Origin of the sequence: Burkholderia cenocepacia, from assembly GCF_900446215.1 — a bacterium.
Lineage (GTDB): Bacteria > Pseudomonadota > Gammaproteobacteria > Burkholderiales > Burkholderiaceae > Burkholderia > Burkholderia cenocepacia.
Genome location: NZ_UAQZ01000001.1, coordinates 1,892,042 through 1,938,325 on the forward strand (window position 1 = coordinate 1,892,042; position 46,284 = coordinate 1,938,325).

The following is a 46,284-nucleotide window of genomic DNA, read 5'->3' on the forward strand; positions in this document are numbered from 1 at the left end:
AGCTGTCCGTCGAGATCGTGATGACGGAAAAGCCCGGCGACGCGCGGCTTGTCGTCTATCCGTTCGTCGACGGCAAGCCGGTGGACAAGGGTGTGACCGTGTCCGGCACGCTGGTGCGCTACGACCGCACGCACGAACCGTTGCGGTTCGACGCGGCCGGCCCGAAGTTCGTGTCCGCGCAGTCGATCGCGAAGCCGCACGTGTTCGATGCGACGATCGACGTGAAGGCCGGCAACGACGCCGCGTCGTTCCCGTTCGCGCGCGCCGACGGCGCGATCGCGCTGACCGACGCGCAACTGGCGACGTCGAAGATCGCGCTCGCGAAAGCCGGCCCCGCGCAGATCGCGACGCCGTTCCAGCTTCCCGGCGAAATCAGATTCAACGAGGATCGCACCGCGCACGTGGTGCCGCGCGTGGCCGGCATCGTCGAGCAGGTATCGGTATCGCTCGGGCAGAACGTCGCGAAGGGGCAGGTGCTCGCGGTGATCGCGAGCACCGATCTGGCCGACCGCCGCAGCGAGTTGCTGACGGCCGAGCGCCGGCTGTCGGGGGCGCGCGCAACCTACGAGCGCGAACGCACGCTGTGGCAGGAACGCATTTCGGCCGAGCAGGATTATCAGCAGGCGCAGGTGCAGTTGCGCGAGGCCGAGATCGCCGTGCAGAACGCGCGGCAGAAGCTCGCCGCGCTGAATGCACCGGTCGGCGCGGGCGCGCTGAACCGGTATGAACTGCGCGCGCCGTTCGCGGGCACGATCGTCGAGAAGCATGCGACGCCCGGCGAGGCGATTGCCGCGGACGCGAGCATGTTCGTGATTTCCGATCTGTCGACCGTATGGGCCGAGATGGCGGTGCCCGCGCAGCGGCTCAACGACGTGCGCGTCGGTCGCGACGCAACGGTGATCGCGACCGCGTTCGAATCGCGCTCGAGCGGCCCGATCGCGTACGTGGGTTCGCTGCTCGGCGAGCAGACGCGCACCGCGCCGGCGCGCGTCGTGCTGCCGAACCCCGACCGCGTGTGGCGGCCGGGGATGTTCGTGAACGTGTCGGTCGACGCGGGCAAGCAGGGTGTGCCGCTCGCGGTCGCGAGCGACGCGCTGCAGGACGTCGACGGCGCGCCGTCGGTATTCGTGCGCTCGCCGAAGGGCTTCGTCGCGCAGGCCGTCGAAACAGGGCGGCGCGACGAACGCGCGACCGAAGTGCTGAAGGGGATCAAGCCCGGCCAGGAATACGCGGCATCGAACAGCTTCGTGCTGAAGGCGGAACTCGGCAAGGGGAGCGCGGAACATGAATGAGCAGCAATACGCGTGCGTCGTGGCGCGACTGGCGGCCCGCTATGCGGCCCGCTTTCCGGTCCGCCGGGTGACGGGCCGCGCGGCCCGCCCGGTACGGGCGACCGTGCCTCGTTTCAAGGAATCCCGACATGTTTGAGCGCCTGATCCGCTTCGCGATTGCGCACCGCTGGCTCGTGATGCTGGCGATCGCGGCCGTGGCCGCGCTGGGCGTGTTCAGCTACCAGCGGCTGCCGATCGACGCCGTGCCCGACATCACCAACGTGCAGGTGCAGATCAATACGTCCGCGCCCGGCTACTCGCCGCTCGAGGCCGAGCAGCGCATCACGTATCCGGTCGAGACCGTGATGGCCGGGCTGCCGGGGCTGGAACAGACGCGCTCGATCTCGCGCTACGGGCTGTCGCAGGTCACCGTGATCTTCAAGGACGGCACCGACATCTACTTCGCGCGGCAACTCGTCAACGAGCGCATCCAGGAGGCGAAGGACAAGCTGCCGGCCGGCATCGCACCCGCGATGGGGCCGACCTCGACCGGCCTCGGCGAGATCTACCTGTGGACCGTCGAGGCCGACGCCGACGCGCGCAAGCCCGACGGCACGCGCTATACGGCGGCCGACCTGCGCGAGCTGCAGGACTGGGTCGTGCGGCCGCAGTTGCGCAACGTGCGCGGCGTGACCGAGGTGAACTCGATCGGCGGCTACGTGAAGGAATATCGCGTCGCGCCGAATCCGGCGAAGCTGATGTCGTACGGGCTGACGCTCGCCGACGTCGTGCGCGCGCTCGAGCGCAACAACGACAACGTCGGCGCCGGCTACATCGAAAAGCGCGGCGAGCAGTATCTGGTGCGCGTGCCGGGCCAGGCGCGCACCGTCGACGACATCGCGAACATCGTGCTGACCAACGTCGGCGGCGTGCCGGTGCGGATGAAGGACGTCGGCGTGGTCGACATCGGCCGCGAACTGCGCACCGGCGCCGCGACGTCGAACGGCGAGGAAGTCGTGCTCGGCACGGTGTTCATGCTGATGGGCGAGAACAGCCGCACGGTGTCGAAGGCCGTCGCGGCGAAGATGGAGGACGTGAACCGCACGCTGCCGGCCGGCGTGAAGGCGATTCCGGTGTACGACCGCACGGTGCTCGTCGAGAAGGCCGTCGCGACGGTGAAGAAGAACCTGCTCGAAGGCGCGGTGCTCGTGATCGCCGTGCTGTTCCTGTTCCTCGGCAACATCCGCGCTGCGCTGATCACCGCGCTCGTGATTCCGCTGTCGATGCTGATGACCTTCACCGGGATGGTCAACGCGAAGGTGAGCGCGAACCTGATGAGCCTCGGCGCGCTCGACTTCGGGATCATCGTCGACGGCGCGGTGGTGATCGTCGAGAACTGCGTGCGGCGGCTCGCGCATGCGCAGTCGGCGGCCGGGCGGCCGCTCACGCGCGACGAGCGTTTTGCCGAAGTGTTCGGCGCGTCGCAGGAGGCGCGCCGCGCGCTGATCTTCGGGCAACTGATCATCATGGTCGTGTACCTGCCGATCTTCGCGCTGACCGGCGTGGAAGGAAAGATGTTCCATCCGATGGCGACGACCGTCGTGATGGCGCTCGCCGCCGCGATGGTGCTGACCGTCACGTTCATTCCGGCGGCCGTCGCGTTGTTCATCGGCGAGCGGGTCGAGGAGAAGGAGAACCGGCTGATGGGCTGGGCGCGGCGCGCGTACGAACCGGTGCTCGCCGCGTTCATGACGCGCCCGACGCGCGTGATGATCGGCGCGGGCGCGATCGTGCTGGTCACGCTCGGGCTCGCGACGCGGCTCGGCAGCGAATTCATCCCGAGCCTCAACGAGGGCGATCTGGCCGTGTCCGCGCTGCGGATTCCCGGCACGAGCCTGTCGCAGTCGATCGAGATGCAGAAGGCGATCGAGAAGACGCTGAAGGCGCGCTTCCCGGAGATCGAGCGCGTGTTCGCCCGTACCGGCACGGCCGAGATCGCGGCCGACCCGATGCCGCCGAACCTGTCGGACGGCTACATCATGCTGAAGCCGGCCGACCGGTGGCCCGACCCGAAGAAGCCGCGCGACCAGCTCGTGCGCGAGATCGAGGAAGCGCTCGCCGAGCTGCCGGGCAACGCATACGAATTCTCGCAGCCGATCCAGCTGCGCTTCAACGAACTGATCTCCGGCGTGCGCAGCGACGTCGCCGTGAAGATCTTCGGCGACGACATGGCCGTGCTGAACCAGACCGGCGAGCAGATCGCGGCCGCGTTGCAGAAGGTGCCGGGCGCGTCGGAGGTGAAGGTCGAGCAGACCACGGGCCTGCCGGTGTTGACCGTCAACCTCGACCGCGACAAGCTCGCGCGCTACGGCGTGAGCGTGGCTGACCTGCAGGATTCGGTGGCCGCGGCCGTCGGCGGGCAGAAGGCCGGCACGCTGTTCCAGGGCGACCGTCGCTTCGACATCGTCGTGCGGCTGCCCGACGAGCTGCGCTCCGACATCGAGGCGATCAAGCGGCTGCCGATCGCGCTGCCCGCGCCGGCCGCCGGCGCCAGCGCACCGCTCGCGGCGGCGCCGTACGTGCCGCTCGCGGAGCTCGCGACGATCGACGTGGCGCCGGGCCCGAACCAGATCAGCCGCGAGGACGGCAAGCGGCGGGTGGTGGTCAGCGCGAACGTGCGCGGTCGCGACGTCGGCTCGTTCGTCGCCGATGCGCGCGAGCAGTTGCAGCAGGACGTGCGCGTGCCGGCCGGCTACTGGGTGTCGTGGGGCGGCCAGTTCGAGCAGTTGCAGAGCGCGAGCGAGCGCCTGAAGCTCGTCGTGCCGCTCGCGCTGTTCATGGTGTTCGTGCTGCTGTTCGTGATGTTCAACAACGTGAAGGACGGGCTGCTGGTGTTCACCGGCATTCCGTTCGCGCTGAGCGGCGGCGTCGTGTCGCTGTGGCTGCGCGGAATTCCGCTGTCGATCACGGCGGCGGTCGGCTTCATCGCGCTGTCCGGCGTGGCCGTGCTCAACGGTCTCGTGATGATCTCGTTCATCCGCAACCTGCGCGACGAAGGGATGCCGCTCGACGCCGCGGTGCACGACGGCGCGCTCACGCGGCTGCGCCCCGTACTGATGACCGCGCTGGTCGCGTCGCTCGGCTTCCTGCCGATGGCGTTCGCGACCGGCACCGGCGCCGAAGTGCAGCGTCCGCTTGCGACGGTCGTGATCGGCGGTATCCTGTCGTCCACGGCGCTGACGCTGCTGGTGCTGCCGGTGCTGTACCGGGTCAGCCATGCGGTGTCGTGGCGCGCGGCGTTGCGTGGCGGCTTCGGCGCGGGCGTGCTGCGCCGGCTGGGTTTCTTCAAGGGTAATGCGTGATGCGAATTCTGATTGTCGAGGATGAACCGAAGACGGGCGCGTATCTGCGCAAGGGCCTGACCGAGGCCGGCTACGTCGTCGACTGGGTCGAGGACGGCATCACGGGCCAGCACCAGGCCGAAACGGAGGAGTACGACCTGCTCGTGCTCGACGTGATGCTGCCCGGGCAGGACGGCTGGACGCTGCTGCAGAACCTGCGGCGCAGCAAGTCGACGCCCGTGCTGTTCCTCACCGCGCGCGACGACGTCGGCGATCGCGTGAAGGGGCTCGAACTTGGCGCGGACGACTATCTCGCGAAGCCGTTCGACTTCGTCGAGCTGACCGCACGCATCAAGTCGATCCTGCGGCGCGGCCAGCCGCGCGACTCGAACACGCTGCGCGTGGCCGATCTCGAACTCGACCTGACGCGCCGCAAGGCCACGCGGCAGGGCGATACGATCCTGCTGACCGCGAAGGAATTCGCGCTGCTGTGGCTGCTGATGCGCCGCGAAGGCGAGATCCTGCCGCGCGCGACGATCGCGTCGCAGGTGTGGGACATGAATTTCAACAGCGACACGAACGTCGTCGATTCGGCGATCCGCCGGCTGCGCTCGAAGATCGACGACGCGTACGAACCGAAGCTGATCCACACGGTGCGCGGCATGGGCTACGTGCTCGAAGCGCGCGGCGGCGCGGCCGCATGATCGCGCGCCTGCTGCCGCGGACGCTACGCGGCCGCCTGACCGCGCTGATCATCCTGTCGACGTCGGTGATCCTCGCGTCGAGCGGCGTCGCGCTGTACGAGGCGCTGAGCAACCGCGTCGAAACGACGGCGGCCGAGCAGATGGCCGGCATTTCCGCCGCCCTGGGGGCGCACCTGGCCGAGGCGCGCACGACGGCCGACGTCGCGCGCAACACCGATATCTGGATCGACCAGTTGCACGGTCATCCGAACATGGATCTCGCGATCTTCGATGCCGCCGGTACGCGCCTCGTCGGCACGCCCGGCTTTCGTCCGTATGCGCCGCTGATGTCGATGAACGCGGGCCGCGTGCCGGTCGGCGTCGCGCCGCCGGCCGCGCGGCACCAGTATCTGCTGACGACCGTGCCGCTGGCCGGCGCCGGTGCGCCCGTGGTGCGCGTCGCCGTGCAGTACGATCGCAGCGCCGACGTGCTGCTGTTGCGCACGCATGCTTATACGATCGTCGTGATCGAGGTGTTCGGCGTGGTGCTCGCGGCCGTGATCGCCTATGGCATCGCGGCGCTCGGGCTGAGCCCGCTGCGGCGGTTCGCGGCGCGCGCGGAGCAGATGTCGACGAGCCGGCTCGCGCATCCGCTGCCGGAACTCGATACGTCAGGCGAGCTGAAGGAGCTCGAGCACGCGTTCAACGGGATGCTCGCGCGGCTGAACGAATCGTTCACGCGGCTGAGCCAGTTCTCGTCGAACCTCGCGCACGACATGCGCACGCCGCTGACGAACCTGCAGGCGGCCGCGCAAGTCGTGCTGTCGCAGCCGCGCGGCGCGGACGAATACCGGAGCGTGATCGAGTCGAGCATCGACGAATACCAGCGGCTGTCGCGGATGATCGAGGACATGCTGTTTCTCGCGCGTTCGGAGCAGGCCGGCACGTCGATCAGCGTGCGGCGCCTGAATGCAGCGGAGGAGGCGGAGCGCGTGGCCGGCTACTACGAGCCGCTGGCGGAAGACGAGGGCGTGACGGTGAAGGTCGACGGCCACGCGTGGGTCGATGCGGACCTGACGCTGTACCAGCGCGCGTTGAGCAACCTGCTGTCGAATGCGCTGACCTATGCGCCGCGCGGCAGCGTCGTGACGATCGACTGCGTCGAGCAGGGCGGCGCGACGACGATCGCCGTGTCGGATACGGGGCCCGGCATCGCCGCGGAACATGCCGGGCGGATTTTCGAGCGCTTTTATCGCGTCGATCCGTCGCGGCACAATTCGGCGTCGGGCACGGGGCTCGGCCTCGCGATCGTCCGGTCGATCATGGACAATCACGGCGGCGAATGCGGCGTCGACAGCGAGCCGGGCCGCCGCACGACCTTCTGGCTGCGCTTTCCGCGCCGGCCGGCCGAACCGCAACGGCCGGCCGCCATCAGCACCTGACAGCGCGGGCGGCTACGCCCGCGCGTTTGCCGCAAGAGGGCCGCGCGCGGCGCGCTGCCCGCGGCCATGTGGCCGGTCATCATTGCTTCGCGGTCAGGTTGTCGTGATTGTCGGTCTGCGGCTTCTTCTCGCCGCCATGCACCGAAATCCCGTGAAGCTCCTTGTTGCGCGCGACGATCTCGCCGGTCGGCGGGTACTGCGTCTTGCTCGTCGGCACGACGCCGTCGTGCTGCGCCTGCTTCAGTTCGTTGACGACCTGCGCGCGGGACTTGCCTTGCGGTTGCGTCTGGGCGAACGCCGCCTGGGTGGCCATGCCGAGCGACAGCGTGGCGGTGACGAACAGTGCTGCGAGTTTTGCCGTTTTCATCGAGTGCTCTCCTTGATCTGGGCCGCCGGGCGGCGAACCATGGACCCAGTATGCGAAAGCAGCCGTGCGTGATCGTGATCGCGAGATGAAAAATGCGTCAGATTGCGGAGGCAAGAACGCGTCATGCGGTCTCGAACGACATGACGCAACCGTCATGTTCGCGTCATGGGTGCGATGAGCGGGAAGCGGAACATGAAGCCTGCCGCTGGCCGACCGCGCCGGCGGCGTTCGTGCCGGTCGCGCCAGCAGCATCGAGCGCGGACGGCGTCGTTCAGACCTTCATTCCGGACCGAAAATTGCATCGTCCCGCCATTCGCCTCGCCTTGATCGCAGTCCTGATCGTCCCGTTGTTCTCGGGTTGCGCATCGACACGTTCCGGCGCCACGGTCACCCCCCCTGCTGCCGCGCGCAAGCCCGCGCCGGCCGATCTGACGCCGGGCGAGCAAATCGACTATGCCGGGCATCGCTGCGGCAATCCGAACCTGTATGTGAAAACGCATCCGTGCGTGTACCCGCGGCGCAATTCCGCACCGTGATCGTCGGGCCCGCGTAAAAAAAAGCCCGGTACTCGGCGAGCCCGGGCCTAATGCGTGATCGTGCCGTGCGGCAGCGACCCGCTGCGTGGACGGAAACGGGCATGGCCCGCTACCGTTCCGATCGTAGCGACGCGACGCATCGCGAACCTGATCGGAACATGAAATTTGCGTCACGCAGCGCGCAGGGTTGGCTGTCGCAGTCAGAACCGGTGGCGCAACCCGAGATTGAGGATGCCCTGCGTACGCGTGCCGCCGTAGCCGTACGAGCCGATCGACGCCTGGGCCGCCTGCGTGCCGCCGTCGGGCGTACGCTGTTCGCCGTTCGCGCGCTGCCACGCGCCGACCGCATAGAGATCGGTGCGCTTCGACAGCACGTAGTCGGCGCCGGCGGACACCTGATGGTAGGTCGCGCTCGTATCGCCGCGGGCCTTCGTGTAGCTGTAGCCGACGCCGACGAGCAGGCTCGCGGTTGCCTGATAGTTGAAGAACCCGCGCGCGGTGTCGTATTTCTGCGTGCTGCGAAAGGCCGACATCGCATCGGCCTTGTACTGCGCATTGCTGTAGTCGATACCGACCGTGAACGGCGCGAAGGTGTAGCGCAACGCGCCGCGTGCGATGCCGATCGACTTCGCGGAGAGGTAGCCGCCGTTGACCAGCGACCCGTCGAACGTGCCATCCGACGTGCCGTTCCAGCCGGTCCGGACGCCGTTGGCGAGCGAGGCGCGGTTGGCCGCATAGTAGTAGCCGCCCGCCGCGTCGAACGGGCCATGGTTGTACGACAGGCCGGCCGACCAGGTTTGGCCGGCGCCGCTCTTGCCGGCCACACCGCCGAGCGCGTACATGCCGACGAACTGGAAGCCGCCGACCACGGGCGACGTGTACTTCACCGCGTTGTCGGTGCGCGACGACGTGTCGTAGTTGTCGACGTCGCCGGGTGTCGCGTACACGCTGCCGAAGTAGAAATCGCCGGTGATCGGCCACGCGACATCGGCGAGCGCGTCGTACTGGCGGCCGAGCGTCAGCGTCCCCCAGCGCGCGCTTTCCAGCCCGACGAACGCTTGCCGACCGAACATCCGGTTGCCTTGCCCGAGCGCGCCGGTGTTCGGGTTGAAGCCGTTTTCCAGCGTGAAGATCGCTTTCAGCCCGCCGCCGAGATCCTCCGCGCCTTTCACGCCGAAGCGGTTGCCGAGCAGGTTGCCGTTGCCGAGGCCGACGAGGTTCTTGCCCTGCGCATCGGCGTTCCACACGACCGTCAGCGACGTATCGAACAGGCCGTACAGCGTGACTTCCGTTGCCTGCGCTGCGTGCGCGGTCGTCAGCAGCACCCCTGACATCATGACGAGTCGAACCGGAGTTTTCATGGTGTGTCCCTGAAGTTCAAGATGATCGTTTCGTGCATCGTTCGATGCCGGCGCCGAACTTGTGTCGCGACGGGCCGGAATATCGCGATTGCGGTGGCGATTCTGGAAAGCGTTCGGATCGTGACGGTGAGGGACAAATGAGAAAAATGTCATCGCAATGTCATGCGCGCTGAAACGTGCGGTGAATTTCATTCGCACTGCGATGTGAAAGATGCGTGAACGATGACGAAACCGTCATCAGGCGATCACGGATCCGCACCGCCGCGGGATCAAAGTGAAGGCTCCAGTCACGGCATTCCAGCAAGGAGCCCCAACATGAACATCCCGCGTCCGATGATCGTCATTGCCGCCGCCGCGCTGTCGATTGCAGCGTTCTCCCAAGCCGTGGCCGCGCAGCCGAAGAGCCGTCAGGAAGTGATTCAGGAACTGGTGCGCGCGCGTCACGACGGCGTGATTCCGAGCCCGAATCACGACTATCCGGCGAGTCCGGCCGCCGTCGCGCGCAATCAGGAGATTCATCGCGCGACCGTTCATCGCGGCGAGAAGATGCCGATGGTCGATGCACACGACAACCGCTTCGCGGTGCTTTGAACGTTGATCGACGGAAAGGAGAGCGCGATGCGCAATGTCGCGAAGGGAATCGTGCTGGCGGCATGCCTGATGTCGACGGCCGCGATGGCGGCAGGCTGGCCGGAACGCGCACTGTCGCACGCGCCGGCGCACGACGCCGGCAGCCGTGCGAACGAGCGGATGCGCTGTGAGTTCGCGGCCGTGCCGGCCGGCGCGTGGACTGCGACGTTCACGCGTGGGCGATGCGAAGTCGCCAACGGCCGGCTGACGTTCGTGCCAGCCGATGCCGGCGACGAGTCGACCGTCGCGGCGAAGGCGATCGTGCTCGGCGACGTTCGCACCGCATCGCATCAGTCATGCAAGCTGAAGGAACAACTGCAACTGACCACGCGCGACGAAGTGGTCGCGCTGAACGTGCTGACCGACGACGGCAGCCGCAAATCGCGCGAACATGCGATCGACCTGTGGACCGCGCTGCGCAACGCGGGTGTCACGCCTGTCAACGGCACGCGGATCGTCGATACCTATCCGACCGGCGCGACGACCTGGTAGCCGTCGCGCCGTCGAGCGCGGCGCGTCAGGCTTTCACCGATCCTTCGATCAGGAAGAACACGATGAAGCCGATGAAGAACGCAGCCGTCGAGAACGGTGTCTCGGGTACTTCGTGCGCTTCGACCAGCAGTTCCTCGGTGACGAGGTACAACAGCGCGACCGTGCCGAGCCCCAGCAGCGCCGCATAGATATTCGCCGGCAGCCCGGCGAACGCCGCATTGCCGGCCACGGCCGCGACGCTCAGCAGCGCCGCGAGCGCGACCGGCACGACGATCGACAGCAAGCGGCCGATGCCGGCCGCGGCCAGCGCCGCGCTGACCGACAGCGCGAGGAACAGCACCTCGAGCGTCAGCGCGACGGTCAGGATGATGCCGCTTTCGTCGCTCGCGGAAAAGGCGATGCCGAGCACCAGGCCGTCGACGACGAGGTCGATCGCGGTGACGATGATCAGGCTCACCGGCAACCGCGCCGTCTCGAAGCGCGTCTCGATCGCGCCCGACAGCGCGCGGATCGCCAGCATCAGCGCAAGGCCCAGCACGAAGCCGACGACGACCGGAAACAGCGCATGTGCGCGGTCCTGCGGCAGCAGTTCGAGCGCGGCGGCCGCGAACACGATGCCGCCGGTGAAATGCTGGATCACGCTCGACGTTTTCGGGCCGGGCGCGCGCCACGCGGCCGCGAGGGCGCCGAAACAGGCCGCCAGCACGGGCGGTAACGTGAGCAGCGCGAGCTTCGCGGTCGGTGTCATGAGGCCTCTCAGCGGTTGGCGTGGCGCAGCGGGCGCTGCGTCGCACGATCGTACACACCGGGCATCGCCCCGGCATCAACCGGGGATTGAACACCTTGAAGCCGCTCCAGAGTCAAGCGGTTTGATGCGGACGCACCGGCAAGCGGCCGGCGCGCCCGTTGCGCTCAAAGCTGCGCGAGCGCCTGGTCGAGATCGGCGAGCAGGTCGTCGATATGCTCGATGCCGATCGACAGCCGCACCGTTTCCTCCTTCACGCCGGCCTTCGCGAGTTCGGCCGGCGACAACTGACGATGCGTGGTCGAGGCCGGGTGCGTCGCGAGCGACTTCGTATCGCCGATGTTGACGAGCCGCGTGAACAGCTGCAGCGCATCCTGGAACTTCGCGCCGCCGTCGCGGCCGCCCTTCACGCCGAACGTCAGGATGCCCGGCGCGCGGCCCGACAGGTAGCGCGCGACGAGCGGATGATCGGGATGATCGGGCAAGCCCGCATAGTTCACCCATTCGACGTGCTCGTGGCGCGCGAGATGCTGCGCGATCTTCAGCGCGTTGTCGCTGATGCGTTCGATACGCAGCGCGAGCGTCTCGATTCCCTGCAGGATCTGGAACGCGTTGAACGGCGAGATCGCCGCGCCCATGTTGCGCAGCGGCACCACGCGGGCGCGGCCGATATACGCGGCCGGCCCGAATGCTTCGGTATAGACGACGCCGTGATAGCTGACGTCCGGCTCGTTCAGCCGCTTGAAGCGGTCCGCGTGGTCGGCCCACGGGAACTTGCCCGAATCGACGATCGCGCCGCCGAGGCTCGTGCCGTGCCCGCCGAGATACTTCGTCAGCGAGTGCACGACGATGTCCGCGCCGTGCTCGAACGGGCGCAGCAGGTACGGCGACGGCACCGTGTTGTCGACGATCAGCGGGATGCCGTGGCGATGCGCGACTGCCGCAAGCGCGGCGATGTCGGTGACGTTGCCGAGCGGGTTGCCGACCGATTCCGCGAAGATCGCCTTCGTGCGTGCGTCGATCAGCGGTTCGAACGACGCGGGGTCGCGCGGGTCGGCGAAACGCGTGGCGATCCCGTATTGCGGCAGCGTGTGCGCGAACAGGTTGTAGGTGCCGCCATACAGCGAACTCGCGGACACGATGTTGTCGCCGGCTTCGGCGATCGTCTGGATCGCGTACGTGACGGCGGCTTGCCCCGACGCGAGCGCGAGCGCGCCGATGCCGCCCTCGAGCGCGGCGATCCGCTGCTCGAGCACGTCCGTCGTCGGGTTCATGATCCGCGTGTAGATGTTGCCCTGGACCTTCAGGTCGAACAGGTCGGCGCCGTGCTGCGTGTCGTCGAATGCGTACGCAACGGTCTGGTAGATCGGGACGGCGACCGCGCGCGTGGTCGGGTCGGGACGATAACCGCCGTGCACGGCGATGGTTTCGAGGCGCCAGTTCGGCTTGGCCTGATCGGTCATGGGTGCTCCGTTTGTTGTTGTGAAGGTCGAGGGGTCCTGCCGTCCGGCGATTATAGGAGCACGTGCGCGGCTGCCCTTAGAACGAATGGTGGGTTGCTTATGGAGGCGCGGCGCATAGAATGCCCTTTTCCGCAGACGAAAGGTGCGCGATGGATCAGGATCGGTGGAACCAGGTGGATGCGTATTTCTCGGCGACGCTCGTGCCGTCCGACGCCGTACTCGACGCCGCGCTGGCGGCGAGCGACGCGGCCGGGCTGCCGGCGATCAACGTCGCGCCGAACCAGGGCAAGCTGTTGCAGCTGCTCGCGACGATCCGCGGCGCGCGGCGGATTCTCGAGGTCGGCACGCTCGGCGGCTACAGCACGATCTGGCTGGCGCGCGCGTTGCCGCCGGGCGGCGCGCTCGTGACGCTCGAGCTGAATCCCGCACACGCGAAGGTCGCGACGCAGAACATCGCGCGCGCCGGATTCGCGCAGGTCGTGTCGGTGGTGGTCGGCAGCGCGAAGGACAGTCTTGCGCGGCTCATCGACACGGGCGAGGCGCCGTTCGACTTCATCTTCATCGATGCGGACAAGGACAACAACGCCGTCTATCTCGATGCGGCGCTGAAGCTGTCGCGGCCCGGCACGGTGATCGTCGTCGACAACGTCGTGCGCAACGGGCGCGTGGCCGATCCGGACAATCGCGAGCCGGACGTGGCCGGCGTGCGCGCCGGGTTCGCCCGGCTCGCGGCCGAGCCGGCGCTCATGACGACCGCCGTGCAGACGGTCGGGCAGAAGGGCTGGGACGGGTTCTCGATCTCGATCGTTGGCGCCGCGTGAAGTGACGCCGGTGCGCCCTTGCGGGCGCGCCGCACACTAGTTCTCGTCGGGATTCGAGTCGCTGCACTGGTCGGGATCGTCGCGCAACAGGATGCGGCGGATGCGGCCGTTGTCGTAGAACGGCACGTCCGGGCAGAACTTCATGCCGGCGCGCGTCGACGTCCGTTTCCAGGCGACCCTTTCGGTACGCACGAGCGTCGGGGCGCCACCCGGCGCGCCCGGCTTCCAGATGTCGATATATACCCGCGACATCTGAGCCGAATCGCCCGCCTCGCAGTCCTTCAGCGCGCCCAGCGTCGAGCGCAGCCCGGTATCGGTCTGCTCGATGCGTTGCGGATACTCGATATGGCCGTTGCCGTAGCCGGGCACGATGTAGCAATAGCGACGCGTGTTTCCGTCGAGCACGGGCAGCAAGTAGCTGCTCGCCGAGTCGACCTCCTTCACGTCGTTGCCCTGCCAGCGGTAGGTCGTCACGCCGTGCTCGCAGCAGCTCGCGCGCCAGCTCGTCCAGACGATCCGGTGCACCGGATCGAAATCCGGCGACGTGATGTCTTGCAGTCCCGGCGGCGCATCGGCGAAGCGCCGCGTTGTCGGGTTGAAGATCCACGTCTGGTACGGGATGTTCGGACCGGCCCCCATCGATTGCGCGAGCATCAAGTCGGGCCAGCCATCGAAGTTCACGTCGGCGAAATCCGGCGTGAACAGGTTGCAGGTGCCCCGCGAATCGGTCTTTAGCGTCTGGACGAGGCGGCCGTGGTCGTACAGGCGGATTGCGGTGACTTCAGGTGCGTCGGTGCACGAACCGCCGTCGTCCGGCAGATGGTCGGCGACGAGGCGGATGTCGTAGGGAAACGCTCTGCCGTCGTGCTTCTGCGCGAGCGAGACAGGGAGTGTGCGCTTGCCGTCCGGTGCGGTCCATGTGCCGGTTACCGCATCGTCGAGAGAAGCGACGCGCCACTTGCCCGTTACGCGATCGGCGTCGGCTTTCGCGCCGCTATCCCGTTCCGACAGCGTCGCACCGTGCGCGTCGAGCGTTCCCTTCAATGCGAGCCGATAGCGTTTGTCGGACGTGCATGGCGCGTAGCAGTACCAGCCCGATACCGTGTCGCCGACGCGCGACAACGAGACTTCGACGTGCCGGTTGCCGATCGTGCCGGCCCAGTCACGCGACCAGAACGGGATCTCGACCGACTCGTCGGCGTTTGCCGCGCGCACCGGCGTCGACGCGAATGCGGTGATGGCGATCAGCGCAAACGCAAGCGCGCTGAGCCGCTCGCGCGTACGCCGCGTCGCGGCTGTGTGGCGCGACGCGGCGATAAACGGGTGATGCATGGTTCGGCCCCTCGGTTTGTTATGGGTTATGTCTGCCGGTGTGTTTCGGTGCGATACGTGCGTCAGCGGCTTCCGCTCGCATCGGCCCGTCGATACAGGCGTGGCCACTGATCGTCGAACAAGCCGTTGCAAGTGCCGTGCGTGGCGATATCGCTGAGCACGAAGTGCCGGCCGTCGAAGATCCACGATGCGGTCGAGCCGCAATCGCCGGCACTGCGCAGTCTGACCTTGCTCGACAGCGTCGCGCTGGCGGGATCGTAGCCGGCGTCGGTCAGTTCGTTTGCGAACGACGCCGAATCGAGTCCCGCGTTCGCGTTCTCGCCGAAATTCATCGCCGTCGGCGAGTAGGGCGCGGTTCGCCGCACGCGATACCACAGGTCGGTGTGGTTATACAGGCTGCTGGTCTGGCACGGTATCGCGACCAGCGCTTCGTCGGCGGAGACGGCCACGGCAGTCGACGCCTTCCTGCGATCGTTCGCCGGCATTTCGTCTTCGACATCGGTCGCACATTGCTTCACGTCGCCGCCGAACTTCGCGAGCACCGCATCGACGAGCGGCCGTTGCTCCGCGGCCGACAGGTTTGCGACGGCCGGGGCCGGCGTGACGGCGGGTGGCAGTGCCGGTGCGACGGGCACCGCCGACGCCGGCCGGGTGCCCGGGCGCAGCAACGCCGTGACGGTGCCGACACGGCCCTGCGTGTCGTCGATCAACAGCAGCGCCGCACTCAATCCCGTCAACGGCGTGCGGGCGGTTTGGGCCGACGCCGGATCGCCGAAGCTCAGCAGTTGCGCATTGCGCGACGCGGTGAGCCATGCGGCGACCGTTGCCGGATCGTTGGTCCGGATCCGGAACGGGTGCGCGTCGTCATCGGCCGGTTTGCCGCCGAACGCATGCCATCGGGCCGCCATTGCATCGAACGGACGACCATCCACGCGTGCGCTGCGCAGGTCCAGCGGCGCCGACGCATAGATGTCGAGCGAGGCTGGCGCGTCCGGGCCGGCATCGCGCGTCACGCGCAGGATGAGGCGGGTGCGTGCATCATCGATATCGTCCGCGTGGCTTTCGGCAATGCAGCGGTTGCCGTTGTCGCAAACGACCGACCAGTTCTTGAAGTCGCGTTCGACCGGCGGCCGCGCGAGCGGGCGGGCCTTGGCAACGAACGGGGAAACGGCGAGGAGGGCGGCGATGGCGAGCGAAAGGCGGTGCGACATGACGGTTCGTATCGACTGTGGATGGACGGGCGGAAGATGCCGGATTGCAAGCGCATCGTCAGCAGGCGGGGCAGGTCGAAGGCTGCGGCGCATGCGGCGGCGCGCTGTGCCGAACGGCATCGAGTATACCGCCGCGATGGGCTGCGACCGTTGCGACGACACGTCGTACGCGGGCACGATCGTTGCTCGCCTGCATCGATCGGACGAGTGCGGATGCAAAAATGGCGCGATCCCCGCAGGCATCGCGCCGTTCACTTTTCATCGGCCGTCGACCACGTCGCGCAGGAACGCGTCGAGCATCGCCACGTCGCCCCACGGCCGCTTGTATTCGCGATCGTGTTCGGCATCGGCCAGCATCGTCTCGACCAGCGCGTGGATCGCCGGCCGGCGCGGCCCGTATTCGCCTTCGTTCGCGCTCATCTTCAGCGCGAGCAGCGCATTGAGCTCCGCGCGCACCGTCGGCTCGTGCACGGTCCCGTCGACGAGATCGGCGAAGCGCATCGGCGGCATGCCGAGCCCCATGTCGATCCAGCGCACCGCGAGCAGCGGACGCAGTACGTACAGGTACTTCTTGTAACGCACCGTGTCGCCTTGCAGATTGCCGCGGAAATTTTTCTTCGCCATCGCGAGGTAGTGATGACGCCCGCGTACCGGCGAGAAGAACGCCGATGCCAGCGATCTGAGTCGCGGCGCCCAGCGCGCATCTTCGCGATACACGACGGGCGAGTCGAGCCATTCGAGCAGCGTCGGATTCGAGCGTCGCAGCAGTTGCAACGCCTTGCGCAATTCCCAGCCGCTGACGTCGAGCTCGTCGTCGAGCGGCCGCTCGATCACGTCGCGTTGCGGTTCGACGCTCAAGTACCAGTCGCGCCGGTGGGCGTACACGAAGCGTACGTCGTAATCGCTGTCCGGCGAAGCGAAGCCCCAGCCGCGGCTGCCCGATTCGCACGCGAACAGCACGCATACATCATGGCGGCGTTCGACTTCCGCGAGCTCCGCCATCACGCGTGCCCGTACCGCCGGGTCGATCGGATGCGCGCTGCGCACGGCCGTCATTGCGTTGTCGGTTTTCATCGTTGTCGTTTTCCTTTCGTTGTGCGCGGCCGCTGGCCCTCGGCCGCACACCGCGCTATCCCTTCACGCACACCACCTGGCGCAGCGTATGCACCACTTCGACGAGGCTGCGCTGGGCCGCCATCACCGCGTCGATGTCCTTGTAGGCCATCGGGATTTCGTCGACGACGCCCGCGTCCTTCCGGCATTCGACACCCTGCGTCGCCTTCGCCTGATCGTCGGCGGTGAAGCGGCGCTTCGCTTCGGTGCGGCTCATCGTCCGGCCCGCGCCGTGGCTGCACGAGCAGAAGCTTTCCGGGTTGCCGAGCCCGCGCACGATGAAGCTCTTCGCGCCCATCGAACCCGGAATGATCCCGAGCTGCCCCTTCTGCGCGGACACCGCGCCCTTGCGCGTGACGAGCACGTCTTCGCCGAAGTGGCGTTCGCGCTGCACGTAGTTGTGGTGGCAGTTCACCGCATGCGCGTCGACCGAGAACGGTGTGCCGATCACGCCGCGCGCCGCGCCGATCACCGCGTCCATCATCGCCTGCCGGTTGCGCCGCGCGTAGTCCTGCGCCCAGCCGACCGCCTCGACGTAATCGTCGAAGTGCCGGCTGCCTTCGGTGAAGTACGCGAGATTACGGTCGGGCAGGTTCGCGATGTGTTGTCGCATGTCGGCCTGCGCGAGTTCGATGAACAGGCTGCCGATCGCATTGCCGACGCCGCGCGAGCCGCTGTGCAGCATGAACCACACGCGGTCCGCCTCGTCGATGCACACTTCGATGAAGTGGTTGCCGGTGCCGAGCGTGCCGAGATGCGCGTAGTGGTTCGTCTTTGCCAGCTTCGGATACTTGTCGACGATGCGCTGAAAGCCCGGCTGCAGCGATTTCCACGCGTCGGTCACGGCGGCCGGGGTGCGATCGCCCCATGCGCCCGGGTCGCGCCGGCCCGGCGCGCGGCCGTGCGGCACCGCGCGTTCGATCGCGCTGCGCAGCCCGCCAAGCGAATCGGGCAGGTCGGCCGCCGTCAGCGTCGTGCGCGCGGCCATCATTCCGCAGCCGATGTCGACGCCGACCGCGGCCGGGATGATCGCGCCCTTCGTCGGAATCACGCTGCCGATCGTCGAGCCCTTGCCGAGGTGCACGTCCGGCATCACCGCGACGTGGCCGAAGATGAACGGCATTTGCGCGGTGTTGCGCAGTTGCGCGCGCGCTTCGTCCTCGACGGCGACGCCTTGCGTCCACATTTTCACCGGCTTGCCGTTCGCCAGTTCCATCACCTGATAATCCATGTCCATGTCGGTCATTTGCTTCACCTGATTCATTTCGGGACCGGCGCGACACATCTGCATCGCGCCGGAACCTGCATTACGTGCCCTTGATGCTGACGAGCCCGTTCAGCACCTGGTCGAGACCGCCGAACACCGAGATGCGGTCGATCCGTTCCGCGACGCGCTCGAGCGTTTCCAGCTCCTTGAGCCGCAGCGCGGTCGGGTTTTCTTCCATCACCTTCGCGGTGTTTAGCAGCGAACGCGTGGCCGCCGTTTCCTCGCGGCGGCGAATCACGTTCGCCTGCGCGGATTTCTCCGCTTCGACCACCTGCGCGAGAATCGTCTTCATGTCGCCCGGCAGCACGATATCCTTCACGCCGACGCTGCGCACGTCCACGCCCGAACCGTCGAGACGGGCGCGCACCTGCGCGATCACGACCTCGTCGAGCGACTGCTTGTCCTCCAGCAGCTCGTCGAGCGAGCGCGTGCCGACCGCCGAACGCAGCGCGAACTGCAACTCGCGGTACAGGTGTTCGACCGGCTTCTGCAACTGGCCGAACGCATGCAGCACGTCCGCATAGCGCCACGTCGCCGACAGGTTCAGCCGCAGCGCGACCTTGTCGCGCGTCAGGATTTCCTGCCCGCCGACCTCGATCGCCTGCAAGCGCAGGTCGACCAGCTCGACCGCGACGTCGCGGTTGAAGCGCCAGAACGCCGACGCACCCGCGTCCAGCAGCCGCTCGATCTTGCCGTCGACCTTCAGCACGGCGACGTGGTACGCCGGCACCTGCGCCAGGAGCACGCCCGTCAGCCCCGCCACGCCGCGCGCACGCAGCGACGGTTGCGCGATGCGCTTCACCAGCGCCGCAGGCAGCATGCTGTCCTGCGCGAGGTCGATGCGCTCCAGCCGATGCGCGGTCAGGCCGCGCCAGTACAGCCGGCGCGTGCCGGGTGCCAGAATCTCGACGAGCACGTCGTCTTCATAGCGCAGGCCGGCTTCGTCGTCGGCGAGATCCATCGCGACGAAATACCGCGCGAGCACGTCCGGTGCGTCGTGACGCAGGTAGTCGGCCAGCGCGTCGTCGGCGAGCGGCGCGTCGAGACGCGCGGTCTGCACCGACAGGCGCTTGAACGGATCGAAGGCCTTGAACACGCCCGGTTCCAGCACCTTCACGAAGTCGCCCTCGCTCATCAGCAGCGCGCGTTCGTTCTTTTTCACCACATGACGCTTCCACATATTTTTGTCCTTTTCTTCAATGGCCGCCGGGTAACGCGCATCGTGCGGATCGCGGGGCGACGCAATCGGGCGGGCGGCGCGCCGGCCGGCGTCGAAACGCATGGCGACGCCTGCTGCATTGCGTCGTCGTGCGCCTTCGCGCGGGCCGTGCGGCCGCCCGGCCGATCGCGCGGAACCGCAACCGGTCCGACGCGCGGCGGGCCTGTCGGCCCGCACCGGCGGGTACTGCCTTCATACGAGACCGTCCTTGCGGACAGCGTTCGAGCGGGATTCGAACCCGCCACCGGCCGGCTTTCGCCGGCTGCTCCACCTGGCTGAGCTTTCGAACAATGGGCGCCCCGGGATTCGAACCCGGGCGAGGCATCCTGGCGCGCGCCCCGTTGCCTTCGTCTGTCCATGGCGGCATGCGCTACCGCGACGAACGAGGTTCGGCGGCGGCGCACCAGCAGGGCTTGTCGAACCCTGGCTCGTGGGCCAGCGGGACATCCGGCGTCTTATATTTAGCGAGGAGCGTGCCAGGGAGCGGCCGGTGCTTCTGGGAATCTCACAACATATTGAAATTAAAAGGGAATTATCTGATTTGCAGGGTCCGGCATCGACGCTGTCGGCACCTCGCGGTCATGAATATCCGATACAATCAGATCGCTTCTTATCTCATGAGATAAACATGCGCAAAACCGTCGCGATCGGTTTTCTCGGCACCGTGCTCGACCAAGGCGGCCGCGCGCCGCGCCGTTACCGCAAATGGCGGCCGACGATTTCGCTGTGCGAGCAGCCCGACCTGCCGATCGACCGGCTCGAACTGCTGCATTCGCTGGACTACACGCGTCTCGCCAACCAGGTGCGGGACGATCTCGCGCGCGTGTCGCCGCACACCGATGTGCGGCTCACGCCGGTCACGCTCCACGATCCGTGGGATTTCGAGGAGGTCTATGCGACGCTGCACGATTACGCACGCGCGTATCCGTTCGACCTCGAACACGAGGATTACCTGATCCACATCACGACCGGCACGCACGTCGCGCAGATCTGCTGGTTCCTGCTCGCGGAAGCGCGCTACCTGCCCGCGCGCCTCGTGCAGACGGGGCCGCCGCAGCGAACCGACGAAGGGCCGAGCGGGCCGGGCACGATCTCGGTGATCGATCTCGACCTGTCGCGCTACAACCGGATCGCGCAGCGCTTCACGCGCGAGCGCGACGAAACGGTGTCGTTCCTGAAGGCCGGCATCGCGACGCGCAACGCGCGCTTCAATGCGCTGATCGAGCAACTCGAGCGCGTGGCGGTGCGTTCGCGCGCGCCGATGCTGCTGGTCGGGCCGACGGGGGCCGGCAAGTCGTTTCTCGCGAAGCGCGTGTACGAGCTGAAGCGCGGCCGGCATCGGCTCGCGGGGCCGTTCATCGAGATCAACTGCGCGACGCTGCGCGGCGACGCGGCGATGTCGACGCTGTTCGGTCACGTGAAGGGCGCGTTCACAGGGGCGCAGTCGGCGCGCGCGGGGCTGCTGCGCGCGGCGGACGGCGGGCTGCTGTTTCTCGACGAGATCGGCGAACTCGGGCTCGACGAACAGGCGATGCTGCTGAAGGCGATCGAGGAGAAGCGCTTCCTGCCGGTCGGCGCGGACGTCGAGGCGACCAGCGATTTCGAACTGATTGCGGGCACGCACCGCGATCTGCGGCAGATGGTGGCGGCCGGCACGTTCCGCGAGGACCTCTATGCGCGGATCAACCTCTGGACCTATGAATTGCCAGGGCTGGCCGAGCGCCGCGAGGACATCGAGCCGAACCTCGAATTCGAGCTCGACCGGTTCGGTCGCGAGCAGGGCGAGCAGGTGCGGTTCAACGTCGAGGCGAAGCGGCGCTATCTCGCGTTCGCGGCCTCGCCGCGCGCGACGTGGGCCGGCAACTTCCGCGAGTTGTCGGCGTCGGTCACCCGGATGGCGACGCTGGCCGATGCGGGGCGCATTACCGAGGCGCTCGCCGAGCAGGAAGTCGAGCGGCTGACGCGCACGTGGTCGCCGCCGGGGGGCACGGGGGCATCCGATGCGTGCGTCGACGCGGTGTTCGGTGCGCGCGCGGCGGAACTCGACCTGTTCGACCGTGCGCAGCTCGAACGCGTGCTCGACGTGTGCCGCACGTCGGCGAGCCTGTCGGAAGCCGGGCGCACGCTGTTCGCGGTATCGCGGCAGAGCAAGAAGCAGCCGAACGACGCGGACCGCCTGCGCAAGTATCTCGCGCGGTTCGGGCTCGATTGGGACGGTGTGCGGCGCGCGCTCGACGGTGTGTGAGGGCGAGCGCGGCGCATGCTGTCCGCGCTGCGGAGAGTGTTCGCGCGTGTCGTATCGTATGCGGTAACTTCAGGAGCATTTTCGTGATCGAGATTCCGTTGACGGTCAGGCCGCTGTTTGTCGCGGCCGGATGGCGCGGCCCTGCCGACGGCCGTCTATCGGCCCGCGACGGCGAACATCCGGGCGATACGATCCTGCGCGAATTCGGCACGTTGATCGTGGGGGCGGAGCCGGCCCGGCGCAGCGGGGAGACCTGCGCGCCGATGGGCATCGCGTTTCGCGCACTGGAGCGTCAGGATGAACAGATTGCCGCGTGGGAGCGGGCGCTCGACACGACGATGATCGGAATCGCCGAGGACGATCTCGGCTACGTCGAGTTTTATGTCGATGCGCAGGGCCGCGTATTCACGACGAATTGCGTGATGGACGGCGTCTATCTGGCGGGATTCACGTTCGGCGACGCGATCGAACGCGCGCTGCTCGGGCGGGTCGCGATTCCGCTGTTGCTCGACGAGCAGGCGTCGATCGCCTATTACGGCGCGCATCTGACGGGCGACGACCCGCGCGTCATGACCGCCGCGCAGTTGCTGGCCGGTAATGAGGGATCGCGCGCGGCGCCGTGATGCAGCGGGGCGTCAGTCGATGGCCGACGCGGCCGCCTGCTCGAACGGCGCCAGGAATGCCCAATCCGGATGCACCGCCGCGACGTCCGCGAGCCCGCGCGCGAACGCGTGCGCCGGCAGCCACGGATACCCGAACGCCGCCTGCAGCCGCTCGAGTTTCAACGACTGCGGATCGTCGATCGTATCCATCCGCGCGATATGAATGTGCAGCGCGGCAACTCGCGCAACGTCGTCGTTTGCGCCGTCGACGGCGAACTGCCAGCGGTACGTGCCATGTCCGATCCGCAGTGCGCCGTTGTCCTTCTGTCGCATCACGACGAGCCACGGCATGCGGCTGACGCCGTGCCCGTCGACGGGCGGCTGCGCGCAGACGTAGTAGGTCCGGCACTGCTCGAACCGCTCGCCGAATGCCTCGACCAGCGTATGCGCAATGGCCGTCACACCGGTCACGCGCGGCGGAAAGTCGATGTCGTCGCTGGCGAGCGAAAAGCTCAGCTCGGCATGGGCCGCGAAGCAGTCGGCGATCAGCGCGGCCTGGTTCAGGTCCTTCGCGCGCAGATAGCATTCGAGCAGCGCGCGAACCGTGGCGGGATGAAGCGGGAAGGGCATGCGCGAACCTCCTGATAGGGGAAATCGGGCCGCATGCGGGCGGCCGGGCTGGCGGAGGCCGCAGGTGCCTTTGCCGTATAATTTCGTTTCAAAGCTAAATTCGCATGACCGCACGGAGCGTCGACGTCATGGCCAAGCAGCAAGAGGAGTCCGTTCTGACCATTACCAACCCGGCCTGCCTGATCGACGGCACGGACACGGAATTCCGCCACCTGATCAACGGGCTGCTGCCGTTCGCGGCGCGCCTGCTGTCGGTGCGCGACGGTTTCGGCTCGTTGATCGGCCTCACCGGCATCCAGTATTCATTGCTCGTGTCGGTCGCCCATCTGTCGCACGACGACGTCGTGACCGTCAACCGCCTCGCCGATCATCTGCACCTGAGCGGCGCGTTCGTCACGATCGAGACCGGCAAGCTGAAGAAGCTCGGCCTGATCGACAAACGCGCGGACCCCGACGACAAGCGCAAGATGCGGCTCACGGTCACGCCGGCCGGCTCGAAGCTGCTGAAAGCGCTCGCCGATACGCAGCAACGCATCAACAACGTGCTGTTCGAAGGCGTGACGAAAACCGAGTTCAAGGCGCTTTGCTCGGTGATCGACCGCCTCGTTACCAACGGCGATCGCGCGACGCTCGATCTCGCGCACATGATCGCGCGCCAGGAAAAAGGCTGACGCGCGCCGGCCGCCGCGCTCAGTGCGCGGCCCACTCGATCGTATCCAGGTCGACCCCTTCGAGATGCATGTCCCACAGCGGGCTCAATTCGCGCAGCTTGCCGACCGTGTCGCGCACCTGCGCGATCACGCTGTCGACCTCGGCTTCGGTCGTGAAGCGGCCGAGCGTGAAGCGGATCGAGCTGTGCGCGAGCTCGTCGCTGCGGCCGAGCGCGCGCAGCACATACGACGGCTCCAGCGACGCCGACGTGCACGCGGAGCCTGACGACACCGCGACGCCCTTGATCCCCATGATCAGCGATTCGCCTTCGACGAAATTGAAGCTGACGTTCAGGTTGTGCGGAATCCGGCGCGCGAGGTCGCCGTTCACGTAAACCTCGTCGAGCGTCGACAGGCCGGCCAGCAGCCGGTCGCGCAACGCGCCGACGCGGCGGCTTTCGTCCGCCATTTCTTCCTTCGCCAGCCGGAACGCTTCGCCCATCCCGACGATCTGGTGGGTCGGCAGCGTGCCGGAGCGCATCCCGCGTTCGTGGCCGCCGCCGTGCATCTGCGCTTCGAGGCGCACGCGCGGCTTGCGGCGCACGTACAGCGCGCCGATCCCCTTCGGGCCGTACACCTTGTGCGCGGTCACCGTCAGCAGGTCGACGTTCAGCGCATTCACGTCCACCGGAATCTTGCCGGCCGCCTGCACCGCATCGCAATGAAACACGATGCCGCGCGCGCGGCACAGCGCACCGATGTCGGCCACCGGCTGGATCACGCCCGTTTCGTTGTTCGCGAGCATCACCGACACCAGGATCGTGTCGGCGCGCAGCGCCTGCTGCAACGCATCGAGGTCGAGCAGGCCGTCTTCGCGCACGTCGAGGTACGTGACGTCGAAACCCTGGCGTTCGAGTTCACGACACGTATCGAGCACGGCCTTGTGCTCGGTCTTCACCGTCACGAGATGCTTGCCCTTGCCTTGATAGAAGTGCGCGGCGCCCTTGATCGCGAGGTTGTTGCCTTCGGTCGCGCCGGACGTCCACACGATTTCGCGCGGATCGGCGCCGAGCAGCGCGGCGACGTGCGCGCGCGCTTCCTCGACGGCGTGCTCGGCATCCCAGCCGTAGGCGTGGCTGCGTGAGGCGGGGTTGCCGAACTGCTCGTGCAGGAACGGCACCATCTTGGCGACCACGCGCGGATCGACCGGCGTCGTCGCGCTGTAGTCCATGTAGATCGGACGGGATTGCATCGAAAGAGGCTCCGGAAGGCGGCGTCCCGCATGGGTCGCGAGCGCCGGGGAATACGGTTGCCGCAGTGTACGTGGACATTCGTGCGCGCCGTGCAACATCCATCCCGCGAGTAGGGTTGTCTTTTAAACAAAGCTTTCAAGATCAGGGTTTACGACATCTTGAACCGGGGCTTGTGTTTACATTTAATAAAAGCTAAATAACAAAGCTAATTAACGGTGCTTTGTTGATGCGGATTCCTCGGCGGAATCCGGCAATGCAACCCATGGAGGACGAGATGAGCGAGAACCATGCCGGAACCGGCGCGGATGCCGACGAGCAGCGGCGCTTCCGGGCCGCACTGTCGATGTTCGCGACGGGCGTCGCGGTGATTACCGCCCCGCGCAAGGAGGGGATGCCGATCGGTATCACGGTCGCGTCGTTCAATTCGGTGTCGCTGGACCCGCCGCTGATCCTGTTTTCGGTCGACCGTCGCAGCCTGAGCCTCGGCGAGCTGGCCGGCGCGGATGGCTACGCGGTCAACGTGCTCGACGAGACGCAGCAGCACCTGTCGAACTGCTTCGCGAAAGCGAACGGCGACAAGTGGGGCTGGCGCGGCGGCGCGGCCGGCGACGGTGGCGGCGTGCTGCTACCCGATGCACTCGCGACGTTCGAATGCGAACCGTATGCGCAATACGACGGCGGCGACCACGTGATCTTCGTCGGCCGCGTGATGCGGCACCGCGCGCGCCCGGACGGGCGTCCGCTGATCTTCTTCGGCGGACGCTACCGCGCGCTCGACGGCGCGTACGCGTCGGCCATGTGAACGCAACCCACGATTCATTCCACCCAGGAGGGCATCATGATCAAGAACGGCACTCAGCACATCGCGTCGCTGCGCGACGGGCGGCAGGTCTACCTGAACGGCCAGCCGGTCGGCGACGTGACCGCGCACGCGGCATTCCGCAATTCGATCCGCAGCTACGCGAGCCTGTACGACTATCAGGCGGAGAACGAAAACGTCGAGAAGATGACGTTCGTGTCGCCCGACTCCGGCAATCGCGTCAGCCGGATCTGGCAACTGCCGACGTCCTATGACGAACTCGTCGAGCGCCGTGCCGCGCTGGAAGCATGGTCGGAGCTGCATTACGGCTTCATGGGCCGCTCGCCCGACCACGTCGCGTCGTGCCTCTCCGGCATGTACATGGGCGCCGACGTGTTCGAGCAATACGACCCGGCGCGCGCCGGCGCGCTGCGCGACTACTACCGTTATGCACGCGACAACGACCTGTTCCTGACCTACGTGATCGTGAATCCGCAGGCGAACCAGTCGAAGGCCGCGCACGAGCAGGAGGACAAGTACCTCGCGGTCGGCATCGTCGATCAGGATGCCGAAGGCATCACGGTGCGCGGCGCGAAGATGCTCGCGACCAGCGGGATCATGGCGAACGAGGTGTTCTGCAGCTGCATCCAGCCGCTGCGCGAAGGCGACGAGATGTATGCGCTGTCGTTCGCGGTGCCGATGAACGCGAAGGGCATGAAGATCATGTCGCGCAAGTCGTACGAGGAGCACGCGACGTCGGTGTTCGACAACCCGCTGTCGAGCCGCTTCGACGAGAACGACGCGGTGCTGTATTTCGACGACGTGAAGGTGCCGTGGGAGCGGATCTTCGTCGCCGGCAATACCGCGATGTGCGCGAAGCAGTTCCACGCGACACCCGCGCACGTGTACCAGAACTATCAATGCCAGGTGCGCCTGATGACGAAGCTGCGCTTTCTCGTCGGGCTCGGCCTGAAGATCTCCGAGGTCAACGGCACGAACGCGTTCCCGCAGGTGCGCGAGACGCTGGGCCAGCTCGCGGCCGAAGCATCGATGGTCGAGGCGTGGGTCTACGGAATGGAAGCGAAGGGCACGGTCGTCAACGGCTTCTACGTGCCCGACCGCAACATGCTGTACGGCTCGCAGGTCGTCACGCAGCAACTCTATTCGAAAGTGCTCAACACGCTGCGCGAGCTCGCCGGCGGCGGAATGATCATGCTGCCGTCCAGCGTGCGCGATTTCGAGAACCCCGACCTGCTGCGCATCATCGAGAAGACGCAGAAGTCGCCGGTGTGCTCGTCCGAGGATCGCGTGAAGCTCTTCAAGCTCGCGTGGGACGCGGTCGGTTCCGAATTCGCGTCGCGCCACAACCAGTACGAACTGTTCTATGCCGGCGCGTCGTTCGTCACGAAGGGCCATGCGTATCGCACGTACGACTGGCAGCGCGCGTCGCATCTGGTCGATTCGATGCTCGGCAGCTATTCGCTGAACCAGGAACTGTCGACGCCGCGTGCCGCTTGACTAGCCGCATCGCAACTCCTTTCACCCGCTATCGCAATCAGGAGAGAAAGATGGCCATCAACAAGCTTCACGACGAATTCCACACGCTGGACATGCAGCGCGACTGGCGCCTGCCGGAGGGCTATGACCCGGCGTCCGGCGCGCAGGAGCTGATCCTGTCCGGCGCGCTCGACACCGAGCGCAAGCGCGGCAGCCGCACGCGCCTGCTGCGCCTGCCGGCGGGGCTGCATACGCAGAAGCCGTTCGTGCACGACTACTGGGAAGAGGTGTTTCTGGTCGAAGGCGATTTGACCGTCGGCAACGACGAGCACGGCAACGGCGGCACGCCGTTCGAGGGCTACACGTATGCGGTGCGCCCGCCCGGCGCATGGCACGGCCCGTTCAAGTCGAACGGCGGCTGCGTGCTGCTGGAGATCCACTATTACGATCCGGCGTGAGCCCGGTCGATCAATGACAGACAGCGGGCCCGCGGGATCGCGCGGCCCGCGACGAGGAGCATTCGATGAAAACCATCACGTTCGCGATCGACGGTCGCGACGGCCGCACCGAGCGCGCGATCGCGATCGACACGCTCGTGATCGCGGGCTGGACCGGCCGCGATACGGTCGCCATGGAAAAGCATATCCGCGAGCTGGAAGCACTCGGCGTCAAGCGCCCGGCGACGACGCCGGTGTTCTACCGCGTTGCCGCCGATCGCCTCGATCCGTCGCCGGCGATCCAGGTCGCGGGCGGGCAGAGCAGCGGCGAAGCGGAATTCGTGCTGGTGCGCGACGGCGGCGAGACCTTCGTCGGCATCGCGTCCGATCACACCGATCGCGAGGTCGAGACGTACGGCATCACCGTGTCGAAGCAGATGTGCGGCAAGCCGTGCGCGAACACGCTGTGGAAGCTCGACGACGTGGCCGGTCACTGGGATCGACTGGTGTTGCGCGCGTACGCGACGATCGACGGCGAGCGCGTGCTGTATCAGGAAGGCAACGTGACCGCGATGCGCGCGCCGGACGATCTGCTCGCGCAATTCGCGCGTCATGGCGGCCGCTTCGAGGACGGCACCGCGATGCTGTGCGGCACGCTCGCGGCGATCGGCGGCATCCGGCCGGCCGAGCGGTTCGAGGTCGAGCTGGAAGACCCGGTGCTGGGCCGCACGATCCGGCATGCGTACGCGGTGGACACGCTGCCCGTGGCGGGCTGACGCGGCGGCGGAACGCGCTCGCGCTCACGCGCGGCAGATCGCGATGATCTCCGCGCTGGTCGCTTCGTCGAACGGAGCGGGGTCCCAGTCGCCGCACCAGTCGGCCGCCGGGAATCCGGCTGCGATCACGCGCGCCTGCAGTTCAGGTTGCGCGATGAAACGCAGCCGGCTCGTATTCGTCAGCAGCGTGTCGTCGCGACGGAAGCGGTAGTGCGTGTCGAACGTCACGATCGCGCCGTCGATCGCCCGCACCGCGTGATGGAGATCGACGATGCCGAATTCGTGCGACTCGATGCGGCACGCCGACTGCGCGGGCGTCCATGCTTGCCACGGTTCGGTGCGCGGGTTGCGGGTGTCGAACAGGAAGCGGCCGCCGTCGGCGAGCACGCGTCGCACGCCGCGCAGCGTCGCGTCGATGTCGTCGTCGGTCAGCAGGCACTGGAACGCGTGACCGGTCATCACGACCGCATCGAACGGCGTGCCCGGCGGCAGGCCGTCGAGCGCGCACGCGAACCAGCGTACGGCGTCGGCGCCCGGCTGGCGTCGCGCGTAATCGATCATCGCCGGCGCGGGATCGATCGCGACGACGTCGTGCCCGGCCGCCGCGAGCCGTCGCGCGAACGTGCCGGTGCCGCAGCCGAGATCGAGGACGCGTCGCCGGGTGGCGCCGATCGCGGCGGCGTAGAACGCGAAGTCCCGATCGCCGGCGTTGAACAGGTCGTACACCGCGACGAGCCGCGGGTCGGTATAGAGCAGGTCCGCGCCGGCGGGCGTCATACGCTCATGCGCATCAGCGCTGCTGCACGGCCACGCGCAGCCCGAGCGCGATGAAGATCGAGCCGATGATCTTGCCCTGCCAGCGCGTGAGCCACGTGAGCCGCTTCACGATGCGGCCGAGCGGGCGGATCGAGCACGCGATCAGCGTCGTGTAGAGCGAGCTGAGCACGACGAAGATCAGCCCGAGCACCGCGAACTGCACGAACGTCGAGCCGCGTTCCGGATGCACGAACTGCGGCATGAACGCGAGAAAGAACAGCGCGGTTTTCGGATTCAGCACTTCGGCGGGAATCGCCTGCAGGTACGCCTTGAGCGGCGTGACGGGCGACACCTGCGGCAGCGACGGATCGGACGGTTTCTCCAGCAGCGCGCGCACGCCGAGATAGATCAGGTACGCGGCGCCGACCAGCTTCACGACGTTGAACGCGAGCGCCGACGTCATCAGCAGCGCGGACAGCCCGACGGCCGCGAACAGCGTATGCACGAAGTCGCCGCTCGCGACGCCCAGGCCGGTCAGGATGCCGGTCTTGCGGCCGCCCTGCACGGTGCGGCTCAGCACGAGCAGCACGGCGGGGCCGGGGATCAGGAACAGGCCCAGAACGACGGCGGTGAAGGTGGTCAGCGTGGTCAGGTCGAACATGGCGGCTCCGGCAGGTTCGCGCAGCGGCGGGGGATCGGGGCATTGTATTCGGTTCGGCGCGCGGGTGCAGGCGCCCTCGAACGGCGCGGCTGCGGCCGCGCCTTTCTGGTATAAGCACGACAGGACGCGCCGGCGTCCGGCCTTTTTTCACGACCCGTCGTTCCATGCGCGACCTTCCACCGACCACCGATCCCGCCGCGGACGCCGACGTCTATCACGTGCCGCGTCCGCTCGTCGTGTTCGGCGGCTCGGTCGTCGAGCCCGAATGGCGGCTGGAGCGGCACAGCCATCGCCAGGCGCAGCTGCTCTACACGCTGACGGGCGTCGTCTATTGCGAGATCGACGGCGGCGTGTGGACCGCGCCGCCGCAATGCACGGTCTGGATTCCCGGCGATGTCCCGCATGCGGCGCGCGGCTCGGCCGGCGCGACCTTCTACGCGGTGCTGGTCGAACCCGACGCGGCGCTCGACCTGCCCACGCGCTGCTGCACGCTGGGCGTGTCGCCGCTGCTACGCGAACTGCTGCTGAAGGCGGCCAGCTTCCCGAATCTGTACGACGTCGACGGGCCGCAAGGGCGGCTGGTGGCGACGCTGCTCGACGAACTCGTCGCGGCGCCGGTCGAGGACCTGTACCTGCCGATGCCAGCCGACCGCCGGCTGCGCAAGCTGATCGACCATCTGCTCGACGACCCGGCCGACAAGTCGCCGCTGCCCGAGCTCGCGCGGCGCGCGGGCATCAGCGAGCGCAGTCTGACGCGGCTCGCGACGAGGGAGCTCGGCATGAGCCTGGGCGACTGGCGCCGGCGGCTGCACGTCGCGCTGTCGCTGCGGATGCTGACGACCGGCCGCCGCGTGCACCAGATCGCGATCGATCTCGGCTACGAAAGCGCGAGCAGCTTCGTCACGATGTTCCGCAAGGCGACCGGCAAGCCGCCGACGCAATTCCTGACCGACCGGCAACGCTGAACCGCCGGGCTGCGCGCCCGCGCACGGTTGGCCGGATTGAAAAAGCAGTTGGCCGGGATGAGAAATGACGCATGAGGTCTCGATCCATAAAATGAGAATCGTTCTCATCTGGAGGCCAACATGCAAATCGTCACGACTGAATTCCCGTTTGTCTGGCTGCGTTACAGCGGCTCGACCCACACCGATCCCGCCCGCCTGCTTGCCGAACTCGACGCGCTGCTGGCGCGCCGCGAACGCTTCGTTCTTCTGACCGACGATGCGCCGTCCGGCGACGATCGCGCCGACAACGATCACGAGATGCGCAAGCAGCTCGCGAAGTGGAGCAAGGCCAACCGCGCGCTGTCGCGCGAATGGATTCCCGGGATGATCGCGATCGAGCCCAATGCGGCGCGGCGCGTGGCGCTCAATGCCTTTTCGGGTGCCTTCGAGAAGGTCTGGGGGTATCCGCTGAACGCGGCGGCGAGCCGCGACGACGCGCTGGCGCTCGCGCAACGGCTGCTCGCCGAACCGGCGCCCGGCGTCGCGGCGGCGAACGCCTGACCCGACGGCCGCGCCGGTCGCGCGGCTTGCGTCGACATCGACACGCACGCACGGTGCGCGAACGCGCGCCGCGGCAGAGTGCAACCATGCAGAGGTGTCCGGTGGACAATCCGATCCGCGCGATGCGCATCTTCACGCGCATCGTCGAAATGAACAGTTTTACGCGCGCGGCGCAGGCGCTCGGCATTTCGCGCGCCACCGCCACGCGCACCGTGCAGGAGCTCGAAGCGGCGCTCGGCATGCCGCTGCTGGTGCGCACGACGCGCGCGCTGCGGCCGACGCCCGAAGGCGACGCGTATTACCGGCGCTGCGTCAGCATCACGGCGGACGTCGACGAGCTCGAAGCGAGCATCCGCGGCGCCGCGCTGCATCCGAGCGGGCCGCTGCGCGTCGAATTGCCGGCGTCGGTGGCGGGCGCGATCGTGTTGCCGGCGCTCGGCGAATTTCATAGCCGGCATCCCGATCTGGAGCTGATGCTCGCCGTGGCCGGGCGCGCGGGCGACCGCATCGGCGACGCGATCGATTGCAGCGTCCGGCTCGGTGCGCTGCCCGATTCGTCGCTCGTCGCGCGCCGGCTCGGCGCGCTCGAGCGCGTGACCTGCGCGAGCCCCGCGTATCTCGACCTCTTCGGCGTGCCGCGCACACCCGACGATCTGGGCGCGCATCGTGCGATTTGCGGATCGCACGTGTTCGGCCAGCGTCCGGCGGAGCTCGAGTTCATGGTGGACGACGCGGTGCGCAAGGTGCGGCTCGACGGCATCGTCAGCGTGGACGACGAGCAGGCGTATCTCGCCTGCGGCGTGCACGGCCTCGGACTGATCCAGCCGACGCGCGTCGCCGCGCAGCCGCTGATCGAGGCGGGACGGCTGCGGGAGGTGCTGCCGTGTTGGCAACCCGATGCGCTCGCCGTGTCGGTCGTCTACGTGAAGCGCCCGCATGTGTCGCCCGGCGTGCGCGCGTTCGTCGACTGGATCGCGGAGCGTTTCGTGCAGGCCGGGAAGGAACACACAGGGCTGGCGGCGGCGGGGGCGGCAGGGTGGCGGCCGGCGCAGGATGCCGCCGCTCCCTGCGACCGCTACAGCGGACTGGTCGCGGCAGCCTGACGGCGGGATGCCGACGGCAAGTCCTCAAATGGTTGCGAGGCGTAACGCGCGGGCCATCCGGTACGTATCGGATGATGTCGATAGTTGGGCGACGCAGCACGAAACTCGCCGGAATATGGCCCGCGTAGGCCAGGTGAACATCCGTGCAGCGATACGCCGCGACCCGAAACCGTACGCTGCCACGGGTAGGGAACCGCCGCCCTAGATCGCCGTCAGCCGTCCCAATTCTTCCGCCAGAAAATCGACGAACGCGCGAATCCGCGCGGACATCTGGTGCCGCTGCGCATACACCGCATAGATGTCGGCGCTCGGCGTTTCATGGTCCGGCAGCACGACGACCAGCCGCCCGTCGGCGAGATAGTCGCGCAGATCCCATTCCGCGCGCATCAGGATGCCGTGCCCGTCGAGTGCCCATTTCACCGCGATCTCGCCGTCGTTCGTCGTCAGGTTACCGTTGATCCGCACGGCTTCCGTGTGGCGGGCCGCGCCGCGTCCGCTCGTCAGGCGCCACACGCCGTAACCTTCGTCGCCTTGCCGGATGCCGATGCAGTTGTGCCGCGTCAGGTCGTGCGGCGTGCCGGGCGTCCCGTGCCGCGCGAGATACGCGGGCGCCGCGCACAGCAGCCGGCGGTTCGGCGCGAGCCGCCGCGCGACGACGCGCGTGTCGGGCGGTTCGCCGAAGCGGATGCACACGTCGAACGCGTCGTCGGTGAGCGGTGGCGGCATCACCGACAGCTGCAACTGCACCGACACTTCCGGATAGCGCGCGACGAAGCGCGAGATCGCCGGGCCGACGTGGCTGCGCCCGAACCCGAGCGTCGCATTCACGCGCAGCAGGCCTTTCGGCCGCTGTTTCGCGCTGCCGAGCAGTTCGCCGAGTTCGTCCATCTGGTCGAGGATCCGGCGTGCGTACTCGAGGTACACGTCGCCTTCGGGCGTCAGCATCATTCGCCGCGTCGTGCGATTGACGAGCGTCACGCCCGCGCGCCGCTCCATCTGCGTGAGCCGCTTGCTGACGGCCGCCGCGGTCAGCCCGAGTTCGCGCGCGGCCGCGCTCAGGCTGCCCGACGCGGCCAGCGTCGAGAAGAAGCCGAGATCGGCCGGCTGGACGGTATCCGCCATGACGGGATTCGTGAATTGAAGTTAAAGATGCTTTGAGTATAGCCCCGGTTTCTACACTCCCGGTTCGGTAAAGTGCGTTCACGCTCACGATCAATCGAGGATGTCCGCATGAAGACCTACCGTATCGCAACGATTCCCGGCGACGGCATCGGCAAGGAAGTGGTGCCGGCTGGCAAGCAGGTGCTGGAGGCGCTGGCCCGCGGCAGCGACCGCTTCGCGTTCGAGTTCGAGGATTTCGACTGGGGCGCCGATTACTACCGCCGGCATGGCGCGATGATGCCGGCCGACGGTCTCGACGCGCTGCGCGGCAAGGACGCGATCCTGTTCGGCTCCGCGGGCGATCCGGACGTGCCCGACCACGTGACGCTGTGGGGGCTGCGCCTGAAGATCTGCCAGGGCTTCGACCAGTACGCGAACGTGCGTCCGACGCGCATCCTGCCGGGCATCGACGCGCCGCTGAAGCGCTGCGGGCCGGACGACCTGAACTGGGTGATCGTGCGCGAGAACTCCGAAGGCGAATACGCGGGCGTCGGCGGCCGCGTGCACCAGGGCCATCCGATCGAGGCCGCGACCGATGTGTCGATCCTCACGCGCGCCGGCGTCGAACGCATCATGCGTTTCGCATTCCGGCTCGCGCAGTCGCGCCCACGCAAGCTGTTGACCGTCATCACGAAGAGCAACGCGCAGCGGCATGCGATGGTGATGTGGGACGAGATCGCGAAGCAGATCGCACAGGAGTTTCCCGACGTGACGTGGGACAAGGAACTCGTCGATGCAGCAACCGCGCGCATGGTCAACCGCCCGGCGTCGCTCGACACGATCGTCGCGACCAACCTGCACGCGGACATCCTCAGCGATCTTGCCGCCGCGCTCGCGGGCAGCCTCGGCATCGCGCCGACCGGCAACATCGATCCCGAGCGCCGCTATCCGTCGATGTTCGAGCCAATCCACGGCTCCGCATTCGACATCATGGGCAAGGGGCTCGCGAATCCGGTCGGCACGTTCTGGTCGGTCGTGATGCTGCTCGAGCATCTCGGCGAGACGGAAGCGGCCGCGCGTGTGATGCAGGCGATCGAGGCCGTGACGGCCGACCCGTCGCTGCATACGCGCGACCTCGGCGGCCGCGCGACGACCGCGCAGGTGACGGCGGCCGTCTGCGAGCGCGTCGCGAACGCGGCGGTGGCGGCCTGACGGCGGCGCGGCGCGGTCGGCGCGCGCATGTGCGCATGCCAGCCGCGCGCCGCCCGTTCGCGTCACTCGGCATTTTTTCTGCCCGCGACTCGCGCATCCGACGCGAGCCGGGCGCCGGCCGGCGCTCGCGGTCGATCGACCGACGGCGCACGGTCCGACCTCGAAGGAGGAGACACATGCAAGCGGATCTGGAAACCCGCGTCGCGCGGAAACTGATGTGGCGCATCATTCCGTTCGTGATGCTGCTTTACTTCGTCAGCTTTCTCGATCGCGTCAACGTCGGCTTTGCCGCGATGACGATGAACCAGGCGATCGGCCTGTCGCCGACCGCGTTCGGGTTCGGCGGCGGCCTGTTCTTCATCGGCTACTTCCTGTTCGAAGTGCCGTCCAACCTGATTCTCCACCGCGTCGGCGCGCGCATCTGGATCGCACGCGTGATGATCACGTGGGGCATCGTGTCGGCCGTGTCCGCGTTCGCGGCCGGCCCGACCAGCTTCTACGTGCTGCGTTTCCTGCTCGGCATGGCCGAAGCCGGTTTCTTCCCCGGCATCATCCTGTACCTGAGCCTGTGGTTCCCCGCGAAGCAGCGCGCGGTGGCCGCCGCGTGGTTCATGGCGGCCGCGCCGATCTCGACCGCGATCGGCTCGCCGCTGTCGGGCGCGATCATGCAGATGCCGCCGATGTTCGGCCTCGCCGACTGGCAGATGCTGTACATCGTCGAAGCCCTGCCGGCGGTCGTACTCGGCTTCGTCGTGCTGAAGCGCCTGACCGATGCGCCGTCGCAGGCCGCGTGGTTGCGCGCCGACGAGCGCGACTGGCTGATCGCGAAGCTGAAAGCGGAAGCGGACGCACGCCACACGCACGTCGGGCACACGGCCGGTGCGTGGCAGGCCCTGCGCGATCCGCGCGTGCTCGCGCTCGCGCTGATCTACTTCGGCACGTCGGCGGGGCTCTATACGCTCGGGCTGTGGGCGCCGCTGATGGTCAAGCAGTTCGGCTTCACCGCGTTGCAGACGGGCCTGCTGACCGGTATCCCCAGCATCGCCGCCGTGGTCGCGATGATCGTGTGGGCGCGACATTCGGATCGCACCGGCGAGCGCACCTGGCACGTCGTGATTCCATGTGTGCTGGCGTGCATCGGGTTCGTGTTCGCGGCGCAGGCGAGTACGGCGCTGCTGACCGTGCTCGCGCTGGTCGTCGTCAACATCGGGATCAGTGCGGCGAAGGCGCCGCTGTGGGCGATGCCCAGTGCGTTCCTGTCGGGGGCCGGCGCGGCCGCGGGGATCGCGATGATCAATTCGATCGGCAATCTCGGCGGATTCGTCGGGCCGTTCGCGATCGGTTGGCTCAAGCATGCGACGGGCGGATATGCGGCGGGGTTGTACGTGGTGGCTGGCACGCTCGCGGTGTCGGCGGTCGTCACGCTGATGCTGAGCCGCAAAGGGGCGCGGGAAGCGGCCGTGCCGGGCGTGCGGCATCACTCGTGAGCGCCGCAATGTGCGCGCGGCAGGGCAGCCCGACGGGCGCGTGACGTATCCGTCCGGCTTCGTGCGCGGTGGCGCGCGATCGGCCGGCGGGAACGTCAGCGTCAGCGCATGTTCGCGTGCGGGCCGGAAGGCGCATGCGGACGCAGTCGCTACGAGGCCGTCGCCGCGACCTGCCGCGCGATGCGCGCCGCACACGCGTCGGGCGTCGCCGCGGACGTATCCAGCACCATCTCGCTGAACGGCCGCGCCGCATAGCCCTCGCGATACATCTCCGCGATCCGGTTGCGCTCCCAGTCGGTCAACGCGCGCGCGCCGCGATTCGACGCCGCGACCGCCTCGGGCGGCGCGAGCGTGACGACGAACAGGCGCGCATCACGCGCCTCGCAGGCCGCGCGCAGCCGTTCGAATTCCGCTTCGCCGATCGGATAGGCGATGACCAGATGGCGTTCGCGCGCGTTCGCGATCCGCGTGACGAGACGTTCGAGCGCAATCGCCCACTGCACGTCGAACGGTGCGTCTTCGGGCGCATCATGATCGTCGCCGTCGATGAAGCGCGCGTCGGGCAGCACGCGTGCGAGCGCGAGGCCGATCGTCGTCTTGCCGCTGTTGATCGGGCCGTTCAGGTGGATGACGGTAAGGGGGGCCATGAGTCGACGCAGAAAATCGGACGACTCGCAGCTTGCCATGACTGGCGCGGCGGCGCAGTGCCGTTGGTGCGTCACGCGGCGGGATGCGAATACGAAGGGAAAGCGGACAGGCGGGGAGCGGGGAAGCGGCAGGCTGCGTGCGCAACGATGCGCCACACGGCAACCTGCCCGACCGTGCCGCATGCAAGCGATGCGGCACGGCGTCGAACGCAGCGACTTACTTGTCGCCGTCGCCCTTGATCTGCGGCAGCGCCGACGCTTCGCCCGGCGTCAGCAGCCCGACTTGCGAATACACGCGCAGCTTGTCGCGCGTATCGGTGATGTCGAGGTTGCGCATCGTCAGCTGGCCGATCCGGTCGCGCGGCGAGAACGTCGACGCCACCTTCTCCATCGACAGCCGTTCCGGCTGGTACGTGAGGTTCGGCGACTTCGTGCTCAGGATCGAGTAGTCGTTGCCGCGGCGCAGTTCGATCTTCACTTCGCCGGTGATCGCGCGGGCGACCCAGCGTTGCGCGGTCTCGCGCAGCATGATCGCCTGCGGGTCGAACCAGCGGCCCTGGTACAGCAGGCGGCCGAGGCGGCGGCCGTTCTCGCGGTACTGCTCGATCGTGTCCTCGTTGTGGATGCCGGTGACGAGACGCTCGTACGCGATGTACAGCAGCGCGAGGCCCGGAGCTTCGTAGATGCCGCGGCTCTTCGCCTCGATGATCCGGTTCTCGATCTGGTCGCTCATGCCGAGGCCGTGACGGCCGCCGATGCGGTTCGCTTCGAGCAGCAGCTCGACCTGATCGTTGAACTCGACGCCGTTCAGCGCGACCGGCTGGCCGGCTTCGAAGCGCACCGTCACTTCCTCGGCGGCGATCTTCACGTCGTCGCGCCAGAACGCGACGCCCATGATCGGGTTCACGATCTTGATGCCGCTTTCGAGGCTTTCCAGATCCTTCGCCTCGTGCGTCGCGCCGAGCAGGTTCGAGTCGGTCGAATACGCCTTCTCGGCCGACATCTTGTACGCGAAGCCGGCCTGGTTCATGAATTCGGACATTTCGGCGCGGCCGCCGAGTTCGTCGATGAACGTCTGGTCGAGCCACGGCTTGTAGATCTTCAGATCCGGGTTCACGAGCAGGCCGTAGCGGTAGAAGCGCTCGATGTCGTTGCCCTTGTACGTGCTGCCGTCGCCCCAGATGTTGACGCCGTCTTCCTTCATCGCGGCGACGAGCATCGTGCCCGTCACGGCGCGGCCGATCGGCGTCGTGTTGAAGTACGTGACGCCGGCGGTCGTGATGTGGAACGCGCCGCTTTGCAGCGCCGCGATGCCTTCGGCGACGAGCTGCGCGCGGCAGTCGATCAGGCGGGCGCCGGCTGCGCCGTATTCGATCGCGCGTTTCGGGATCGCGTCGTAATCGTCTTCGTCGGGCTGGCCGAGGTTCGCCGTGTATGCGTACGGGACGGCGCCCTTCAGTTTCATCCAGTGCAGCGCGGCGCTGGTGTCCAGGCCGCCGGAGAAGGCGATACCGACCTTCTGGCCGGTCGGGAGGCTTTCGAGAATCGTGCTCATAGGAATTACCGTGGATTGAAGCCGGTGGGATCGTATTTCGCGGAATATGCGAGTATCGGCTGTCCGGGAAGTTGGGGCAAGGGCTGATTTTGGTGCGGAACCGTCGTCGCGCCTGTCGCGGCGGGCCTGACGGGCGGTTAACCGGGTGGAGAACGCCGTGCGGGGCGGCGTTGCATCGCCGCCGAAAACGCGCGGACGAACCGGCCGCGGGCCGGATTTCCGGGGCCGGATCGGTGGCCGGCCGTGCCCAGCGTCGCCGGCGCGCCGCGTCGATGTGCCGAAAGGCATATGAAAGGAAGGCGCGTGAAGCGGGCGCCTCAGATATTCCACGACCGCGCGGTATCGAGCAGCCGCTCGCGCAACTGGTCGACTTCGCCGGCCAGCTTGGCCGTGATCGACACGTAGCCGGACAACGGCGGCGGCGGCGCGTCGTGCGGCGGGTCGGCCGGCCGGCGGCGCGGCGCCAGCCGGCTCGGCGTGCCGAACTTGAGCGCGCGGCTCGCTCCGACCAGCGTGTCGCGGATGCGCCGGTTCACGCCCTTCATCTCGACGCGCATGTATTCGCGGGCCGCCACGTCGTCACGCGCCGGCAGCGCGCTCGACAGGATCTCCAGATAACCGATGCACAGGCGCAGGCTGCGCTGGATCGCCTCGAGCTGCGCCATCGACGTCTCGCACTCCTTCGACACCGACGGCATCAGCGAGCGCAACTGCACGAGCAGCGCGCTCAGCGCGGCCATTTCCTTCAGGTGCGCGTCGTCGCTCACGTGGCGGTCGCCCGCGAGCCGCGCATGCACGGCCGCGCACGCGCGCAGCGCGTCGGCGAGCTTGTAGCGCCACGAGTAGGTCGCATAGAGCGGCAGCGCGAACGAGAACGCCAGCGCGATCGCGATGCCGACCAGCACGTTCACCGCGCGCCACAGGCCGTCGACGATCTCGTTGTCGCCGTGCCCGGCGACGATCACCATCGTGATCGCCGACAGCAGCGCGATGTAGCCGGCCTTGCCGATCGCGTGATACGCGCAGATACCGCACCCCACGGCCATCAGCAGGTAGATCGCGAACGGCGCGTGCAGGAACGAGTAGAGGAGGATCAGCCCGAGCCCCGCCAGTGCGCCGATCGACGTGCCGAGCGCGCGCTCGGCCGCCTTCTTGCGGATATTGCCGTGATGTTGCAGCCCGCCGACGACGATCAGCACGGTAATCGTCGACCACTCGCCGTGCGGCACGCGCAGGCCGGTGGACAGCGCGATCGACACGAGAATCGCGAGCGCGACGCGCGCCGCATGGATCAGCTTCGCGTGCCGGTAGCGGCGGTACGGGTCGAGCAGCGGGCGGAGCGCGTGGCGCACGAGCGGCGGCAGTCGGGTCGGGAGCGGGGCGGTCATGACGGAGTCGAGGGAGCCGGGACGCGCACGGCGGCCCGCGCGGGCCGGCGCCGCGCCGCCTGCGCAGCTGACGTAACGCTAGCCGAACGCGCGCGGGCTGTCCACGGCGGCGCCGACGGGCCGGGCGGCCGGCGGCCGCGTCAGGTCACGGCGCACCTCGCGGTCACGCGTCGGCCGCGCTCGACAGTGCGTCCAGCACGCGGTTGCGGCCGCCGGACTTCGCGCGGTACAGCGCCTCGTCGGCGCGCCGCAGCAGCGTCGCGGCGTTCATCCGGCCGTCGGCGGCGGTGGCCGTGCCGATGCTGGCCGTGACGCGCCCGTACGGGCTTTTCACGTGTTCGATCCCGAGCCCCGCGATCGCGCGCCGGATGCCTTCGGCGACGGTCGCCGCGCCCGGCGCGTCGGTGTCGGGCAGCGTGACGACGAATTCCTCGCCGCCGTAGCGCGCGACGTGATCGCTGTCGCGGCGCAGGCAGCGCGACAGCGATTGCGCGACCTGGCGCAGCACGTCGTCGCCGGCCGGATGGCCGTAGTAGTCGTTGAACGCCTTGAAGTGATCGACGTCGACGAACAGCACGGACAACGGGCGGCCGCTGCGCGACGCGCGCTGGGCTTCCTTCGCGAGCACCGCATCGAACGTGCCGCGGTTGTCGAGGCCCGTCAGCGAATCGGTGTGCGCGAGCCGGTACAGCTTCGATTCCGCGTCCTGCCGGCGCTTCAGCTCGCGCGACAGCGCGAGCGAGCCCCACGCGATGAACGCCGTAAACAGGCTCATCAGCACGACGGTCCACACCGCGCGGTGCTGCCACGACGCATAGATGTCGATCTCGGCGGGCGCGACGTCGACGATCAGCGGCAGCCCGGCGAGATGCTTGTAAACATAGACGCGCCGCACGCCGTCGATGGCGCCGACCCCGCTCAGCTCGCCGTCGCGGCTGCGCTGCGCGTCGACGAACAGCGGCGAGTCGTGCAGGTCGAGGCCCACCACCCGCGTGTCGTACGGCAGGCGCGACACGAGCGTGCCGTTGTCCTCGACGATCGCCGCGCTGCCGTGCCGGCCGACCGCGAGGCCGTCGAGCAGCGCGCGGAAGTAGTCGATGCTGAGCGTGCCGACGACGATCCCGGCGAACGTGCCGTCGGGCCGGTTGATCCGGCGGCTCAGCGCGATCGTCAGCGCGCCGCCGCGCAGCCGCGACGCGTACGGCCGGCTGATGTAGAGGCCGGGGACGAGCCGGTCGCGGTGCACGGCGAAATAGTCGCGGTCGGCGAAATTGCCTTGCCGCGCGGGCGATGCGCTCGAATCGATCGCGATATTGCCGTGCGCATCCATCACGAAAATGGAGCCGAGATAGGCGCCGGTGGCCGCGCGGTCGAACAGCAGCCGGTGGCGCTGGCGCGGCGGCAATGTCATCAGTTCCGGATCGGCCACGCCGTCGACGACGTTTTGTAATGACAAATCGTAGAGTTCGATATTGCGCGCGATATCGCGTTCGATCAGCAGCATCAGATTGCGCGCATTTTCGACCGCATGGTCATACGCGTCGCGGCGCGCCTCGATTAATAGCGACGTGGAAAGTCCCCAACTGAACATCAGCAGGACGATGCCCGCCACGAGTACGCCGCGGGGCGACAGAATGCGTGCCACGACCGACGCGGTATGGCGGCGCAGCGTGGCGGGCAGCGGGAATGACTTCATCCTCGGGGGTGGCGGGTGGCGGCTGGTCGCGTCGTTGCGGTTCCGCGCGCGGATTATTTCGAATTAAGCGTCATTATCCCGCGAATTCCTGAATTTCGCGTGCGCATGCAAAACATGCATGCGGATACGGCGATTCGAAACGGTTACGCATCATTACCGCATGGCGCGCGGGCGATTTGATTTGAATCAATGACCAGTGTCGGGCTTTTTGTCTGATTAATGGTGTATTGATCGGTCGATTTTGCGTATTGCCGCGGTATTTGGCGGATCGGGACAGGATTAGGTCGTGACCGGAAAAACGAATATCGAATGACCCGTTCGTAATCGGGGTCTTTGCAACGACGTGCGACCGTGGCCGCGCCGACGCGGCCAACCCGTTGATTCCGCGAAATCTCCGGCGGGGCGGCGGGCGGGGCCACCTCAGCTGTCCCCGTATCGAATCAGGTAGAATCCGCGCTTCGCCGCAGGCGCCCGCCGCGCAACGCGTATCGGGGCCGCATCGAATGCATCGCAGGACGCGCGCCGCGCTCCGATTCCGCATGCGCCGGCTACGGATGCCGGCCCGCTCAACGTTCGTCTCGTTTATGTCCGCAATTCCGAATTCCGACCAACCCGGTTCGCCCGCGAACCCACCCAAGCTTCATCGCGCGCTGAAGGCGCGCCACCTGACGATGATCGCCATCGGCGGCTCGATCGGCACGGGCCTGTTCGTCGCGTCCGGCGCGTCGATCTCGCAGGCCGGCCCCGGCGGCGCGATGGTCGCGTACATGCTGATCGGCCTGATGGTCTACTTCCTGATGACGAGCCTCGGCGAGATGGCCGCGTTCATGCCGGTGTCGGGCTCGTTCGCGACCTACGGCGCGAAATACGTCGATGAAGGCTTCGGCTTCGCGCTCGGCTGGAACTACTGGTACAACTGGGCGGTGACGATCGCGGTCGAGCTCGTCGCCGCGCAGCTCGTGATGCACTACTGGTTTCCGGACGTGCCGGGCGTGTGGTGGAGCGCGGCGTTCCTCGGCGTGATGTTCCTGCTCAATGCGCTCACCGTGCGCGGTTTCGGCGAAGCCGAATACTGGTTCGCGCTGATCAAGGTCGTCACCGTGGTCGCGTTCATCGGCGTCGGGCTGCTGATGATCTTCGGCATTCTGAAGGGCGCGCCGGCCAACGGCTGGGGCAACCTGACGATCGGCGACGCACCGTTCGCGGGCGGCCTGCCGGCGCTGATGGGCGTCGCGATGATCGCGGGCTTCTCGTTCCAGGGCACCGAGCTGATCGGCGTCGCGGCCGGCGAATCGGAAAACCCGCGTACGACGATCCCGCGCGCGGTGCGCCAGGTGTTCTGGCGCATCCTGCTGTTCTACGTGTTCGCGATCTTCGTGATCGGCGTGCTGATTCCGTATACCGACCCGAACCTGCTGAAGACGGACGTGACCGACATCGGCGTGAGCCCGTTCACGCTCGTGTTCCGTCACGCGGGCCTGGCCTTCGCGGCCGGCGTGATGAACGCGGTGATCCTGACGGCCGTGCTGTCGGCCGGCAACTCGGGCATGTACGCGTCCACGCGGATGCTCTACAACCTCGCGACCGAAGGCCGCGCGCCGAAGGTGTTCGCGAAGCTGTCGCCGGGCGGCGTGCCGCGCAACGCGCTGTACGCGACCACCGCCGTCGGCGCGCTGTGCTTCTTCACGTCGCTGTACGGCGACAAGACCGTGTACCTGTGGCTGCTGAACACGTCCGGGATGACGGGCTTCATCGCGTGGCTCGGCATCGCGGTCAGCCACTACCGGTTCCGCAAGGGCTACGTGAAGCAGGGGTATGCGCTCGACCAGTTGCCGTACCAGTCGAAGTGGTTCCCGTTCGGCCCGCTGTTCGCGTTCGTGCTGTGCCTCGTGATCGCGCTCGGCCAGGATTACCAGGCGTTCCTCGCGAACCGGATCGACTGGGCCGGCGTGGCCGCGACCTATGTCGGCATTCCGCTGTTCGTCGTCGTGTGGCTCGGCTTCCGGTTCCTGAAGAAGAGCCGGTTCGTGCGCTACGAGGACATGGAGATCGCGCCGTGGATCGCCGCGAATCGCGGCGCGCAGCGGCAGCCGGTGGCGAACCGCGAAACCACAGGCTGATGCCGGCGCGGCAGGCGGCCGCGCGACGGTCGACGAAACGGGAAGCCGCGCGCTTCCCGTTTTTTTTGCCCGGCTTTTGCCTGCACGGGGTCAAAGCCGGTTATATTGCCCGACCCTACCGGGCCACGGCCCGGCCGGCGCGACAGGCGCGGCGCGGATCGGCATCCGGCGCGCGCCGCGCGGCGGCCGGCGAGCGGCCCGGCGTTTTCATCGCTCCCGCCGGGCCGGCACGGCCCGCGGAGCGCGCAACCCAGAGGAATCCATGAGCGCATCACCCGCCGAGCGGAAGGCCGGACCCGTTTCCATCGTGCGAATCGAAGCCGCGATCAACGCGTGGCGCGAAGTGTACCCGCCGGCGCCGGACGGCGAGGACGGCTACGCGCTCGACGCCGGCAGCAACTGCCTGGCCGAGCTGTACGGCACGATGATCTGCTATCAGTTGCCGGACGTGCCGCTCGACTCGCTGAGCCACGAGCAGCGCGATGCGCTGTACGCGACCGAGGGGTGATGCGGTCGACACGATGCCGCCGTGCGGCGTCGGTGAACGAACGGGAAGCCTCGCGGCTTCCCGTTTTGCTTTGCGCAGCCCCGCGCGTCGCCGCGAGCACGACGCTGCTTGCGCCGGGACCGGCGCCGGCTGAGGTATCGTGACGGGATCGGGAAGCAGGCGATCGAGGAGGCCGGTACGGATAGCCGGCGAGGGTGAGCGGTGCGGGCGCCGTTCGCGCGGTGCCGGGTGAGCGTCCGTTGCCTGTCCCGGGAGGATTCGAACATGGAGTTGAGACATCTCCGCTACTTCGTCGCGGTGGCCGAAGAGCGGAATTTCACGCGGGCGGCGGAACGGCTGCATATCGCGCAACCGCCGCTGAGCCGGCAGATCCAGCAGCTCGAGGAGGCGCTCGGCGTGCCGCTGTTCGAGCGCAACGCGCGGCCGCTGAAGCTGACCGATGCCGGACGCTTCTTCTATTCGCACGCGGTGCAACTGCTCGCGCAGACGACCGAACTCGAATCGATGACGAAGCGGGTCGGCAAGATCGAGCGCAGCATGTCGGTCGGTTTCGTCGGCTCGACGCTGTACGGGATGCTGCCGAAGATCATCCGGCGCTTTCGCAGCGAATATCCGGCCGTCGAGCTGAGCCTGCACGAGATGTCGACGATGGACCAGATCAAGGCGCTCAAGGAAGGGCGCATCGACGTCGGGTTCGGACGCATCCGCCACGAGGACCCGAGCGTGCGGCGCGTCGTGCTGCGCGAGGAGCGGATGATCGTCGCGCTGCCGGTCGGCCATGTGCTCGACAGCGCGAAACCGGTGCTGTCGCTGCACGATCTCGTCAACGACACGCTGATCATCTTTCCGAAGGCGCCGCGCCCGAGCTACGCGGACCAGGTGCTCGCGGCCTTTCACGATCGGGCGCTGCAACCGCGCCGGATCTACGAGACGCGCGAGTTGCAGATCGCGCTCGGCCTCGTCGCGATGGGCGAGGGCGTGTCGGTCGTGCCGCACAGCGTGTACGGGCTCAAGCGCGACGACATCAGCTACAAGCCGCTCGACGATCCGAACCTCGTGTCGCCGATCATCATGAGCATGCGCGCGCTCGACGAATCGGAGGACATCCGCGCGATGCAGGCGCTGATCTACCGGCTGTACGACGAGGCGCGGATGGAATATCTGCCGCCGCAGCCCGAATGAGCGCGCGGGCCGTAGGGGCTTGCTTGACGCTGCGCGCGCCGGCGGGCCACCATGCGCGGATTCGATGCGGCCGCCGGCGCGCGGCCGCTCTCATGCAGACGATCGACACATGACCGATATCCTGACCGAGGAGACGACCGTCGAGACGCCGCAAGGGCGTCTCTTTGCGAAACGCTGGCGTGCGGGGCCGGCGCAGCCCGCGGCGGCGCCTGGGCCGGCCGCGCCGATCGTGCTGCTGCACGATTCGCTCGGCTGCGTCGACCTGTGGCGCGACTTCCCCGCGCAGCTCGCTCGCGCGACGCAGCGCGACGTGATCGCGTACGACCGTCTCGGTTTCGGCCGTTCCGATCGGCATCCGGGCATGCTCGGCACGACGTTCGTGCGCGACGAAGCCGACCGTGCGTTCGCCGCGGTACTCGAACAGCTCGGCGTCGACGCGTTCGTCGCGTTCGGGCACAGCGTCGGCGGCGGGATGGCGGTCGGCTGTGCGGCCGCGTACCCTGAGCGGTGTCGTGCGCTCGTAACGGTCGCCGCGCAGGCGTTCGTCGAGGATCGCACGCTGACCGGCATTCGCGACGCGGGGCGGCAGTTCGACGAGCCGGGTCAACTCGACCGGCTCGCGCGCTATCACGGCGACAAGGCCGAATGGGTGCTGCGCGCGTGGGTCGACACGTGGCTGTCGCCGGCGTTTCGCGACTGGAATCTCGACGACGACCTGCCGCGCGTGCAGTGCGCGACGCTCGCGATTCACGGCGAAGACGACGAATACGGGTCGGACGTGCATCCGAAGCGGATCGCCGCGCGCGTCGCGGGGCCGTCGTCGTTCCTGTTGCTTGCCCGCTGCGGACACCTGCCGCACCGCGAGCGGACCGACGACGTGCTGGCCGCCGTCGCGACGTGCCTGCGCGACGCGCTCGCCTGAGCGCGCTCGCCCTCGCCGGCGGGCGCCTGCCCGCCGGTGGTCAGAACGAAAGCTGGATCGCGAGATCGATCGCCAGCAGTACGATCGAAAGCCCGATGCCGAGAATCACGTTCGGCAAGCGGTGCTCGAAATCGCGATGATCCTTGCGCATCGCGGCGCCGAGCAGGAAGATCGCCTCGACGACGATCTGCAGCCCGACGAACAGCAGCATCAGCAGATACTCGTAGCCCATCTGCTTGAACGCGACGAATTGCATCC

Annotated in this window: 42 protein-coding genes, 1 tRNA gene and 1 pseudogene (1 of these 44 running past the window's edge); 24 read left to right on the forward strand and 20 right to left on the reverse strand. The window is 67.7% G+C overall.

Going from position 1 to position 46,284, the window contains the following annotated elements; all coding sequences use genetic code 11:
* From DTA15_RS08880 to DTA15_RS08895, 4 genes are all read left to right on the forward strand, one after another.
* Positions 1-1,292 carry the 3' portion of an efflux RND transporter periplasmic adaptor subunit gene (locus DTA15_RS08880; RefSeq protein WP_012493151.1) on the forward strand. Its footprint begins 178 nt before the window's first position, so 1,292 of the gene's 1,470 nt are visible here — the last part of the coding sequence; the start codon falls outside the window, past its left edge; the stop codon is at positions 1,290-1,292.
* Positions 1,293-1,420: 128 nt separating this feature from the next.
* Entirely contained in the window at positions 1,421-4,633 is a 3,213-nt protein-coding gene (locus tag DTA15_RS08885; RefSeq protein WP_006490482.1) for an efflux RND transporter permease subunit, read from the forward strand.
* Positions 4,633-5,316 (forward strand): heavy metal response regulator transcription factor IrlR, encoded by a 684-nt coding sequence (irlR, locus tag DTA15_RS08890; RefSeq protein WP_006490455.1) that lies wholly within the window; start codon positions 4,633-4,635, stop codon positions 5,314-5,316. Before DTA15_RS08885 ends, irlR begins: the two co-directional genes overlap by 1 nt.
* Entirely contained in the window at positions 5,313-6,737 is a 1,425-nt protein-coding gene (locus DTA15_RS08895; RefSeq protein WP_006490474.1) for a heavy metal sensor histidine kinase, read from the forward strand. The genes irlR and DTA15_RS08895 overlap by 4 nt, the downstream gene beginning before the upstream one ends.
* 79 nt (positions 6,738-6,816) lie before the next feature.
* Here DTA15_RS08895 and DTA15_RS08900 read toward each other — a convergent pair whose 3' ends face one another.
* On the reverse strand, positions 6,817-7,104 hold the full coding sequence (locus DTA15_RS08900; RefSeq protein ID WP_006490475.1) for a DUF4148 domain-containing protein: 288 nt from the start codon (positions 7,102-7,104) through the stop codon (positions 6,817-6,819).
* Between the two features lie 92 nt (positions 7,105-7,196).
* Here DTA15_RS08900 and DTA15_RS08905 point away from each other — a divergent pair, with 92 nt between their 5' ends.
* A complete protein-coding gene (locus DTA15_RS08905; protein ID WP_021033473.1) occupies positions 7,197-7,640 on the forward strand; it encodes a hypothetical protein in 444 nt (147 codons plus the stop codon).
* Between the two features lie 200 nt (positions 7,641-7,840).
* On the opposite strand, the gene DTA15_RS08910 is transcribed toward DTA15_RS08905, so the two are convergent.
* On the reverse strand, positions 7,841-9,001 hold the full coding sequence (locus tag DTA15_RS08910; RefSeq protein WP_012493152.1) for a porin: 1,161 nt from the start codon (positions 8,999-9,001) through the stop codon (positions 7,841-7,843).
* Between the two features lie 315 nt (positions 9,002-9,316).
* Between DTA15_RS08910 and DTA15_RS08915 the strand changes: the two genes are divergently transcribed.
* Positions 9,317-9,592, forward strand: a complete 276-nt coding sequence (locus DTA15_RS08915; RefSeq protein WP_006490480.1) for a DUF4148 domain-containing protein — start codon at positions 9,317-9,319, stop codon at positions 9,590-9,592.
* A gap of 27 nt (positions 9,593-9,619) precedes the next feature.
* Positions 9,620-10,123 carry a hypothetical protein gene (locus tag DTA15_RS08920; RefSeq protein ID WP_006490470.1) on the forward strand — a complete coding sequence of 168 codons (504 nt, stop codon included), beginning with the start codon at positions 9,620-9,622 and terminating at the stop codon, positions 10,121-10,123.
* Positions 10,124-10,148: 25 nt separating this feature from the next.
* Here the strand turns inward: DTA15_RS08920 and DTA15_RS08925 are convergent, their stop codons facing one another.
* Both DTA15_RS08925 and DTA15_RS08930 read right to left on the reverse strand, forming a co-directional pair.
* Positions 10,149-10,871 (reverse strand): ZIP family metal transporter, encoded by a 723-nt coding sequence (locus DTA15_RS08925; protein ID WP_006490456.1) that lies wholly within the window; start codon positions 10,869-10,871, stop codon positions 10,149-10,151.
* A gap of 164 nt (positions 10,872-11,035) precedes the next feature.
* Complete coding sequence (locus tag DTA15_RS08930; RefSeq protein ID WP_006490458.1) at positions 11,036-12,331, reverse strand: O-acetylhomoserine aminocarboxypropyltransferase/cysteine synthase family protein; 1,296 nt, start codon at positions 12,329-12,331, stop codon at positions 11,036-11,038.
* A 149-nt stretch (positions 12,332-12,480) separates the two neighbouring features.
* Here DTA15_RS08930 and DTA15_RS08935 point away from each other — a divergent pair, with 149 nt between their 5' ends.
* Entirely contained in the window at positions 12,481-13,152 is a 672-nt protein-coding gene (locus DTA15_RS08935) for an O-methyltransferase (RefSeq protein WP_006490487.1), read from the forward strand.
* Positions 13,153-13,188: 36 nt separating this feature from the next.
* Here the strand turns inward: DTA15_RS08935 and DTA15_RS08940 are convergent, their stop codons facing one another.
* From DTA15_RS08940 to DTA15_RS38520, 6 genes are all read right to left on the reverse strand, one after another.
* Positions 13,189-14,484 carry an XAC2610-related protein gene (locus DTA15_RS08940; protein WP_006491429.1) on the reverse strand — a complete coding sequence of 432 codons (1,296 nt, stop codon included), beginning with the start codon at positions 14,482-14,484 and terminating at the stop codon, positions 13,189-13,191.
* Between the two features lie 62 nt (positions 14,485-14,546).
* Complete coding sequence (locus DTA15_RS08945) at positions 14,547-15,695, reverse strand: DUF1176 domain-containing protein (protein WP_012493153.1); 1,149 nt, start codon at positions 15,693-15,695, stop codon at positions 14,547-14,549.
* Between the two features lie 258 nt (positions 15,696-15,953).
* Positions 15,954-16,769: a nucleotidyltransferase domain-containing protein gene (locus tag DTA15_RS08950; RefSeq protein ID WP_006490462.1), complete on the reverse strand. Its 816-nt coding sequence runs from the start codon at positions 16,767-16,769 to the stop codon at positions 15,954-15,956.
* Positions 16,770-16,824: 55 nt separating this feature from the next.
* On the reverse strand, positions 16,825-18,045 hold the full coding sequence (locus DTA15_RS08955) for an RtcB family protein (protein WP_462477465.1): 1,221 nt from the start codon (positions 18,043-18,045) through the stop codon (positions 16,825-16,827).
* 70 nt (positions 18,046-18,115) lie between these two features.
* A complete protein-coding gene (locus DTA15_RS08960; protein ID WP_012493155.1) occupies positions 18,116-19,255 on the reverse strand; it encodes a slipin family protein in 1,140 nt (379 codons plus the stop codon).
* A 256-nt stretch (positions 19,256-19,511) separates the two neighbouring features.
* Positions 19,512-19,584 (reverse strand) — tRNA-Phe (locus DTA15_RS38520).
* A gap of 338 nt (positions 19,585-19,922) precedes the next feature.
* On the opposite strand from DTA15_RS38520, the gene rtcR reads away from it, so the two are divergent.
* Positions 19,923-21,539 (forward strand): RNA repair transcriptional activator RtcR, encoded by a 1,617-nt coding sequence (gene rtcR / locus DTA15_RS08965; RefSeq protein ID WP_006490467.1) that lies wholly within the window; start codon positions 19,923-19,925, stop codon positions 21,537-21,539.
* An 83-nt stretch (positions 21,540-21,622) separates the two neighbouring features.
* Positions 21,623-22,162, forward strand: a complete 540-nt coding sequence (locus tag DTA15_RS08970) for an SUKH-3 domain-containing protein (RefSeq protein ID WP_006490472.1) — start codon at positions 21,623-21,625, stop codon at positions 22,160-22,162.
* Between the two features lie 12 nt (positions 22,163-22,174).
* On the opposite strand, the gene DTA15_RS08975 is transcribed toward DTA15_RS08970, so the two are convergent.
* Positions 22,175-22,771 carry a nuclear transport factor 2 family protein gene (locus DTA15_RS08975; RefSeq protein WP_006490486.1) on the reverse strand — a complete coding sequence of 199 codons (597 nt, stop codon included), beginning with the start codon at positions 22,769-22,771 and terminating at the stop codon, positions 22,175-22,177.
* Positions 22,772-22,899: 128 nt separating this feature from the next.
* Between DTA15_RS08975 and DTA15_RS08980 the strand changes: the two genes are divergently transcribed.
* Complete coding sequence (locus tag DTA15_RS08980) at positions 22,900-23,442, forward strand: MarR family winged helix-turn-helix transcriptional regulator (RefSeq protein ID WP_006490479.1); 543 nt, start codon at positions 22,900-22,902, stop codon at positions 23,440-23,442.
* 19 nt (positions 23,443-23,461) lie between these two features.
* Here the strand turns inward: DTA15_RS08980 and DTA15_RS08985 are convergent, their stop codons facing one another.
* The gene (locus tag DTA15_RS08985; RefSeq protein WP_006490476.1) at positions 23,462-24,673 is read right to left on the reverse strand and encodes an IscS subfamily cysteine desulfurase; all 1,212 of its coding nucleotides are present in this window, start codon (positions 24,671-24,673) and stop codon (positions 23,462-23,464) included.
* A gap of 254 nt (positions 24,674-24,927) precedes the next feature.
* On the opposite strand from DTA15_RS08985, the gene DTA15_RS08990 reads away from it, so the two are divergent.
* From DTA15_RS08990 to DTA15_RS09005, 4 genes are all read left to right on the forward strand, one after another.
* Positions 24,928-25,476 carry a flavin reductase family protein gene (locus DTA15_RS08990; protein WP_006496073.1) on the forward strand — a complete coding sequence of 183 codons (549 nt, stop codon included), beginning with the start codon at positions 24,928-24,930 and terminating at the stop codon, positions 25,474-25,476.
* A gap of 36 nt (positions 25,477-25,512) precedes the next feature.
* Positions 25,513-26,991, forward strand: a complete 1,479-nt coding sequence (locus tag DTA15_RS08995) for a 4-hydroxyphenylacetate 3-hydroxylase family protein (RefSeq protein ID WP_006490471.1) — start codon at positions 25,513-25,515, stop codon at positions 26,989-26,991.
* Between the two features lie 50 nt (positions 26,992-27,041).
* The gene (locus DTA15_RS09000; RefSeq protein ID WP_006490483.1) at positions 27,042-27,428 is read left to right on the forward strand and encodes a hypothetical protein; all 387 of its coding nucleotides are present in this window, start codon (positions 27,042-27,044) and stop codon (positions 27,426-27,428) included.
* A 65-nt stretch (positions 27,429-27,493) separates the two neighbouring features.
* Entirely contained in the window at positions 27,494-28,183 is a 690-nt protein-coding gene (locus DTA15_RS09005) for a DUF2848 domain-containing protein (RefSeq protein WP_006490484.1), read from the forward strand.
* Between the two features lie 24 nt (positions 28,184-28,207).
* On the opposite strand, the gene DTA15_RS09010 is transcribed toward DTA15_RS09005, so the two are convergent.
* Entirely contained in the window at positions 28,208-28,960 is a 753-nt protein-coding gene (locus DTA15_RS09010; RefSeq protein ID WP_006490461.1) for a class I SAM-dependent methyltransferase, read from the reverse strand.
* Between the two features lie 13 nt (positions 28,961-28,973).
* Positions 28,974-29,600 (reverse strand): LysE family translocator, encoded by a 627-nt coding sequence (locus DTA15_RS09015; protein ID WP_006490488.1) that lies wholly within the window; start codon positions 29,598-29,600, stop codon positions 28,974-28,976.
* Between the two features lie 164 nt (positions 29,601-29,764).
* Here DTA15_RS09015 and DTA15_RS09020 point away from each other — a divergent pair, with 164 nt between their 5' ends.
* From DTA15_RS09020 to DTA15_RS09030, 3 genes are all read left to right on the forward strand, one after another.
* The gene (locus tag DTA15_RS09020; protein ID WP_006490459.1) at positions 29,765-30,565 is read left to right on the forward strand and encodes an AraC family transcriptional regulator; all 801 of its coding nucleotides are present in this window, start codon (positions 29,765-29,767) and stop codon (positions 30,563-30,565) included.
* A gap of 120 nt (positions 30,566-30,685) precedes the next feature.
* On the forward strand, positions 30,686-31,105 hold the full coding sequence (locus DTA15_RS09025) for an ATP--cob(I)alamin adenosyltransferase (RefSeq protein ID WP_006490454.1): 420 nt from the start codon (positions 30,686-30,688) through the stop codon (positions 31,103-31,105).
* 101 nt (positions 31,106-31,206) lie between these two features.
* Positions 31,207-32,208 carry a LysR family transcriptional regulator gene (locus DTA15_RS09030; RefSeq protein ID WP_006490457.1) on the forward strand — a complete coding sequence of 334 codons (1,002 nt, stop codon included), beginning with the start codon at positions 31,207-31,209 and terminating at the stop codon, positions 32,206-32,208.
* A 201-nt stretch (positions 32,209-32,409) separates the two neighbouring features.
* Here the strand turns inward: DTA15_RS09030 and DTA15_RS09035 are convergent, their stop codons facing one another.
* A complete protein-coding gene (locus DTA15_RS09035) occupies positions 32,410-33,330 on the reverse strand; it encodes a LysR family transcriptional regulator (protein WP_006490478.1) in 921 nt (306 codons plus the stop codon).
* Positions 33,331-33,438: 108 nt separating this feature from the next.
* Here DTA15_RS09035 and DTA15_RS09040 point away from each other — a divergent pair, with 108 nt between their 5' ends.
* Positions 33,439-34,521, forward strand: coding sequence for a tartrate dehydrogenase (locus DTA15_RS09040; RefSeq protein ID WP_012493156.1), 1,083 nt, complete (start codon positions 33,439-33,441; stop codon positions 34,519-34,521).
* A gap of 176 nt (positions 34,522-34,697) precedes the next feature.
* A complete protein-coding gene (locus DTA15_RS09045) occupies positions 34,698-36,008 on the forward strand; it encodes an MFS transporter (RefSeq protein WP_006487485.1) in 1,311 nt (436 codons plus the stop codon).
* 149 nt (positions 36,009-36,157) lie between these two features.
* On the opposite strand, the gene DTA15_RS09050 is transcribed toward DTA15_RS09045, so the two are convergent.
* The 4 genes from DTA15_RS09050 to DTA15_RS09065 form a co-directional block, all read right to left on the reverse strand.
* Complete coding sequence (locus tag DTA15_RS09050; RefSeq protein WP_006487487.1) at positions 36,158-36,655, reverse strand: P-loop NTPase family protein; 498 nt, start codon at positions 36,653-36,655, stop codon at positions 36,158-36,160.
* A 217-nt stretch (positions 36,656-36,872) separates the two neighbouring features.
* Entirely contained in the window at positions 36,873-38,210 is a 1,338-nt protein-coding gene (gene argG / locus DTA15_RS09055; RefSeq protein ID WP_006487483.1) for an argininosuccinate synthase, read from the reverse strand.
* A gap of 317 nt (positions 38,211-38,527) precedes the next feature.
* Positions 38,528-39,598: an FUSC family protein gene (locus tag DTA15_RS09060; protein WP_012493157.1), complete on the reverse strand. Its 1,071-nt coding sequence runs from the start codon at positions 39,596-39,598 to the stop codon at positions 38,528-38,530.
* A gap of 163 nt (positions 39,599-39,761) precedes the next feature.
* Complete coding sequence (locus DTA15_RS09065) at positions 39,762-41,294, reverse strand: sensor domain-containing diguanylate cyclase (protein WP_006491554.1); 1,533 nt, start codon at positions 41,292-41,294, stop codon at positions 39,762-39,764.
* A gap of 584 nt (positions 41,295-41,878) precedes the next feature.
* Between DTA15_RS09065 and DTA15_RS09070 the strand changes: the two genes are divergently transcribed.
* From DTA15_RS09070 to DTA15_RS09085, 4 genes are all read left to right on the forward strand, one after another.
* Positions 41,879-43,414 (forward strand): amino acid permease, encoded by a 1,536-nt coding sequence (locus DTA15_RS09070; protein WP_006482272.1) that lies wholly within the window; start codon positions 41,879-41,881, stop codon positions 43,412-43,414.
* 262 nt (positions 43,415-43,676) lie between these two features.
* A complete protein-coding gene (locus tag DTA15_RS09075; RefSeq protein ID WP_006482527.1) occupies positions 43,677-43,922 on the forward strand; it encodes a DUF3717 domain-containing protein in 246 nt (81 codons plus the stop codon).
* 264 nt (positions 43,923-44,186) lie between these two features.
* Positions 44,187-45,104, forward strand: coding sequence for a LysR family transcriptional regulator (locus DTA15_RS09080; protein ID WP_006482538.1), 918 nt, complete (start codon positions 44,187-44,189; stop codon positions 45,102-45,104).
* 109 nt (positions 45,105-45,213) lie between these two features.
* Complete coding sequence (locus DTA15_RS09085; RefSeq protein ID WP_006493775.1) at positions 45,214-46,026, forward strand: alpha/beta fold hydrolase; 813 nt, start codon at positions 45,214-45,216, stop codon at positions 46,024-46,026.
* 40 nt (positions 46,027-46,066) lie between these two features.
* On the opposite strand, the pseudogene DTA15_RS09090 reads toward DTA15_RS09085, so the two are convergent.
* Positions 46,067-46,284, reverse strand: a pseudogene (locus DTA15_RS09090) (hypothetical protein); the annotation flags it as partial.

What these genes read in the sequence shown, in the direction of transcription:
- DTA15_RS08885 (WP_006490482.1), top strand. Translation starts at nt 1,421, where the DNA reads ATGTTTGAGCGCCTGATCCGCTTCGCGATTGCGCACCGCTGGCTCGTG.
- irlR (WP_006490455.1), top strand. Translation starts at nt 4,633, where the DNA reads ATGCGAATTCTGATTGTCGAGGATGAACCGAAGACGGGCGCGTATCTG.
- DTA15_RS08895 (WP_006490474.1), top strand. Translation starts at nt 5,313, where the DNA reads ATGATCGCGCGCCTGCTGCCGCGGACGCTACGCGGCCGCCTGACCGCG.
- DTA15_RS08900 (WP_006490475.1), bottom strand. Translation starts at nt 7,104, where the DNA reads ATGAAAACGGCAAAACTCGCAGCACTGTTCGTCACCGCCACGCTGTCG.
- DTA15_RS08905 (WP_021033473.1), top strand. Translation starts at nt 7,197, where the DNA reads ATGCGTCAGATTGCGGAGGCAAGAACGCGTCATGCGGTCTCGAACGAC.
- DTA15_RS08910 (WP_012493152.1), bottom strand. Translation starts at nt 9,001, where the DNA reads ATGAAAACTCCGGTTCGACTCGTCATGATGTCAGGGGTGCTGCTGACG.
- DTA15_RS08915 (WP_006490480.1), top strand. Translation starts at nt 9,317, where the DNA reads ATGAACATCCCGCGTCCGATGATCGTCATTGCCGCCGCCGCGCTGTCG.
- DTA15_RS08920 (WP_006490470.1), top strand. Translation starts at nt 9,620, where the DNA reads ATGCGCAATGTCGCGAAGGGAATCGTGCTGGCGGCATGCCTGATGTCG.
- DTA15_RS08925 (WP_006490456.1), bottom strand. Translation starts at nt 10,871, where the DNA reads ATGACACCGACCGCGAAGCTCGCGCTGCTCACGTTACCGCCCGTGCTG.
- DTA15_RS08930 (WP_006490458.1), bottom strand. Translation starts at nt 12,331, where the DNA reads ATGACCGATCAGGCCAAGCCGAACTGGCGCCTCGAAACCATCGCCGTG.
- DTA15_RS08935 (WP_006490487.1), top strand. Translation starts at nt 12,481, where the DNA reads ATGGATCAGGATCGGTGGAACCAGGTGGATGCGTATTTCTCGGCGACG.
- DTA15_RS08940 (WP_006491429.1), bottom strand. Translation starts at nt 14,484, where the DNA reads ATGCATCACCCGTTTATCGCCGCGTCGCGCCACACAGCCGCGACGCGG.
- DTA15_RS08945 (WP_012493153.1), bottom strand. Translation starts at nt 15,695, where the DNA reads ATGTCGCACCGCCTTTCGCTCGCCATCGCCGCCCTCCTCGCCGTTTCC.
- DTA15_RS08950 (WP_006490462.1), bottom strand. Translation starts at nt 16,769, where the DNA reads ATGAAAACCGACAACGCAATGACGGCCGTGCGCAGCGCGCATCCGATC.
- DTA15_RS08955 (WP_462477465.1), bottom strand. Translation starts at nt 18,045, where the DNA reads ATGGACATGGATTATCAGGTGATGGAACTGGCGAACGGCAAGCCGGTG.
- DTA15_RS08960 (WP_012493155.1), bottom strand. Translation starts at nt 19,255, where the DNA reads ATGTGGAAGCGTCATGTGGTGAAAAAGAACGAACGCGCGCTGCTGATG.
- rtcR (WP_006490467.1), top strand. Translation starts at nt 19,923, where the DNA reads ATGCGCAAAACCGTCGCGATCGGTTTTCTCGGCACCGTGCTCGACCAA.
- DTA15_RS08975 (WP_006490486.1), bottom strand. Translation starts at nt 22,771, where the DNA reads ATGCCCTTCCCGCTTCATCCCGCCACGGTTCGCGCGCTGCTCGAATGC.
- DTA15_RS08980 (WP_006490479.1), top strand. Translation starts at nt 22,900, where the DNA reads ATGGCCAAGCAGCAAGAGGAGTCCGTTCTGACCATTACCAACCCGGCC.
- DTA15_RS08985 (WP_006490476.1), bottom strand. Translation starts at nt 24,673, where the DNA reads ATGCAATCCCGTCCGATCTACATGGACTACAGCGCGACGACGCCGGTC.
- DTA15_RS08990 (WP_006496073.1), top strand. Translation starts at nt 24,928, where the DNA reads ATGCAACCCATGGAGGACGAGATGAGCGAGAACCATGCCGGAACCGGC.
- DTA15_RS08995 (WP_006490471.1), top strand. Translation starts at nt 25,513, where the DNA reads ATGATCAAGAACGGCACTCAGCACATCGCGTCGCTGCGCGACGGGCGG.
- DTA15_RS09000 (WP_006490483.1), top strand. Translation starts at nt 27,042, where the DNA reads ATGGCCATCAACAAGCTTCACGACGAATTCCACACGCTGGACATGCAG.
- DTA15_RS09005 (WP_006490484.1), top strand. Translation starts at nt 27,494, where the DNA reads ATGAAAACCATCACGTTCGCGATCGACGGTCGCGACGGCCGCACCGAG.
- DTA15_RS09010 (WP_006490461.1), bottom strand. Translation starts at nt 28,960, where the DNA reads ATGACGCCCGCCGGCGCGGACCTGCTCTATACCGACCCGCGGCTCGTC.
- DTA15_RS09015 (WP_006490488.1), bottom strand. Translation starts at nt 29,600, where the DNA reads ATGTTCGACCTGACCACGCTGACCACCTTCACCGCCGTCGTTCTGGGC.
- DTA15_RS09020 (WP_006490459.1), top strand. Translation starts at nt 29,765, where the DNA reads ATGCGCGACCTTCCACCGACCACCGATCCCGCCGCGGACGCCGACGTC.
- DTA15_RS09025 (WP_006490454.1), top strand. Translation starts at nt 30,686, where the DNA reads ATGCAAATCGTCACGACTGAATTCCCGTTTGTCTGGCTGCGTTACAGC.
- DTA15_RS09035 (WP_006490478.1), bottom strand. Translation starts at nt 33,330, where the DNA reads ATGGCGGATACCGTCCAGCCGGCCGATCTCGGCTTCTTCTCGACGCTG.
- DTA15_RS09040 (WP_012493156.1), top strand. Translation starts at nt 33,439, where the DNA reads ATGAAGACCTACCGTATCGCAACGATTCCCGGCGACGGCATCGGCAAG.
- DTA15_RS09045 (WP_006487485.1), top strand. Translation starts at nt 34,698, where the DNA reads ATGCAAGCGGATCTGGAAACCCGCGTCGCGCGGAAACTGATGTGGCGC.
- DTA15_RS09050 (WP_006487487.1), bottom strand. Translation starts at nt 36,655, where the DNA reads ATGGCCCCCCTTACCGTCATCCACCTGAACGGCCCGATCAACAGCGGC.
- argG (WP_006487483.1), bottom strand. Translation starts at nt 38,210, where the DNA reads ATGAGCACGATTCTCGAAAGCCTCCCGACCGGCCAGAAGGTCGGTATC.
- DTA15_RS09060 (WP_012493157.1), bottom strand. Translation starts at nt 39,598, where the DNA reads ATGACCGCCCCGCTCCCGACCCGACTGCCGCCGCTCGTGCGCCACGCG.
- DTA15_RS09065 (WP_006491554.1), bottom strand. Translation starts at nt 41,294, where the DNA reads ATGAAGTCATTCCCGCTGCCCGCCACGCTGCGCCGCCATACCGCGTCG.
- DTA15_RS09070 (WP_006482272.1), top strand. Translation starts at nt 41,879, where the DNA reads ATGTCCGCAATTCCGAATTCCGACCAACCCGGTTCGCCCGCGAACCCA.
- DTA15_RS09075 (WP_006482527.1), top strand. Translation starts at nt 43,677, where the DNA reads ATGAGCGCATCACCCGCCGAGCGGAAGGCCGGACCCGTTTCCATCGTG.
- DTA15_RS09080 (WP_006482538.1), top strand. Translation starts at nt 44,187, where the DNA reads ATGGAGTTGAGACATCTCCGCTACTTCGTCGCGGTGGCCGAAGAGCGG.
- DTA15_RS09085 (WP_006493775.1), top strand. Translation starts at nt 45,214, where the DNA reads ATGACCGATATCCTGACCGAGGAGACGACCGTCGAGACGCCGCAAGGG.